Origin of the sequence: Streptomyces sp. NPDC059398, from assembly GCF_042751845.1 — a bacterium.
GTDB lineage: Bacteria > Actinomycetota > Actinomycetes > Streptomycetales > Streptomycetaceae > Streptomyces.
In genome coordinates, this window is sequence record NZ_JBHYWP010000011.1 from 55,517 (window position 1) to 96,325 (window position 40,809).

Annotated in this window: 38 protein-coding genes, 1 pseudogene and 1 riboswitch; of the genes and pseudogenes, 17 read left to right on the forward strand and 22 right to left on the reverse strand. The window is 71.1% G+C overall.

The window, feature by feature from the left end; all coding sequences use genetic code 11:
* Window positions 1-16: 16 nt before the first annotated feature.
* Window positions 17-268 (reverse strand): hypothetical protein, encoded by a 252-nt coding sequence (locus ACFXBC_RS06550; protein ID WP_385019374.1) that lies wholly within the window; start codon window positions 266-268, stop codon window positions 17-19.
* A gap of 310 nt (window positions 269-578) precedes the next feature.
* On the opposite strand from ACFXBC_RS06550, the gene ACFXBC_RS06555 reads away from it, so the two are divergent.
* Window positions 579-1,787, forward strand: coding sequence for a Cmx/CmrA family chloramphenicol efflux MFS transporter (locus ACFXBC_RS06555; RefSeq protein WP_385019461.1), 1,209 nt, complete (start codon window positions 579-581; stop codon window positions 1,785-1,787).
* A 123-nt stretch (window positions 1,788-1,910) separates the two neighbouring features.
* The gene (locus tag ACFXBC_RS06560; RefSeq protein ID WP_385019376.1) at window positions 1,911-2,513 is read left to right on the forward strand and encodes a Uma2 family endonuclease; all 603 of its coding nucleotides are present in this window, start codon (window positions 1,911-1,913) and stop codon (window positions 2,511-2,513) included.
* Between the two features lie 9 nt (window positions 2,514-2,522).
* Here ACFXBC_RS06560 and ACFXBC_RS06565 read toward each other — a convergent pair whose 3' ends face one another.
* On the reverse strand, window positions 2,523-2,789 hold the full coding sequence (locus ACFXBC_RS06565; protein WP_385019378.1) for a DUF4031 domain-containing protein: 267 nt from the start codon (window positions 2,787-2,789) through the stop codon (window positions 2,523-2,525).
* A complete protein-coding gene (locus tag ACFXBC_RS06570; protein WP_385019380.1) occupies window positions 2,786-3,136 on the reverse strand; it encodes a hypothetical protein in 351 nt (116 codons plus the stop codon). The genes ACFXBC_RS06565 and ACFXBC_RS06570 overlap by 4 nt, the downstream gene beginning before the upstream one ends.
* A 91-nt stretch (window positions 3,137-3,227) precedes the next feature.
* On the opposite strand from ACFXBC_RS06570, the gene ACFXBC_RS06575 reads away from it, so the two are divergent.
* The 5 genes from ACFXBC_RS06575 (at window position 3,228) to ACFXBC_RS06595 (ending at window position 7,756) form a co-directional block, all read left to right on the forward strand.
* Window positions 3,228-4,154, forward strand: coding sequence for a MurR/RpiR family transcriptional regulator (locus ACFXBC_RS06575; protein ID WP_385019382.1), 927 nt, complete (start codon window positions 3,228-3,230; stop codon window positions 4,152-4,154).
* 102 nt (window positions 4,155-4,256) lie between these two features.
* The gene (murQ, locus tag ACFXBC_RS06580) at window positions 4,257-5,210 is read left to right on the forward strand and encodes an N-acetylmuramic acid 6-phosphate etherase (protein ID WP_385019384.1); all 954 of its coding nucleotides are present in this window, start codon (window positions 4,257-4,259) and stop codon (window positions 5,208-5,210) included.
* Window positions 5,211-5,216: 6 nt separating this feature from the next.
* On the forward strand, window positions 5,217-6,884 hold the full coding sequence (locus ACFXBC_RS06585; protein WP_385019386.1) for a PTS transporter subunit EIIC: 1,668 nt from the start codon (window positions 5,217-5,219) through the stop codon (window positions 6,882-6,884).
* A gap of 153 nt (window positions 6,885-7,037) precedes the next feature.
* Window positions 7,038-7,424, forward strand: a complete 387-nt coding sequence (locus ACFXBC_RS06590) for a type II toxin-antitoxin system RelE/ParE family toxin (RefSeq protein ID WP_385019388.1) — start codon at window positions 7,038-7,040, stop codon at window positions 7,422-7,424.
* Window positions 7,421-7,756: a helix-turn-helix domain-containing protein gene (locus tag ACFXBC_RS06595; protein WP_385019391.1), complete on the forward strand. Its 336-nt coding sequence runs from the start codon at window positions 7,421-7,423 to the stop codon at window positions 7,754-7,756. Before ACFXBC_RS06590 ends, ACFXBC_RS06595 begins: the two co-directional genes overlap by 4 nt.
* Here ACFXBC_RS06595 and arsB read toward each other — a convergent pair.
* The 3 genes from arsB to ACFXBC_RS06610 form a co-directional block, all read right to left on the reverse strand.
* Window positions 7,741-8,898: an ACR3 family arsenite efflux transporter gene (gene arsB / locus ACFXBC_RS06600; protein WP_385019393.1), complete on the reverse strand. Its 1,158-nt coding sequence runs from the start codon at window positions 8,896-8,898 to the stop codon at window positions 7,741-7,743. The genes ACFXBC_RS06595 and arsB overlap by 16 nt on opposite strands.
* The gene (locus tag ACFXBC_RS06605) at window positions 8,895-9,392 is read right to left on the reverse strand and encodes an ArsR/SmtB family transcription factor (protein WP_385019395.1); all 498 of its coding nucleotides are present in this window, start codon (window positions 9,390-9,392) and stop codon (window positions 8,895-8,897) included. Before ACFXBC_RS06605 ends, arsB begins: the two co-directional genes overlap by 4 nt.
* A 116-nt stretch (window positions 9,393-9,508) precedes the next feature.
* Complete coding sequence (locus ACFXBC_RS06610; RefSeq protein WP_385019397.1) at window positions 9,509-10,942, reverse strand: MFS transporter; 1,434 nt, start codon at window positions 10,940-10,942, stop codon at window positions 9,509-9,511.
* 240 nt (window positions 10,943-11,182) lie between these two features.
* Between ACFXBC_RS06610 and ACFXBC_RS06615 the strand changes: the two genes are divergently transcribed.
* Window positions 11,183-11,743 (forward strand): TetR/AcrR family transcriptional regulator, encoded by a 561-nt coding sequence (locus ACFXBC_RS06615; protein ID WP_385019399.1) that lies wholly within the window; start codon window positions 11,183-11,185, stop codon window positions 11,741-11,743.
* A 199-nt stretch (window positions 11,744-11,942) separates the two neighbouring features.
* Here the strand turns inward: ACFXBC_RS06615 and ACFXBC_RS06620 are convergent, their stop codons facing one another.
* Window positions 11,943-12,287 carry a hypothetical protein gene (locus ACFXBC_RS06620; RefSeq protein ID WP_385019401.1) on the reverse strand — a complete coding sequence of 115 codons (345 nt, stop codon included), beginning with the start codon at window positions 12,285-12,287 and terminating at the stop codon, window positions 11,943-11,945.
* 372 nt (window positions 12,288-12,659) lie between these two features.
* On the opposite strand from ACFXBC_RS06620, the gene ACFXBC_RS06625 reads away from it, so the two are divergent.
* Together ACFXBC_RS06625 and ACFXBC_RS06630 are read left to right on the forward strand one after the other, a co-directional pair.
* Entirely contained in the window at window positions 12,660-13,481 is an 822-nt protein-coding gene (locus ACFXBC_RS06625; RefSeq protein WP_385019403.1) for a hypothetical protein, read from the forward strand.
* 56 nt (window positions 13,482-13,537) lie between these two features.
* The gene (locus ACFXBC_RS06630; protein ID WP_385019405.1) at window positions 13,538-14,128 is read left to right on the forward strand and encodes a Uma2 family endonuclease; all 591 of its coding nucleotides are present in this window, start codon (window positions 13,538-13,540) and stop codon (window positions 14,126-14,128) included.
* Between the two features lie 237 nt (window positions 14,129-14,365).
* Here ACFXBC_RS06630 and ACFXBC_RS06635 read toward each other — a convergent pair whose 3' ends face one another.
* The 6 genes from ACFXBC_RS06635 to ACFXBC_RS06660 all read right to left on the reverse strand — a co-directional run bounded on the left by ACFXBC_RS06635 (window position 14,366) and on the right by ACFXBC_RS06660 (window position 19,817).
* Entirely contained in the window at window positions 14,366-15,580 is a 1,215-nt protein-coding gene (locus tag ACFXBC_RS06635) for a cytochrome P450 (protein WP_385019407.1), read from the reverse strand.
* Window positions 15,577-16,863 carry an NAD(P)-binding domain-containing protein gene (locus ACFXBC_RS06640; RefSeq protein WP_385019409.1) on the reverse strand — a complete coding sequence of 429 codons (1,287 nt, stop codon included), beginning with the start codon at window positions 16,861-16,863 and terminating at the stop codon, window positions 15,577-15,579. The genes ACFXBC_RS06635 and ACFXBC_RS06640 overlap by 4 nt, the downstream gene beginning before the upstream one ends.
* Window positions 16,860-18,065: an NAD(P)/FAD-dependent oxidoreductase gene (locus ACFXBC_RS06645; protein WP_385019411.1), complete on the reverse strand. Its 1,206-nt coding sequence runs from the start codon at window positions 18,063-18,065 to the stop codon at window positions 16,860-16,862. The genes ACFXBC_RS06640 and ACFXBC_RS06645 overlap by 4 nt, the downstream gene beginning before the upstream one ends.
* Window positions 18,062-18,256 carry a ferredoxin gene (locus ACFXBC_RS06650; RefSeq protein WP_385019413.1) on the reverse strand — a complete coding sequence of 65 codons (195 nt, stop codon included), beginning with the start codon at window positions 18,254-18,256 and terminating at the stop codon, window positions 18,062-18,064. Before ACFXBC_RS06650 ends, ACFXBC_RS06645 begins: the two co-directional genes overlap by 4 nt.
* A 205-nt stretch (window positions 18,257-18,461) precedes the next feature.
* Complete coding sequence (locus tag ACFXBC_RS06655) at window positions 18,462-19,196, reverse strand: TetR/AcrR family transcriptional regulator (RefSeq protein WP_385019415.1); 735 nt, start codon at window positions 19,194-19,196, stop codon at window positions 18,462-18,464.
* A 90-nt stretch (window positions 19,197-19,286) separates the two neighbouring features.
* Window positions 19,287-19,817, reverse strand: a complete 531-nt coding sequence (locus tag ACFXBC_RS06660) for a PadR family transcriptional regulator (RefSeq protein WP_385019417.1) — start codon at window positions 19,815-19,817, stop codon at window positions 19,287-19,289.
* A gap of 101 nt (window positions 19,818-19,918) precedes the next feature.
* Between ACFXBC_RS06660 and ACFXBC_RS06665 the strand changes: the two genes are divergently transcribed.
* Entirely contained in the window at window positions 19,919-20,734 is an 816-nt protein-coding gene (locus tag ACFXBC_RS06665; RefSeq protein ID WP_385019419.1) for an alpha/beta fold hydrolase, read from the forward strand.
* A gap of 45 nt (window positions 20,735-20,779) precedes the next feature.
* On the opposite strand, the gene ACFXBC_RS06670 is transcribed toward ACFXBC_RS06665, so the two are convergent.
* From ACFXBC_RS06670 to thrC, 6 genes are all read right to left on the reverse strand, one after another.
* Window positions 20,780-25,612 carry a hypothetical protein gene (locus tag ACFXBC_RS06670; RefSeq protein ID WP_385019421.1) on the reverse strand — a complete coding sequence of 1,611 codons (4,833 nt, stop codon included), beginning with the start codon at window positions 25,610-25,612 and terminating at the stop codon, window positions 20,780-20,782.
* Entirely contained in the window at window positions 25,609-26,013 is a 405-nt protein-coding gene (locus tag ACFXBC_RS06675) for a hypothetical protein (protein WP_385019423.1), read from the reverse strand. Before ACFXBC_RS06675 ends, ACFXBC_RS06670 begins: the two co-directional genes overlap by 4 nt.
* 262 nt (window positions 26,014-26,275) lie before the next feature.
* Window positions 26,276-27,901 (reverse strand): chaperonin GroEL, encoded by a 1,626-nt coding sequence (groL, locus tag ACFXBC_RS06680; RefSeq protein ID WP_385019425.1) that lies wholly within the window; start codon window positions 27,899-27,901, stop codon window positions 26,276-26,278.
* A 343-nt stretch (window positions 27,902-28,244) separates the two neighbouring features.
* Window positions 28,245-28,448: a cold-shock protein gene (locus tag ACFXBC_RS06685; protein WP_005315736.1), complete on the reverse strand. Its 204-nt coding sequence runs from the start codon at window positions 28,446-28,448 to the stop codon at window positions 28,245-28,247.
* 402 nt (window positions 28,449-28,850) lie between these two features.
* Window positions 28,851-29,126 carry a MoaD/ThiS family protein gene (locus ACFXBC_RS06690; protein ID WP_164262622.1) on the reverse strand — a complete coding sequence of 92 codons (276 nt, stop codon included), beginning with the start codon at window positions 29,124-29,126 and terminating at the stop codon, window positions 28,851-28,853.
* 72 nt (window positions 29,127-29,198) lie between these two features.
* Entirely contained in the window at window positions 29,199-30,500 is a 1,302-nt protein-coding gene (gene thrC, locus ACFXBC_RS06695; RefSeq protein WP_385019428.1) for a threonine synthase, read from the reverse strand.
* Between the two features lie 15 nt (window positions 30,501-30,515).
* Window positions 30,516-30,642, reverse strand: a riboswitch (SAM riboswitch).
* 156 nt (window positions 30,643-30,798) lie between these two features.
* On the opposite strand from thrC, the gene ACFXBC_RS06700 reads away from it, so the two are divergent.
* The 3 genes from ACFXBC_RS06700 to ACFXBC_RS06710 all read left to right on the forward strand — a co-directional run bounded on the left by ACFXBC_RS06700 (window position 30,799) and on the right by ACFXBC_RS06710 (window position 35,189).
* Window positions 30,799-31,743, forward strand: a complete 945-nt coding sequence (locus ACFXBC_RS06700; RefSeq protein ID WP_385019430.1) for a glucosyl-3-phosphoglycerate synthase — start codon at window positions 30,799-30,801, stop codon at window positions 31,741-31,743.
* 428 nt (window positions 31,744-32,171) lie between these two features.
* On the forward strand, window positions 32,172-33,629 hold the full coding sequence (locus ACFXBC_RS06705; protein ID WP_385019432.1) for an APC family permease: 1,458 nt from the start codon (window positions 32,172-32,174) through the stop codon (window positions 33,627-33,629).
* 141 nt (window positions 33,630-33,770) lie between these two features.
* Window positions 33,771-35,189 carry a trehalose-6-phosphate synthase gene (locus ACFXBC_RS06710; RefSeq protein WP_385019434.1) on the forward strand — a complete coding sequence of 473 codons (1,419 nt, stop codon included), beginning with the start codon at window positions 33,771-33,773 and terminating at the stop codon, window positions 35,187-35,189.
* Window positions 35,190-35,307: 118 nt separating this feature from the next.
* Here the strand turns inward: ACFXBC_RS06710 and otsB are convergent, their stop codons facing one another.
* From otsB to ACFXBC_RS06725, 3 genes are all read right to left on the reverse strand, one after another.
* Complete coding sequence (gene otsB / locus ACFXBC_RS06715; RefSeq protein ID WP_385019436.1) at window positions 35,308-36,156, reverse strand: trehalose-phosphatase; 849 nt, start codon at window positions 36,154-36,156, stop codon at window positions 35,308-35,310.
* A 127-nt stretch (window positions 36,157-36,283) separates the two neighbouring features.
* Window positions 36,284-36,532, reverse strand: a complete 249-nt coding sequence (locus tag ACFXBC_RS06720; RefSeq protein ID WP_266855597.1) for a DUF3263 domain-containing protein — start codon at window positions 36,530-36,532, stop codon at window positions 36,284-36,286.
* Window positions 36,533-36,635: 103 nt separating this feature from the next.
* Window positions 36,636-37,853, reverse strand: coding sequence for an ABC transporter substrate-binding protein (locus tag ACFXBC_RS06725; protein WP_385019439.1), 1,218 nt, complete (start codon window positions 37,851-37,853; stop codon window positions 36,636-36,638).
* A 441-nt stretch (window positions 37,854-38,294) separates the two neighbouring features.
* On the opposite strand from ACFXBC_RS06725, the gene ACFXBC_RS06730 reads away from it, so the two are divergent.
* The 3 genes and pseudogenes from ACFXBC_RS06730 to ACFXBC_RS06740 form a co-directional block, all read left to right on the forward strand.
* On the forward strand, window positions 38,295-39,203 hold the full coding sequence (locus ACFXBC_RS06730; RefSeq protein WP_385019463.1) for an ROK family protein: 909 nt from the start codon (window positions 38,295-38,297) through the stop codon (window positions 39,201-39,203).
* A complete protein-coding gene (gene nagA / locus ACFXBC_RS06735) occupies window positions 39,203-40,357 on the forward strand; it encodes an N-acetylglucosamine-6-phosphate deacetylase (protein ID WP_385019441.1) in 1,155 nt (384 codons plus the stop codon). Before ACFXBC_RS06730 ends, nagA begins: the two co-directional genes overlap by 1 nt.
* Before the next feature lie 108 nt (window positions 40,358-40,465).
* Window positions 40,466-40,809 (forward strand): annotated as a pseudogene (locus tag ACFXBC_RS06740) (PfkB family carbohydrate kinase); the annotation flags it as partial.

Below are 40,809 nucleotides of genomic sequence, written 5' to 3' on the forward strand. Positions count from 1 at the left end.
ACAACAAGCCACCCGCTCAGCGGCAGACGTCGCCCCGGCTGCGCGCGTTGGCCAGCGCGTTGCGGGCGATCAGCTGCTCACGCGCGGTGACTGCCCGGAACGCGTCATCGGGGCACTGCCACTCGGCGCCACCCGCCGGTGGCCGCAACCGTACGAACCCGTCCTCGCGCCCGATGACCTCACCGACCTGGCCACATCGGGTGTCCATGACGTACGCGCCGTTCACCGGCCCGCCGTCCGCCTCCTGGGCATCTGTGCTCACCGTCATGTCTGTCCTCCTCCCCCAACTCCCCCGTGACATGCACAGCGTGACCATGCACCACCCGCCCGCACCACCGGGACACACCGGACCTGCACCACCTGGCCACATCATCCGGCCACTCCGGAGCCGGCCGGGCGTGTCCCGGAGAGCAGCCGGGCGTCTCCCGGAAAGCGGCCGGGCGTCTCTCGGAGAGCGGCCCCGGGCGGGCTTGCCGTCCGTCCGCTGCCCGCTTCCGCGAAGGGAAGCCCGAGCGGGAATGTCATCTGCCACCCCGTGGTTGGCACCTGGCATGCCCGCTTCCACCGAACGTGCCCGTATGCCGCTCGCCGTCCACATCCTGGGGCTCGCGGTCTTCGCTCTGGGTACCAGTGAGTTCATGCTGTCCGGGCTGCTGCCCGACATAGCCGACGACATGAGTGTGTCCATCCCGCAAGCAGGTCTGCTGATCTCGGCCTTCGCGATCGGCATGGTGGTCGGCGCCCCGCTGCTCGCCGTGGCCACCCTGCGGCTGCCCCGCCGCACCACCCTGATCTCCCTCATCACCGTCTTCGGCCTCGGGCAGGTGGCGGGCGCCCTCGCCCCGAACTACGCGCTGCTCTTCGCCTCGCGTGTCATCAGCGCCTTCGCCTGCGCGGGCTTCTGGGCCGTCGGCGCCGCTGTGGCCATCGCGATGGTCCCGGTGAACGCCCGTGCGCGTGCCATGGCCGTGATGATCGGCGGCCTGTCCATCGCCAACGTCCTCGGGGTCCCCGCGGGCGCGTTCCTGGGCGAGAACCTCGGCTGGCGCTCGGCGTTCTGGGCGGTCGGCGCCGCCTCCGCCGTCGCCCTCGTCGGGGTGGCCACGCTGATCCCCCGGATCCCGCTGCCCGCCGAGCGGCCCCGGCTCCGTACCGAGCTGACCATCTACCGCGACCGCCAGGTCTGGCTGTCCATCGTCATCACAGCGCTCGCCGCGGGCGGGGTCTTCTGCGCGTTCAGCTACCTGGCATCGCTGCTCACGGATGTGGCGGGTCTCGCCGACAGCTGGGTTCCGACGGTGCTCGCGCTCTTCGGCGTGGGCGCGCTGGTCGGTACGACGGTGGGCGGCCGGGTCGCGGACGCGCACCTCTTCGGTGTCCTGCTGACCGGCATCGCGGCCTCGACGGCCTTCCTGGTCGCGCTGGCCCTGCTGGCCCACCACCAGGTCGCGGTGGTGGCCCTCGCGTTCCTGCTGGGGACGTCGGCGTTCTACACGGCCCCGGCGCTGAACGCCCGGATGTTCAACGTGGCGGGCGCGGCCCCCACCCTGGCGGGCGCCACCACCACGGCCTCCTTCAACCTGGGCAACACGGCCGGTCCCTGGCTGGGCGGCCTGGTGATCAGCGGCGGCTTCGGCTTCGCGGCGACGGCGTGGGCGGGGGCGGCCATGACCGTGGTGGCGATCATCGCAGTCACACTCTCCCTGCGGCTCCAGAAGTCGCAGTCACGGGTGGTGGCCCGCTCGTCGGACCTGGTCCCGGAGGCGGTTGCGACGGAGAGTGTCTGACCCGGCCGGGTCAGGGTTGCTGCGTCGTTCACTCGTCCGTGGGACGCTGAGCGAAGCGGTGCGATGCCCTGCCGCTGTCGATCTACGCTCGCCCCCGTCGGGCCACCGAAGAAGGGAGTCGCGATGACCGCCGCGATGGCCGAGAACGACCGGATGCCGCACCGTCGTCCGTGGGACGACCTGCTGCGGGCCTGGCGGGAGCTGGACGTGCCCGAGGGGTGGCGCGCCGAGATCGACGGAGGGCAGATCCTCGTGGTACCGCCGCCACACGCGCATCACAACGGCATCGCGGAATCGGTGCAACGCGTCCTCTACCGGACGCTCGCCGCCGAGCTGGGCATCTATCAGACCCTCGGCATCCACATCGCCCCGCTGGGGAAGCTGTACGTACCCGATCTCGTCGTCATGCCGAGGGTGCTCATCTCCGCAGCCGACCCCGACACCAGCGATCCCGTGGACGCAGCAGAAGCGCTGCTCGTTGTCGAGATCACGTCGAGGGGCAACGCCAAGGACGACCGGACCAAGAAGCTCTGGGCCTACGCCCACGCTCCCGTGCCTGCTTATCTCCTGATCGACCGGTTCGATGAGCACGGCCCGACGAGCACGCTCTTCAGCGCGCCGCTGAACGGTGCGTACAAGCACAGCGAGCGCGTCCCGTTCGGCGAGCAGCTGAAGCTGCCGGACCCCTTCGGCGGCGTCCTGGACACCGGGACCTTCCCGGTCTGACAGACCCTCCTACGCCGGCCGCCCCTTCGGCCGGCGCAGGCCCGCGTCCGTGAGTCTGCGGACCAGTTCCTTCGAGCCGATCTCGACCGCTCCCGCCGCCACCGCGTCCGCGTACCGGTAGGACGGCAGGTCGTAGTGGTCCCGTTCGAAGGCGCGGGCCGGGCAGCCGAGCGCCGCTGCGAACGTGTGCAGTTCCTCGTACGAGACATCGCTGACCAGGTGGGACCACATCCTTCCGTGGCCGGGCCAGGTCGGCGGGTCGATGTACAGGGTCACGAGAGCGAGCCCACCGGGGCGACGATCACGGCCTCCTTGGCGCAGACCCAGTGCGGGTCGGGGCCCAGTTCCGGTTCGACCTCCAGGGCGTGCGGGTCCTGGCAGACCGGGCAGAGCGGCCAGCGGCCGTACCGTTCGAGCAGCGCGTCCTGGACGTCCTGGGCCACCAGACCGGCGACGAACTCGGCACCCTCCGGCCACTGCTCCACCCACCAGCGGCGATGCGTCACCGCGTCCTCCACCAGCGAGACCACATCGGCCTCGGCCACATCGCGGGAGGCGAGATCGGCGAGCACCAGCGCACGCGCCACGTGCAGGGACTGTTCGAGAGGGGTCACGGGGTCCATGCGCCCATTGTCCCCGGTCGCCCGTGAAAGCGGTTGCCGAACGGTACCGGGAGGGGTTGACGCCCCCAGGGTGTGAAAATACCTTTCATCTGTGACCAACAACGTGAAGGAAATTTTCACCGGCACCTCCGCCCCTCCCGCCCCCGCCGCCCTGGCCGCCAAGGTGCGCACCCTGGCCCCCTCCATGACCCGCTCGATGCAGCTCGTCGCCGAGGCAGTCGCGGGCGATCCGGCAGGCTGCGCGGCCCTCACGGTCACCGGTCTCGCCGAACTCACCGGCACCAGTGAGGCCACCGTGGTCCGTACGGCCCGCATACTCGGCTACCCCGGTTACCGGGATCTCCGGCTCGCCCTCGCCGGGCTCGCGGCCCAGCAGCAGTCCGGCCGGGCGCCCGCCGTCACCGCGGACATCGCCGTCGACGACCCGATCGCCGAAGTCGTCGCCAAGCTCGCCTACGACGAGCAGCAGACCCTCGCCGACACGGCCGCCGCCCTGGACACCGTCCAGCTCGGCGCCGCGGTCTCCGCGCTCTCGGCCGCCCGCCGCATCGATATCTACGGCGTCGGCGCCTCCTCGCTGGTCGGCCAGGACCTCGCCCAGAAGCTCCTGCGCATCGGCCTGATAGCGCACGCGCACAGCGATCCGCACCTCGCCGTCACCAACGCCGTGCAGCTCCGCTCCGGTGACGTGGCCATAGCGATCACCCACTCCGGCGCGACGGGTGACGTCATAGAGCCGCTGCACACCGCCTTCGAACACGGGGCGACCACGATCGCGATCACCGGCCGCCCGGACGGCCGGGTCTCGCAGTACGCCGACCACATCCTCACCACGTCCACCGCCCGCGAGAGCGAACTGCGGCCCGCCGCGATGTCCTCCCGTACCAGTCAGCTCCTGGTCGTGGACTGCCTCTTCATCGGGGTCATGCAGCGGACGTACGACCGGGCGGCGCCGGCGCTCTCCGCTTCGTACGAGGCGCTCGCGCACCGCCACACCCCGCGCACCAGCAGCCGCTGAGCCGCCGCCCAGCCCCGCAGCGCCCCTTCACCCGACCGCCCCACCACCTCACCACCGCACCGCGCACAACCGCAGAAGCGCTGAACCGGAAAGAGCCGCACCATGACCTCCACCGCCTCCAACAACTACGGGGCGCTGCGCGCCCAGCTGGCCACCCTCACCACCGAGGCGTTCCGGCCGGAGCTCGCCGAGATCGACCAGCTGCCCACCGAGGAGATCGCCCGGCTGATGAACGGTGAGGACGCCACCGTCCCGGCCGCCGTCGCCGCACAGCTCCCGCAGATCGCCGCCGCCATCGACGCCATCGCCGAGCGGATGGCCCGCGGCGGCCGGCTGGTCTACGCGGGCGCCGGGACCGCGGGCCGGATGGGCGTGCTGGACGCCAGCGAGTGCCCGCCGACCTTCAACACCGACCCCTCCGAGGTGCTGGGCCTGATCGCGGGCGGCCCGTCCGCGATGGTCAAGGCGGTCGAGGGCGCCGAGGACTCCAAGGAACTCGCGGCGGCCGATCTGGACGCGCTGCGCCTCACCGCCGACGACACCGTGGTCGGCATCTCGGCGTCCGGCCGTACCCCGTACGCGATCGGCGCGGTCGAGCACGCGCGGGCACTCGGCGCGCTCACCCTCGGCATCTCCTGCAACGCGCAGAGCGCGCTGGGGGACGCCGCCGAGCACGGCATCGAGGTCGTCGTCGGGCCCGAACTGCTCACCGGGTCGACGCGGCTCAAGGCGGGCACCGCGCAGAAGCTCGTCCTCAACATGGTCTCGACGATCACCATGATCCGGCTCGGCAAGACGTACGGGAACCTCATGGTCGACGTACGGGCGTCGAACGAGAAGCTGCGTGCCCGCTCACGCCGGATCGTCGCGCTGGCCACGGGCGCCGACGACGCCGAGATCGAGGAGGCGCTGACCGCGGCCGGGGGTGAGGTGAAGACCGCGATCCTCATCGTCCTGGGCACGGTGGACGCCCCCACCGCCACGCACCTTCTCGAAGCGGCCGGGGGACATCTGCGTGCCGCGCTCCGGTCGACGGGGCCCGCAGCAGTTGACTGACGCACCATGAGCACTCCCCGTACTCCAGAAGACAAGAACGCCGACGGCAGGAACCGCGCCGTCGCAGCCGCGATCCTGCCGCTCGTGGGCGGCGCGCGGAACGTCACCTCCGTCGTCCACTGCATGACCCGGCTGCGGCTCGGCCTCGCCGACCGGTCGCTCGTACGGGAGGAGGCGCTGAGGGCGCTGCCCGCCGTCATGGGTGTGGTCGACGACGACACGTACCAGATCGTGCTGGGGCCCGGCACGGTCGCCCGGGTCACGCCGGAGTTCGAGGCACTGGTGGCGGAGGGCCGGGCGGCGGGGGCGGAGCCGGACGGCGTGCCCCCGACCGCACCGGGATCGAACGGCGCACCCCCAACCGCACCGGGATCGAACGGCGCACCCCCAACCGGGCACCCCACCGGAGCGCCCACGACGGGAGCCGCCACCCCCGCGAACGCGGCCACGGCCACCGCCGGGGAGCTGGCCGCCCAGGGCGCGGCCATCAGGGAGGCGCGGAAGGCGAAGAACGCGACACCGTTCAAGCTCTTCCTGCGGAAGATCGCGAACATCTTCATTCCGCTGATCCCCGCCCTCATCGGCTGCGGCATCATCGCCGGCATCAACGGCCTGCTGATCAACGCCGGCTGGCTGCCCGGCGTCACCCCGGCGCTCGCCGCCATCGCGTCCGGCTTCATGGCGCTGATCGCGGTCTTCGTCGGCTACAACACGGCGAAGGAGTTCGGCGGGACGCCCATCCTGGGCGGTGCGGTCGCGGCGATCACCGTCTACGCGGGCGTGACCGGCGTGACCGCGTTCGGCGAGAAACTCTCCCCCGGCCAGGGCGGTGTCCTGGGCGCTCTGGGCGCGGCCGTGCTGGCGGTGTACGTCGAGAAGTGGTGCAGACGCTGGATGCCCCAGTCCCTGGACGTCCTCCTCACCCCCACCCTCACGGTGCTGGTCTCCGGCCTGGTCACGCTTTTCGGCCTGATGTACGTGGCAGGGCAGGTGTCATCAGCCATCGGCACCTTCGCCACCTGGCTGCTGGCGCACGGCGGCGCGGGCGCGGGCTTCGTCCTCGGCGGTCTCTTCCTCCCACTGGTGATGCTCGGGCTGCACCAGGCGCTGATCCCGATCCACACCACGCTGATCCAGCAGCAGGGGTACACCGTGCTGCTCCCCATCCTGGCCATGGCGGGCGCGGGCCAGGTCGGTGCGGCCCTCGCGGTCTATCTGCGCCTCCCGAAGAACCCGTCGATCCGCAGAACCATCAAGTCGGCGCTCCCGGCGGGCTTCCTGGGCGTCGGCGAACCGCTGATCTACGGCGTCTCGCTCCCGCTGGGCCGCCCGTTCATCACCGCGTGCGTGGGCGGCGCGTTCGGCGGCGGCTTCGTCGGCCTCTTCAACCAGCTGGGCACCACGGTCGGTTCCACGGCGATCGGCCCCTCGGGCTGGGCCCTGTTCCCCCTGCTCAAGGGCGACCACCCCCTGACCACGTCGATCGCTGTCTACGCGGGCGGACTGCTGGCCGGTTACGTGGTGGGCTTCACGGCGACGTACTTCTTCGGCTTCAGCAGGGCGCTGCTCGCGGAGTTCAACGTCGAGGCGGAAGAGGCGGTGGCGACGGCGGCGGCTCCGGCGGCCCCCGGAACAACAACGGCGGCCCCGGAGGAGGCACCGAGCACGGCCTGAACCGGCGGGGACGGTGATGGATGGCGGGGAGACGGTTCCAAGGTCGCCCCCGCCATCCATGGCCGTCAACGACGGCTATTAATACTCGCTGGAACGAGTCAAGACCACATCACATACGTATTATGTCGTTGGCGACATAATACGGTCGACCGCATGATGGATCTGCATGTGATCGAAATGGAGCCGGAGGTACGCAGATGGCTGGAGCTCGTTCCCATCAAGCACCACCGAAAGGTGGAGGAGTACGCGGAGCTGCTCGCCACCATGGGCGTCCGGACTCCCATGCCCTTCGCCCGACCGCTATGCAACGGCGTTTACGAACTGCGCCCCACGCTCGACGGGCAGGCCACGAGAATCACCTACTGGTTCGCGCCCGGGCGCCGGATCGTGCTCCTCACAGTCTTCCGCAAGACACGGATACACGAAAAGGAACAAGTCCTCCGCGCCGTGGCCGCTCGTAACACCTGCGAGGGTGAACACAGCCCGGCCCACCGGGCGTACACGCGCGGCGAGAAAAATGAGAAGGGAGACACCTCATGAATCACGCTCGATGGAAACTCGCCCAGGAACGGGAACTCACCGAGGGATACGTCGAGTCACCGGAGGCCGCAGCCGACCGGGCCGAGATCCGGCTCGCGATGGCCTTCGCCAAGGCCACGTACGACCGGCGCCGGGAACTCGGCCTGTCCCAGGCGGAAGTCGCCGATCGCTCCGGCCTCACCCAGGCCAAGATCTCCCGCGTCGAAGGCGCCGACGCCGTACCGACACTGCCCCTGCTCCAACGGCTCGCCCGCGCGCTCGACGCCTCGCTGAACATCGCGCTGGACGAGGACCACGAGGAGGTCGTGTTCGTCGCTCACCCGGCGGCGTGAGACTCGCACTCCGCCGGTCCGGGTGCGGAATCCTCCGGTGAGGCGGCCGTCCCGGCCTGCGACAGCGCGGAACCCGGGAAGAAACGCCGGGCGGCCAGGGCGACGTAGACCAGGCCGATCAGGGCCGGTACTTCGATCAGCGGGCCCACGACCCCGGCCAGCGCCTGGCCCGATGTCGCGCCGAATGTCGCGATGGCGACCGCGATGGCCAGTTCGAAGTTGTTGCCCGCCGCGGTGAAGGCCAGGGTCGTGGCCTTCGGGTGGCTCAGGCCGACCGCGCGCCCCAGCAGCATGGATCCGGCCCACATCACGGCGAAGTACACCAGCAGGGGCAGGGCGATCCGTACGACGTCGAGCGGCCGGGAGGTGATGGTGGCGCCCTGGAGCGCGAAAAGTACGACGATCGTGAACAGCAGCCCGTACAGCGCGAAGGGACCGAGGCGCGGGATCAGCCTGGACTCGTACCAGGCCCGCCCCTTGGCCCTCTCGCCGATGCGGCGGGTGAGGAATCCGGCCAGCAGCGGGATACCGAGGAAGATCAGGACCGAGCGGGCGATGTCCCAGACCGAGACGTTCAGCCCGGTCTGTTCCAGACCGAGCCGACCCGGCAGTACGGAGAGATAGAACCAGCCCAGGAGGCTGAAGGCGACCACCTGGAACACCGAGTTCAGCGCGACCAGGACCGCTGCGGCCTCCCGGTCGCCGCAGGCCAGGTCGTTCCAGATGATGACCATGGCGATACAGCGGGCCAGCCCGACGACGATCAGACCGGTCCGGTACTCGGGCAGGTCGGGCAGGAAGATCCAGGCCAGCGCGAACATCAGGGCCGGTCCGACGATCCAGTTCAGGACCAGGGACGGGATCAGCAGCCGGCGGTCGCGGGTGACCGTGTCGAGGCGGTCGTAGCGGACCTTCGCCAGCACCGGGTACATCATCACGAGCAGGCCCAGGGCGATGGGCAGCGAAACGCCGGTGACCGTGATCCCGGCCAGGGCCGAGCCGAGTCCCGGAACCGCGCGGCCGAGACCGAGTCCGGCGGCCATCGCGAGCAGGATCCACACCGCGAGGAAGCGGTCGAGGAACGAGAGCCGCGCGGCCACCGGCCCCGCGGACCCGGCCGTACTGGTCGCCTCCGCGCTCACGAGGCGGCCCCGGTGGATGCGGTGCCGGTGGGTGCGGTCCCGGCGGGCGTGGCCCCGGTGGGAGCGGTCCCGGTGGATGCGGTGCCTGCGGGCACGGTTCCGGCGGGCACGGTCCCGGTGAGCGGCTGTCGCCCGGTGGGGCGGGCAAGGATCGCGGCCAGACGGTCGGTCATGTCCGGCAGCGGCCGGTAGTACACCCACGTCCCCCGGCGCTCGGAGTCGATGAGCCCGGCCTCGCGCAGCAGTTTCAGGTGGTGGGAGATGGTCGGCTGGGACAGCTCGAAGGCCGGGGTGAGATCACAGACGCAGACCTCACCGCCCGCACGCGAGGCGATCATCGACAGCAGCCGCAGCCGTACCGGATCCCCCAGCGCCTTGAACACCTTCGCCAGATCGGCGGCCTGGTGCTCGTCCAGCGAGGCGGTCAGCAGTGTGGGGCAGCATCCGTCGGCAGCGCCGTCCTGCCCGGCGTTCGCGGCCTCTTGTTTCGACATCCTTCTATATTGATGGGCCTCGATACAACTCCGCAACCTTGCAAGACGCGGCCTTGGAGAGTTCAACCTCGGATCACGCCCCGGGCCGCACCCCGGGCCACGCCCCACACCGTGACCTACTCGCCGACCGCCTCCCCGGCAGTCGCGCCCGCCCGCCCGGCCGCGGCCCTCCGGGTGCGCAGGACCGCCCAGCCGACGAGTGCCGCGGCCACAGCGGTGAGCACCAGGCCGGCGGTGGTGACCGCCTCGTGGAATTCGGTGGTCTGTTGTGTGCTCCAGTGCCTCGCGGTGATGTTGCCGCTGAACACCGCGGCGAGCAGGGTGCCGCTGACAGCGATGCCGATACCCGATGTGACCTCGGTCGCGGTGTCGGTGAGGGCCGCGCCGACCGTGGTCCGGTTCTTGGGCAGGCCGCGGAGCACAGTGACCCCCGCGACGACGCCGACCACCCGCAGCCCGGCCGCCACCAGGACGAGGGCGACCGCCACCGCCACGTAACCGAAACTGCCCAGCAGGCTGTAGACGGCGAGCCCGGACACGACCGCCGAAGCGCTGAGCCAGGCGGCCCGGTCGAGGCCGACCCGTTGCACGAACGGGTTGACGAACGCGCCGCCCGCGACCAGGACCACGACCTGCGGCAGCATCCCGACTGCGGCGAGGCCGGGCGACCACCCCCAGTCGAGCTGGAGTTGCAGCGTCACCAGGTAACCGAGCCCGGCGGTCGCGAGACCGGCTGCGGCCTTGTGGGCGAGGCCGCTCGAAACGAGGGGGTGGGCCACGAGCCTCAGGTCGAGGAGCGGATGGCGTGCCGTGCGCTCGCGGAGGAAGAAGAGCACCGCCGCCGCCACGGCCGCGGCGGTGGCCGCCCATGGCTCCCACGAGCCGGCGCCCTCGTTCACGAACAGGGTGGGCGCGAGGAGCGCCGCCACGATCGTGGCCGTGCCCAGCACCGCGCCGGGGATGTCCAGCGGGGCGCGATTGAGGTCAGCGGCTTCGTCCGCTGCGATACCCGCCCGTACGCCGATGAGGGCGAGTACCGCGATCGGTACGTTGACCAGCAGCAGCACCTGCCACGGGGCGATCGTCAGCACGAAGCCGCCGACGGTCGGGCCGATCGCGAGACCGACCAGGCCCACGGTCGAGATCAGGGTCGTCGCCCGGATGCGCAGGCTGTCCTCGTCGAACAGCCGGAAGGCCAGCGCCATCGACCCCGGCGTCGTCATCGCCGCCGCTACGCCCATCCCCGCGCGGACGGCGATCAGTTGCTCAGCGGTGGTGACGAAGGCGGTGGCGAGGCTCGCGACGCCGAGCAGTACCAGGCCGATGAGCATGATCCGGCGCCGGCCGAACCGGTCGGCCATCGCGCCGAAGGCCAGCATCAGCCCGCCGAACACGACCCCGTACGCACCTGTCACCCACTGGAGCCCGACCGTCGACGCGTGCAGCTCGTGGCCGATCGTGGGCAGTGCGACGTTCAGGATCGAGTTGTCCAGCATCTCGAACAGGAACACGGCCGACAGCCCGGCCAGCGCCACCCACGCCTCGCGCAACGAGCCCGGCGACCGGGTCGGACGGGGCGGCCCGGACGACCGGGGCGGGCGCGACGGGCCGGAGGTGCCGTGGGCCGCGGGCGCGGGTCCGGGTCCGGGTCCGGGTCCATGGGAAGTTCTCACGAACAGCCACCTAAGATATAGAGTCGTATCTTACGGCCGTCAGAGTAGGGCGCCAGAATAAGATAGGCAAGTCTATCTAGAAGAGATCCGGGAAGGATCCGTTCAAGGGAGGTGCGGATGCCCGAGCGGCGCCGCGGACCGGCACTGGAGAAGGCACTCCTCGACGCGGCCTGGGAGGAGCTCACCGAGAACGGCTACGCCAGATTCACCATGGACGCCGTCGTCCAGCGCGCGGGCACCAGCCCCCCGGTGCTCTACCGCCGCTGGTCCGACCGCGACGAACTCGTCTCGGCAACCATCGTCCACACCCTCAAGCAGGCCCGCCTCGACATCCCGGACACGGGAAGCCTGCGGGAGGACGTCCTCACCCTCATGCGGAACATCAACGCCACCCGGGTCCAGCTCATCACCGTCATGAGCGTGCATCTGGCCGGCTACTACCAGGGAACCGGCGCCAGCCCCGGCGACCTCATCGCCGCGGGGCGCGAGGGCCGGGGCGACCTGCTCTTCGAACGCGCCGTCGCACGCGGCGAGGTCAGGCCGGAACTCCTCACCGAACGCATCAAGTCACTCCCCTTCGACCTGCTGCGCCACGAAGTCCTCACGACATTCGCCCCGGTGCCCGACCACGTACTGGAGGAGATCGTCGACACGGTCTTCCTGCCCCTGGTGACATGACCGCCCCGGGGGCCCTCTCTTAGGCTGCGGGGCCCCCTTGGCCTCGGCCTCAACCCCCACCCCACAGCCGCGGGGCGATGCGGCAGAAGATCGCTGCGGCATACCGAGCGGCATACGGCGAGGGCGATGACTGAGGCGCTGGGGGCCGGGGCACGTGAACTCGCGGGGACACGCAACTCGGCCTCCCCCGGACAGTCGCTCAGGGACACCGGCGCCCCATCTTCGCCGACTTCCGGTTGTACCCCTTGGTGTCCCACCACTCCTCCAGCAATGTACGCACTATGTGCACGAGTTGCTGAAGCCGTTCGGGGTCCGGGGCGGGCGAGGTAAGCACATCCAGAAATGACTTGTCGTCCCAGGGAAGAGTGAATTCCCAATGCTCGTCCGAGAGCCCTTTCCTTCCGACAGTGAGCCAGTACGTCAACGTCACACTTCTGTCCGGTCGGTGGTCAACCGAAAGACCAGTGACGTTGAACCTGACTTTCCCCTCACCGGTCGTGTAAGAGCGGGCCAGAGCCTGCTCGGCCGGCGTTTGGGCCGTCATGGACACCGCCACCCTTCCACCGCAGCCACGGCACTCGAAGCCGGCACGGCTCACTGATCTCAGCCTGCCCCGGCCCCGCCCCGGGGCTCAAGCCCCGTGCTCCGAGCCCTCTTCACAGTGATGGGGAGGAGGGGTTGATACCCACCCAACCACCCTCCCCGCGCGCCTGGTTGACTTTTCGTGACCGACTTGCGACGGACGGTCGTCAGGCTCTAGCGTGCTGCTCACAGAACGTGAACGGCCCCGGTCGGTGCGCCAACACCGGCTCCGGGGCCTGACCAACCAGATCGAATCGAGCGATCCATGGCTGACAGCCACCTTAATCCTGCCCTCCGCACGCCGCACACCCCGCCGCACACCCCGCCTCACCCGATGGCCAATCCGGGATACGGAAAGCGCTCCGCGCCCGGGCAACGCCCGCACAGTGCAACGGATTTCGCACATCTGCCGCCCCGCGAAGCGTCCATCGCCGCGTATGTCGACCGGCTGCCGGACGGGTCGGACATCTCGGTCAAGACGCTCGCGAAGGTCCTCCCGTACGGTCAGTGCGCCCTGCGCACCGCGCTCAACGCCCTCCAGCGCGCCGGGCATCTGCGCCGGGGCAGCGAGCACCTGATCGGGGCGGACAGTGCCCGGTGGGTGACGCGTACGTGGTTCTCCCGCACCGCCCGCGACGACGCCTGGTGGGCCGCCTTCACCGCGGGTGACGTGCCGGAGGATTCACCGCCACGACAACGGCCCTCCCGGTCAAGGGCGTTCATCCTGCTGGCCGCACTCGGCCGCACCGCGCCCTCGCTGACCCTTTCGGCGGCGGACTGCGCGGCGCTTGAGCCGCTGGCCGCCACGTGGTTCGACCGTGGCGCCACCGAGCCGGAGATGCTGCACGCCCTGACCTCCGGGCTGCCCACCCCCGTACACCGCGCCTCCGCTCTCGTACACAGGCGGCTCACCGACAAGCTGCCGCCCGAGCGCGCCCCGCAGCCCCCGCCCGTCCCGCGCCCGGCTCTGCGCGTCCTGGAGTGCGGAAAGTGCGGGGCGCCGGGGCGGCCGGATGCGCTGCCGGGCGGTGAGTGCGCGGAGTGCCGGGGTGTGGCCGTACGCCGTCCGGCCGCGCTGCCCCCTGATCACGTCCGTTCCCGCGCCGCCGAGGCGCGGGCGGCGCTGACCCGTCCACCCGAGAGGACCCGCAGATGACCATTCAGCTCACTCGGCCCCGGAACAGGGCACGATGGAGGGGAGGAGGCGACGCCATGACCCCCAGCACCGCTGATCACGCCCAGGACCACGCCCAGATGTCCGTCGAGGACTTCGAGGAGCTGGCCCGCCACGCTCCCGAGACCGTGGCACTGGAATTCATCAACGGAAAGCTTGAGGTCAAGCCCGTGCCCGACGGCGACCACGGAGAAATCATCATGTGGCTGCTGCGCCAGTGCATGCAGCAGCGGCCTGAACTGGGCCTGTATCCCGAGCAGGGACTCAAGGTCGAGTCCTACCGGCGGGGGCGGGCGCGGCTGGACGGTGCGCTGGCACCCACCGGACACTTCGCCGGCCAAGGGGAGTGGGCGCTGCCCAACGGCATCCTCATGGCCGTGGAAGTCACCTCGCACGACGCCGACACAGATCTCCGTGACCTCGTGGAGAAGCGCGACGGTTACGCGGCCGCCGGCATTCCCGTCTACCTTCTCGTCGACCGGGACGCGCAGGATCTGGTCGTCTACAGCGAACCGGACCGGGGCGAGTACCGGACCCGTACCTCTCACGCCTACGGCACCACGGTCACGCTGCCCGCCCCCGTCTCGATCACTCTGGAGACCGGGAAACTCAAGGAGTACGTGGCCTGACCGGTCCCGCGGCGGGCACCATCTGACCGGCGACGGCCAGGACCCGCCCCCGGCCGTCGCCGTCACAGGCGGGTGACCGCCCGCCGACCTTCGACCGTGATCTCTGCAAGGCCCGCATCGCAGTCGGACGCTGTTTCGCTGGCTCAAGCAGTTCCGCAGGATCGCGACGCGCTCGACGAGCGGGCGCACGCCTCGTGGCGGAGTACGCCTCCCTCAAGGACTGTCCCGTAGGCTGCTTCAGCGGGTGACCATGAGCCTGCGGACGCCGTAGTTGGTGCCGGTGAAGTCCATGGGGACCTCTGCGATCGGGGCGGCCAGGCGCAGGTTGGGGAAGCGCCGGAAGAGTTTGGGCAGTACCGTCTTGAGTTCGGCGCGGGCGACGTTCTGGCCCAGGCACTGGTGGACGCCGTAGCCGAAGGCGATGTGGCGGGTCATTCTGCGGTCGATGTCGAGGGCATCGGGGTTCTGGAAGGCGCGGGGGTCGCGGTTGGCGGCGTTCATGGCGGCTACGACCAGGTCGCCCTTCTTGATCTTGGCGCCGGCGATTTCCAGGTCTTCCTTGGCGACGCGGCCGAGTCCGAACTGGACGATGGTCAGGTAGCGCATCAGCTCCTCGACCGCGGTACCGATCTTCTCCGGGTGCTGGATGAGGTCGTCGCGCTGCTCGTCGTGGGTGAGGAGGGTGAGGGTGGACAGACCCATCATGGCTGCGGTGGTGTCGTGTCCGGCGAACAGCAGCAGGACACCGATGCCGATGAGCTGCTTCTCGGTCAGGACGGCGTCGTCGCCCTCGGCCTTGCCGATCAGTTCGGCGAGGATGCCGTCGGTGGCGCCGGTGCGGCGCTTCTCGGCGACCAGTTTGGTGATGTAGTCGATCAGCCAGTGACCACCCGCGTCGCGCTCTTCCCGGGTCCTGGCCACGTCCATCATGGCCATGGTGGCGTGGTGGAAGCCGTCGCGGTCCTCGTAGGGGACGCCGAGGAGTTCGCAGATGACCAGGCACGGGACGGGCAGGGCCATGGCCTCGACGAAGTCGAAGGTCTCGGGGCCCGCGGCGATGGCGTCCAGGTGCTCGTCGACCACTCGGTCGATGTAGGGCTGGAGCTTGTTCTGCACGGCCTTGGGGGTGAAGCGGGCGGTGAGCAGTCGCCGGTAGACGCTGTGGTCGGGCTCGTCCATCATCACGAAGACCGGGTCGAAGGGCGCGCTCTCGCCGGCTTCGTCGACCTCGCCCTCGGGGGTGTCGTGGCGCGGTCGGCGGGCGCTGAGTCGGGGGTCGCTGAAGACCTGGCTGGCTTCCTCGAAGCGGGTGGCCAGCCAACCTGTGGTGCCGTTGGGGAAGCGGACGTTGAGGATGGGCTGGTCCTCGCGCAGCTGGGTGTACTCCGCCGGCGGGTCCAGGGGGCGGTGGGGTGCGCGGGTGACGGGCTGGCGGACGAGGTTGTCGGTCACGTGGTCTCCTGCTGGGTGTGGTCGTTGATGGCTGCGGTGATGCCCGCGTGGGCGGCGGTGGCTTTGCACCAGCCGGTGTAGGCGGCCAGGTGGAGCGCCGCTTCCCGCAGCTGCTCGGGGGTCAACTCGTCGTTGATCAGTCCGCCGCGGGCGATGATCTGGATGAGTTCGGGGCGGCCGACCGTGGCGGCGACGCCGAGGGTGAGCAGTCGGCGGTCGCGTACGGACAGCCCGGGGCGGGACCAGACCTGGGCGAAGAGGTAGCTGGTGGTCTGGTCGGTGAACGGGTCTCCGCTGGGCTCGGCCGGGATCCGGGCGCTGAAGCCGGGGCCGTAGACGGCGTCCATCATCTCCAGGCCGGACCGGTGCAGACTCTCCTGGCTGTCCTCGGCTGCTTCCTCGGGGGCTGCCGCCCCCGGCTCGTCCGGTGAGTCGCCGGCACGGGGCTCCTCTTCCAGTTGCAGGGTCTGGCGCATGCCCGCCCGGGTGGCCTCGATGAGGGGAACGTCGAGCCCCAGGGCGGCGGCGAGGTCGCGGGCGGCGGCGAGGTCCTTGGCCATCAGTGGCTCGACCTGCCGGCCGACGGCCTCGGGGAGCAGTCCTTCGGGGTCCTGGAAACGCAGGAGTTGGAGGAGGGTATGGCCTTCGGGGTCGGAGGTGTCGATGACCTCGGCGAGCCGGTCGGGGTTCACGCCGGCGGCTCGGGCCAGGGCGGACGCCTCGTGGACGGTGCGCCAACTGCCGTACGTGACGACGTTGCGGGCGATCTTGGTGGCCATGCCGGCGCCCAGCGGTCCACAGTGCACGACCTTCTTCGCCCAGCCCTCAAGCACCGGCCGCGCCGCGTCCACGGTCGCTTCGTCGCCGCCGACGATGGCGACCATGCCGTTCTCGGCGGCCCTGTCGCCGGGGGTGACTCCGCAGTCCAGGAAGCCCACGTTCCGCTCGTCGCAGAGGGCGGCCAACTCGTGGACGACCGGCAGCGCCACCGTGGCCTGCAGGACGATCACCAATCCCGGACGGGCAGCCGACAGCAGGCCGTCCTTGCCGCCGATGACCTCGCGGGCCTGGTCGGCGTTGACGACGGCGACCATCACCACGTCGCTGCTCCGCGCCACCTCGGCAGGCGAGCCGAGCGGTGCCGGGACGCCCGCCAGGTGCGACGAGGCGTCCGGGCGGATGTCGTGGACCGCTGGGGTGCGTCCTCGCCGGGCCAGGCTGACGGCGACCCCGCCGCCGATCATTCCCAGGCCGACCACACCGGCCCGAAGCTCGTCCGTCATGCCGCGCTCCCCACTTCGAAAACGGCCGCATCGGCGACCTGCGTCCGGTAACCGCGCAGGGCGCGCACCATGTTGACGCCGACCGCCGCGCAGACCCGGCCCCTCTTCGCGTAGAGAGCGATCAGCCTGCGGTCGGTGAGACCGCCTTCGACGATCCGTACCTCGTCGGCCCCTCGGGTGCGGCCGTAGATCTGGATCTTCAGGTCGTACTGGTCGGACCAGACATAGGGCACCGAGTCGAAGGGCCGCGCATGTTCCGGGCCGGCCAGGATGTTGCGGGCGACGGTCAGGCCCTGCTCGGCGGCGTTCGTGCGGTGCTCGATACGAATCGGCTCATGGGTGCGCGGGTGCAGCCAGGAAGCGACGTCGCCCGCGGCCCACACACCGGAACCGGCGTACAGCGTGGCGTCGCACTCCACACCGTTGCCGACAGGGACGCCGCTGCCGGAAAGCCACTCCACATTGGGCTGAGCGCCGATGCCGACCAGGACGGCGTCGGCGGCGATGGTGCGACCGTCGGCCAACCGCACCCCGCCGGCCCGTCCCCCGTCGGTGAGGACCTGACCGACCAGGGCGCCGGTCTCGATGTGTACGCCGTGCTCGGTGTGGACCGCACGGAGCATGGAACCCAGCTCGTCTCCGAGCACGTCGCCCAAGGGCTGTGCGGTGTCGGTGACGAGGGTGACCTCGCAGCCCAGGCCGCGGGCCACGGCCGCGGCCTCGGCTCCGACGAAGCCACCGCCGACCACCACCAGATGCGGCGTGCCCGCCAGGGCCGCGCGCAGGGCGAGAGCGTCCTCCACAGTGCGCAGGGTGTGCACACCGGCCACGCCCTCTGATCCTGGCAGACGCCGGGCCCGCGTGCCGGTGGCCACCACCAGTGCCTCGTAGTCGGCCTGGCCGCCGTCGGCCGTGGCGATCCGGCGTTCCCTGGTGTCCAGCGCGACGGCCGGCGACCCCAGACGCAGGTCCACCCCGAGTGCTTCGACGGCGTCCGGGCCGCGCAGCCGCAGACGGCCGGTCTCCCACCCGCCGGACAGCAACTGCTTGGACAGCGGCGGCCGGTCGTAGGGGAGATGCACCTCCTCACCGATCCACGTGATCGGTCCGGCGTAGCCCTCGCGGCGCAGTCCCTCCACCACGCTCAGGCCGGCCGCCGAGGCGCCGACGACAGCGACCCGGGAGGGGCCCGGGGTGGTCACTGCTCCACCTTGATCACGGCAGCCGGGCAGAGTGCGGCGGCCTGATGGACGTTCTCCTCCTGCCCGGCCGGCGGGTGGGGGTCGAGCAGGACCACGACGCCGTCGTCGTCCCGCTGGTCGAAGACGTCCGGCGCGGCCAGGACGCACTGGCCGGCGCCGCAACACTTGTCGAAGTCGATGGAGATGTTCATGGGAAGCCACCTCGGTCAAGCCCCTCACCAGGGGCGACACGGTCGAGTAGCCAGGACAGGGTTTCGTTGCCCTAGTCACCTAACTTAGTTCAGTGAGCACTGTACTCGCGCCGCCGGGGAACGCAACCCGCCCCAAGTCGTATGGCTGAAAAGGGAAGTCGCGCGCTCGTGACAGGTACGTTCTCGACTCGGCGCGGGCGAGCGACTACGCGTCGCCCCGCTGCACGCCGGACAGGATGGCCTTGATGTGGCGGGACGCGGCCGTCTCCCCGGGGGCGGCAGGAAAGGCGGGTGACGGGCCCGGCGCCGGGGCGACCAGCGAACCCAGCAGACCGTCGGCCAACTGGAGCGTGAGAGCTTCGGTCGAATCGTCATGGAACATGCTGTGGTGCAGCGAAACGATGCCGTGCAGACCCGCCCACAGCGTCTGTGCCGCCTGCTCGCAGGGCAGGGACAGCACATACCCCGCCTCGCGGCACCCCGAGAACCCGGACCTGAGGCCGGCCGAGACACGGCGGGCCGGGTGTCCGCTGACCCTGGAGACCGCGACCGTCGGCTGCCGCACCTCGAACATCAGCCGGTAGTGCCCGGGGTTGTGCAGCGCGAACCGGCAGTACGCGTGCGCCTGAGCCCGCAACGGCTCTCGGGGGTCTGCGCTGTCGCAGTCATCGGCGGCGCCTGCCATCCTGGCCGCGAGGTCGTCGTACTTGTCCGTCAGCGCCGCCCACACCAGCTCCGCCTTGTCGGCGAAGTGCAGATAGATACTCGGCGCCGCGATCCCCACCTCCGTGGCGACCGCCCGCATCGTGAGCTTCTCCGCGCTGCCCCACTCCGCCAGCAGGTGGTTGACCGCGGCCAGAATCTCCCGGCGGAGCTGCTCACCCTGCCCCCGCCGGCTGCGATCCCTGCTGCCGCGCCTGACCGGCTCTGTCCTCGCCATCGGTGACTACCTCCGAGTCCGAGCCTATGCCGTCGGCCGCGGGCACGTGACAGGCACAGAGCAGCCGCGTAACCCTGCGGGTCAATACACCTAGGTGTCGCATGTCAGTTCCGCGACGGTGCGCTCCAGCCAGGCGCGGTCGGCCTTGCTGGTGGCGTGGGCGAGTTGGAGCATGCCGTGGCGGAAGCGGTCGATCATGTCGCGGGCGCGCAGTGGGCGGCCGTCCTCGTAGAAGTAGCTGCCGGGCTTGTCCATGAAGGCGAGGCGGCGGCGCAGTACGTGGGCCTGGTCGGCGGGGCTGGGCAGTTGGCCGAGGAAGGCGAGCAGGACGAAGAAGGAGTCGCGGTCGGTGATCTCGATTTCGGCGGGATCGCGCAGGCGGCGCAGGAGTTCGGTCCGGCCGGACGCGGTGAGGGTGAGGACCTGACGAGGGGTGGCGCGTTCACCGGGCTCGGTGTGGCGGGTGAGCTGCCCGGCGGCTTCGAGACGCTTGATGGCCGGGTAGAGAGCGCCGTCGCTCACGGGGCGCACGTGGCCGCTGAGCCCGGAGATACGGGCGCGCAGGTCGTACGCGTGCAGGGGTTCCTCGTTGAGGAATCCGAGGATGCAGAGGGTGAGCACCGGGCCTCCGAGGTGCGTACTTCGTGGTCGTCGTAGCTGCCCAGGGTAGCCGCACGACATGTTTTACCTCTAATAGAGATACCTCTGTTAGAGTCAAACCCATGACCACGGCAACCACACAGCACTTCCGCACCCCGGACGGCATACGGCTCGCCTACATCGACCTGGGAGGCCCAGGCCGCCCCGTCCTCGCCCTGCACGGCGCCTACGGGCGTGGCCGTTCCCTGCTCGGGCTCGCCGACCACCTCGGGTCCGGATACCGGCTCATCGCACTCGACCAGCGCGGACACGGCCTCTCCGACCACCCGGACGACTACGGGCGCGAGGGCTACGTCGCGGACGCGGCGGCGCTCGTCGAACACCTCGGACTCGGCCCTGTCGCGATCGTCGGGCACTCACTGGGCGGCATCACCGCCTACCAACTGGCCGCCAGACGGCCGGAACTGGTATCGGCCGTGGTCGTGCTGGACTTTCCTGCGGAGTACCGGGCGCCGATGGGCGACGATCAACTGCGAGCGCTGCCGACGCACTTCCCGAGCATGGGCGCGATGCTGGACGCGCTCGCGTGCGTGGACGAGCCCCGGCACTTCACCGAGAGCGCCGTCGAGGAACCGGAGGGCTGGCGGTTCCTCTGGCAGGCGGATGCCGTCCAGGCCGCCAAAGCCGGTGTCCGGGGCGACTGGTGGGACGACTTCACCGCAGCCGAGCAGCCGCTGATGGTCGTACGAGGCGAACGCAGCGCGGTCGTCCCCCGCGCCCACGCGGAGGAGATGGTCCGCCGTCGGCCCGGCACGGAGGTCGTGACGATCGACGGCCACCATGACTTCTACCTCACGCACCAGACGGAACTGGGCGTCACCGTACGGGAGTTCCTGGACCGCGCCGCACCACACCGCGCCGCACCGGGGGCGGTGTGACGCGGTCCCCCGGGTTCCGAGGATCCGGGTGCCCGCGTCACGGCCCTACGAGCACGGCGGATCATACGGCGTGTCCGGCACATAACGGGCCCACTCCTCGCGGGTGATGACGTCCCCGGTGCTGAGGCACATCACCCTGATCAGGTAGTCGGGATCGGTGTTCCAGACGGTCGCCGAGTCGCCCATCGAGCCCAGCAGCGGGGGGCCTTGACCCGCACCGCTGTAAGAGAGCGGCGAGCTTTCCAGATCATCGCCGTACGAGAAGGCGCCCAGGAGATGCACGGAGGACGGGTTCCCGGCGTCCCAGAGTGCGATGTGGCTCTTGGCCGAACCGGTCGGGGTGTCGAGTTGTGCGCCGATCGCCAGGGCGAGCGTGCTGCCGTCCGGGCTGAACGCGATACCGGTTCCGGAGCTGCCGGTCCTGGCCACCGTCGGTGGTCCGGACAGCCGGTCGTGGCCGACCTTCCAGAAGCGGGTGACACCGGCCGAGTCGGCGACGGCGAGTACCCGCCCGTCGGGGCTGAAAGCCGACTGGGAGAGGGCGGCCCCCGAGGTGAGGCGCTGGGTGGGCAGCGCGACGGGATGGCCGCGGTCCGAGACGTCCCACTGGAGCAGGGTGTCGGCCGTGTTGGCGGTCAGCAGCCGGCCGTCCGGCGAGTACCGGACGTAGAACACGTCGCCGGGCAGGCTCACGAGCTTGCGGGGGTGCGCGGGGTCGCTGACGTCGAAGAGCCTGACGGCCGGGCCATGGGACGCGGCCGGGCGGTAGTCGTTGTTGTCGGCGATGGCGAGGGTCTTGCCGTCCGGGCTGAACTGCGCGTCCTCCAGGCCGTTGGTCAGGTCCTCCCTGATCGTGCCGACCGGTTTCGACTTGGGGCGCCGGGTGTCGATGAGCCCGATCACCTGCTCGTCCCCCGACTTCTCACTGAGGGCGAGGATCCGGCCATCGGGGCTGAACGCCGCGCCTTCCGATCCGATGTCGCCGCTGCCGGGCAGGTTGGCCAGCAGACGGTGGTGCGCGACGCCTCCGGTGAGATCCCGGAGGATGCCGTAATTGGCTCCCTGGACGAGGAAGAGACGCCGCTTGCCGCCGCTGAAGAGGGTGCTGTACTGGAAGCCGCTCGGCTTGACGCCGAAGGTGGCCGCGGCCCCGATCCTCGGCGCGTCCTCCACGTACCAGACCTGGATGCCCTGGGTGCCCGCCTGGAACAGCTGGTGGCCACGGGCGCCGAAGAGCGCCGGGCCCTCCGCCCCGTGCACGTCCGCCGTACCCGCCCGCTCACTGCCGAAGGTCAGATGGGACTGGTCCTTGGCCATCACCCACAGCTGCAGACTGCCCTTGCAGGTGAGCGCCAGAGTTCCACCGTCCGGGCTGAACGCCGTGGTCACCTGGGTGTTGCTCTGGCACGCGGCCGAGTGGATCGAGTCGAAGCGGCTGGCCGATGCCAGGGATACGGGGTGCGCCGGATCCGTTACGTTCCACAGCCGCAGGTCGGTCTTCCGCCCGTCGCCGGGGCCCACCAGCCGTCGCCCGTCCGGAGTGAACGCCAGGCGGTGCAGCGGCATCCTGGCGAGATCGGAGTCCGCCTTCGCACCGGTCAGCGTGGCGAGTGCGGACGAGCGTGCCCGGCCGTCCGGGTGCCAGAGCCGTATCTTTCCGTCGGCGCCCGATGTGGCCAGCAGATGTCCCTGCCCGGACGGCGCGAAGACGACGGAGTCGACCGCACCCGTCTGACCGGTCAGGGTCCGGGAGAGGCGGACCGCGCGGGGATCGGAGACGTCCCAGATCCGCACGGCGCCCGAGGACGAACCGACCGCGAGGAGCCTTCCGTCCGGGCTGAACGCCACCGGGTCGACGCTGCCCGCCGGACGCACCCCGGGCAGTTCGACCGGGCGTAGCCGGGAACGGTCCTGGACGGCCCAGAGCCGTACGGCCCCCTTCGACGAAGTCGCCGCCAGCAGACGGGAGTCGGGCGACAGGGCGAGCGCGCCCGCCCCCGGCAGACCGGCGCCGCCCAGCCGGTGGCCCTGCATGTCGGAGAGCACCACGGAGTTGCCGGTCGACCGGGCCAGGGTGCGTCCGTCGTGGCCGACCGCGAGGTCCGTCACCGGCTGATCGGCGCCGAAGGTCCCCTGGGTCTCCAGTCCGGCGAACAGCGTCGCGGTTCCGGCGCCGGGGTCCAAGTGGTAGGCGGTCATGCTGAGTTGCTTGGCGAGCCCCGACTGTGTTCCGCGCAACTCGTCGGCCTCGGCGGCGACCAGCCGGGCCACCGCGTGGTTGCGCTGGGCGACGGCCTGCCGCTGGAACACCCCGGCCGCCACCCCGCCGGTCGCGGCGAGTACGGCCAGGGCGGTGAGGGCACCGACAGCGGTCCGCCGCAGCCGCCTGGCGCGCCGCTCGCGCCGCGCCGATGCGTCGAGGAACACCAGCAGCGCAGAGTCGGCACCGGGAGCGGAGTCCCCGGCCGGACCGGAGCCCCGGGCCGCACCCGTGCCCGCACCCGCAGCGGGCCCCCCGGCCGGACCCGTGCGCGGACCGGAGCCCGCGCCTGAAACGGAGCCCGCATCCGAGCCCGAGCCCGAGCCCACGCCCGAACCGGAGCCCGCATCCGAGCCCGAGCGCACGCCCGAGCCCGAGCCCGAGCCCACGCCCGAACCGGAGCCCGCACCCGGACCGGAGCCCCCGCCCGACCCCGCGCCCGACCCGAAGCTTGCGCCCGGCCCGACACCCCCGCCCGACCCCGCGCCCGCACCCGCGCCGCCGCCCGGCCCCACCCCCATCGCGCGCCCGGCGGCCTCCCGGGCGCTCGCCAGGCGGGCACCGCGGTAGAGGAGCGAGGGGTCGTTTCCCGCCCGGTGCCAGGCGGCCGCGTCGGCCGCAAACTGCTGGCGGACGCGGAGCCACTCGCGGTCCTCCGCGACCCACTGCCGCAGCAGCGGCCAGCCGCGCAGCAGGGCGTCGTGGCTGATCCGTACGGTGTTCTCGTCCAGCACCAGGAGCCGGGCGTCCGCCAGTTCGCCCAGCGCGCGCTCCGCCGCCGCCGGGTCGGCGAGGCCGTCCAGTACGGCGCCGCGGTCGGCCGGACGTACGGTGTCGACGGAGTCGTCGTCGACCCGGACCAGGCGCGGCAGCATCCGGCGCACCGCCTGCTGCCCCGCCTCGTCCAGTCGCCCGTACACCCGGTCGGCGCTGGTCGCGATCGCCTCGGTGACACCGCCGCTGCGCTGGTACCCGGCGAACGTCAGGCGGGCCCCGCGGCGCCGGCGCCAGGTGGCCCACAGCGTGTGGGACAGCAACGGCAGGATGCCCGCCGGCCCTTCGGGCAGATGGGCGCCGCCGAGTTCGTGCAGCAGGAGGTCGACCAGCCCCTCCTCGAAGGAGAGCCCGGCGGCCGCCGCCGGTGCCTCGACCGCGGCCCGCAGTTCGTCGGAGCGCAGGGGACCGGCGAGCACCTGGTGGTGCTGGAGCGTGTCGGCCAGTTCGGGCAGGGTCTGCGCCTGACCGTAGAAGTCCGCGCGCAGCGCCAGCACGACGAGCGCGCCGCCCGCTGCCGCCCCGCCGAGCGCGCTCAGGAACAGCTCACGGTCCCGCTGCGAGCGGCAGAACGTGAACATCTCCTCCAACTGGTCGACCACCAGGGCCGTTCCGCGCCCGGCCGCCCCCTGCCGTACGGCGTCGGCCGCTGCCACCGATGCCGAAGCGGGGTCCGTACGGAGCGACGCGGCCTCCGTGTGCAGGATCCCGGCGAGCGCGCGCACCGGATCGTCGCCGGGTGACATCACCTCGTACCGCCAGCCCTCGGAGCCGGGCAGCTGCGGGCTGCCGCCCTCCCGGGCCCGGGGCAGCAGACCGGCGTGCAGCAGGGAGGTCTTGCCCGCCCCCGACGGGCCCACGAGCACCAGCGGCCTGGCGTCCGCCAGGGCCCGGGCGGCGGCCCGCAGCACCTCGTCGACCAGGCGCTCCCGCCCGTGGAAGTAGGCGGCGTCGGCCTCGGTGAAGGATTCCAGACCGAGGTACGGGCTGCGGCCCGGGGACTGAGGCGGCTCCTGCCGGGCCGGATCCCGGCCATCCGCTGCTCCGTCCGCTGCTCCCTCCGCCGCTCCGTCCGGCGCTCCGTTCTGCGGGCCGGGCTCGTCGGCGGCCGGGGCGGGGGCGGCCCGGTTGGGGGCGATGACCAGGGCGCCTGAGCGGTCCCCCGCCTGCCGCCGGGGGCGCGGGCCGCCACGGGAGTTGAGGGCGCGGAACAGATACTCGTACACCGCGTCGAGCGTCAGCAGCGGCGGGCCGAGCGGGTCGCCCTCGTCGAGCAGCCGGATCAGCTCACCGGTGAACGCCGGGTACTCGGCGTCCTGCGGGGCGAGCGCGAGCTGTTCGGCCGAGCTGAGGACGTACATACCGTGCGCGGGCGGCAGCGCCACGGACGACTGAGTACGGCTGCCGAGGTCGGCCCGGCCGGAGAAGCAGCAGTCGAGCACGACAACGACGGACGAGGCGCGGCACGAGGTGAGCGCCTCGCGGACCGCGGACACCGGGAGGGCCTGGTGGGCGGCGAGCCCCGGGGTGAGGGCGTCGGTGGACCGGGCAGCGAGGTACAGCTCGTCGCCCGGACCGATGAGCCCGTGCCCGACGTAGTGGATGAGCAGGGTCGTCTCGGCCAGTTGGGCCTCGTGGGTGATGGCCTGGGCCATGCTCTGCGCGTCCGGCAGGTCGATGGCCGTACGGAGCCGGTCGGGCGGCACCCCGCAGACGTCGAGCAGCCGGGTACGCAGCGCCTCGACGGCTCTCGGTACGGAGGGGACCGAGGTGAGCGTCGGCCCGTCGTGGGTGCCCGTACCGATGAGCAGCACCCGGACTCCGGCGCCGGACAGCCCGGTCACGGCCGGACACCGGCGCCGTCGGGATCTTCCGGGGTGTCGCCGGGAGGGGCCGGCGGGGCGTCCAGCGCGCGCGCCGCGTCCTGTACGAGGGACCTGAGCTCCTGGTCGCCGAGCAGCCGCACCCGCTGGGCGGACAGCTCGACGGACGCGCCGTCGGGGCGGGTGACCTTGACGGTGACGTCGCTGCGGTGGCCGCGCAGCCATGACACGAGCGCGGTGACCACTCCGGTCGCCGCACCGCCCTGGCCCAGCGCCACCGCGAGCGCGTCGAGAACGGGCCCGAGCGTCCCCGGGACCGGTGGCCGCTCCTGCGGGGTCACCCGCCCGCGCAGCTCGTCGACGCCGAGCAGCCACTCCAGGATCGCCCTCAGGTCGCCGCGCCCTTCCCCGTCAGCCGTCACCCGCAGATCCATGCCAGCCCCCTCGCGATGGTCGACCACGCGTGTCAACCCTAGCGAGGCAACTCACCATGCACACAGCAGTTTTGAGGGGTATTCGAGCCAAGAACGCCCGAGGGCGGTACCCCTCCGGGAAGGGGTACCGCCCTCGGTCCGTACTGCTTGCCGTACGTGCCGTACTACCGGCCGTACTGCTTGCCGTGCCGGCGCCCTGATGGTTGCCGTACGGCGTCTGGAGCAGCCGATCCTCGCTGGAAGCGGAGGATCAGAAGTCCATGTCACCGCCCGGCATGCCGCCCGGGGCGCCCGCGGGGGCGGCCTTCTCCGGCTTGTCGGCGATGACGGCCTCGGTGGTGAGGAACAGCGCGGCGATCGACGCGGCGTTCTGCAGCGCGGAGCGCGTGACCTTCGCCGGGTCGATGATGCCCTCGGCGATCATGTCCACGTACTCGCCGCTCGCGGCGTTCAGGCCGTGGCCGACCGTCAGGTTGCGGACCTTCTCGACGACGACTCCGCCTTCGAGACCACCGTTGACGGCGATCTGCTTCAGCGGGGCCTCCAGGGCGAGCTTCACGGCGTTGGCGCCGGTCGACTCGTCGCCTTCGAGCTCCAGCTTCTCGAACACCGCGGAGGCCTGGAGCAGGGCCACGCCACCACCGGCGACGATGCCCTCCTCGACGGCCGCCTTCGCGTTGCGAACGGCGTCCTCGATGCGGTGCTTGCGCTCCTTGAGCTCGACCTCGGTCGCGGCACCGGCCTTGATGACGGCCACGCCGCCGGCCAGCTTCGCGAGGCGCTCCTGGAGCTTCTCGCGGTCGTAGTCCGAGTCGGAGTTCTCGATCTCGGCGCGGATCTGGTTGACGCGGCCCTGGACCTGGTCGCTGTCACCGGCACCGTCGACGATCGTGGTCTCGTCCTTGGTGATGACGACCTTGCGGGCGCGGCCGAGCAGGTCGAGACCGGCGCTCTCCAGCTTGAGGCCGACCTCCTCGGAGATGACCGTGCCGCCGGTGAGGATGGCGATGTCACCGAGCATGGCCTTGCGGCGGTCGCCGAAGCCCGGGGCCTTGACGGCGACGGACTTGAAGGTGCCGCGGATCTTGTTGACGACCAGGGTCGACAGCGCCTCGCCCTCGACGTCCTCCGCGATGATCAGCAGCGCCTTGCCGGACTGCATGACCTTCTCCAGCAGCGGAAGGAGGTCCTTCACGTTGCCGATCTTGGAGTTGACGATCAGGATGTACGGGTCGTCGAGCGACGCCTCCATACGCTCCATGTCGGTGGCGAAGTACGCCGAGATGTAGCCCTTGTCGAAGCGCATGCCCTCGGTGAGCTCAAGCTCAAGACCGAAGGTCTGCGACTCCTCGACGGTGATGACGCCTTCCTTGCCGACCTTGTCCATCGCCTCGGCGATGAGCTCGCCGATCTGGGTGTCAGCGGCGGAGATGGAGGCCGTCGAAGCGATCTGCTCCTTGGTCTCCACGTCCTTGGCCTGCTCCAGGAGGGCGGCGGAGACGGCCTCGACGGCCTTCTCGATGCCACGCTTCAGCGCCATCGGGTTGGCACCCGCGGCGACGTTGCGGAGGCCCTCGCGGACCAGCGCCTGCGCCAGGACGGTCGCGGTGGTCGTACCGTCACCGGCGACGTCGTCCGTCTTCTTGGCGACCTCCTTGACCAGCTCGGCACCGATCTTCTCGTACGGGTCCTCGAGCTCGATCTCCTTGGCGATGGACACACCATCGTTGGTGATCGTGGGGGCGCCCCACTTCTTCTCAAGGACGACGTTGCGGCCCTTGGGGCCGAGGGTGACCTTGACGGCGTCGGCGAGCTGGTTCATCCCGCGCTCGAGACCGCGCCGTGCCTCCTCGTCGAACGCGATGATCTTGGCCATGTGAAGTGGTCCTCCCGGACAGGGGGTGGAAAGCGTCAGACCTGGCGGTGCCCGCGACGGACGGCCTGCTTGCCCGGTGGTTCCTTGCCCCACCCGGCCCGCGGGCCTCACCAACCCGGTCCTTCTGTCACTCTCACTGGGAGAGTGCTAACGCCAATGATTAGCACTCGACCCCCTTGAGTGCAAGCGCCTTCGGAGAAGGCCCCGGTGGGGGTGGGGGTTGGGTGACGGGAGGGAGCAAGCGCAAGGGAAGGATGCGGTCCGGACGCACGAGAGGCCCGTGCCCCTCTGTGGGGTACGGGCCTCTCATGCGTGAGTGCTTCGGTGGCCGATCGCGCCGAGATCAGACGGCGAGTTTGACCATGTCCGCCTGCGGACCCTTCTGGCCCTGCGAGATCTCGAACTCGACTCGCTGACCTTCTTCAAGGGTGCGGTAGCCGTCCATCTGAATCGCGCTGTAGTGGACGAAAACATCCGCACCACCGTCGACCGCGATGAAGCCGTACCCCTTCTCCGCGTTGAACCACTTGACGGTGCCCTGAGCCATGACTAACTCCCCTATTACTGGCCCTTGCACAGAGCCCGCACTTCGCGGGATCCGGGTCAGACCTTGCGCCGGAACGCGTCGACCGCGGCTGAATGTATCTGCCCAACTGCCCTCTGCAACAGGTCAATCGGACGAGAATTCTGAGCGCGGCCGAGGGCGCCATTCGGCGGATTTCCGGGGATCCCCGGGCAAGTCGGGCCGGGCAAAGGGCACTTACGCCGCAAAGAGAGGGAGCACATTGCCCGCACATTGACGCGTGCTCGGCTGCCCGCGATGCGGGCGATCAAGGGGGCTGCCCCAACTCTACCGTGTTCAATCATGCTGAATTGCCCCCTCCGCTTCGTACGCGGAGAGGGCAACGGGTCCAGCGGAGATGCCGGGCGGGGGCGGCAGCGGGCTCGCTCAGCCGCCGGCGACGGCCGGGATGATGGAGATGCCCGCGCCGTCCGGCGTCGCCGTCTCCAGGCCCTGCTCGAAGCGGACGTCGTCGTCGTTCACGTACACGTTCACGAAGCGGCGCAGCTTGCCCTGGTCGTCCAGGACTCGGGCCGCGATGCCCGTGTGGTTCTTCTCCAGGTCGGCGATGACCTCGGAGAGGGTGCCGCCGTCGGCCGCGACCTCGGCCTGGCCGCCGGTGTAGGTGCGGAGGATGGTGGGGATACGGACCTTGACGCTCATGCGGATTGCCTTCCGGGGATGGGCAGCGGTGTCGGACGGTGGACGGCGGTGTCAGGCGGTCGACAGCGGGTGTCAGGCGCCCGTGGCCAGTCCGGCCTCGCGGAACGCGTCCAGGGTCGGACGGATCGTCGCGGTCGGGCCGGACGTCGGGGCGACCGCGTCCAGGGTCTTCAGGCCGTCACCCGTGTTCAGGACGACGGTGGTGAGGGACGGGTCGAGCAGACCGGCCTCGATGAGCTTCTTCGTCACGCCGACGGTCACCCCGCCCGCGGTCTCCGCGAAGATGCCCTCGGTCCGGGCCAGCAGCTTGATCGCGTCGACGATCTGCTCGTCGTTGACGTCCTCGACCGCGCCACCGGTGCGCCGCGCGATGTCCAGGACGTACGGGCCGTCCGCCGGGTTGCCGATCGCCAGCGACTTGGCGATCGTGTCCGGCTTCTGCGGCCGTACGACGTCGTGCCCGGCCTTGAACGCGGTGGAGACCGGCGAGCAGCCCTCGGCCTGCGCACCGAAGATCTTGTACGGCTTGTCCTCGACCAGGCCGAGCTTGATCAGCTCCTGGAGGCCCTTGTCGATCTTCGTGAGCTGGGAGCCCGAGGCGATCGGGATGACGATCTGGTCGGGCAGCCGCCAGCCGAGCTGCTCGCAGATCTCGTACGCCAGGGTCTTGGAACCCTCGCCGTAGTACGGGCGGAGGTTGACGTTGACGAAGCCCCAGCCCTCCCCGATCGGGTCGCCGATCAGTTCGGAGCAGAAGCGGTTGACGTCGTCGTAGTTGCCTTCGATGCCGACCAGTTCACCGCCGTAGACCGCGGCCATCACGACCTTGCCCTGCTCCAGGTCGTGCGGGATGAAGACACAGGAGCGGAAGCCGGCGCGGGCGGCGGCGGCGCCGACGGCGCCTGCCAGGTTGCCCGTGGACGAGCAGGAGAGCGTGGTGAAGCCGAAGGCGCGGGCGGCCTCGACGGCGATGGCGACGACACGGTCCTTGAAGGAGTGCGTCGGGTTGCCGGAGTCGTCCTTGATGTGCAGACCGCCGGTGACGCCCAGCTCACGGGCGAGGTTGTCGGCCTTGACGAGCTTGGTGAAGCCCGGGTTCAGATTGGGCTGGTCGGCCACGCCCGCGGGGACGGGCAGCAGCGGGGCGTAGCGCCAGATGCTGTTCGGGCCGGCCTCGATGCGCTTCCTCAGCTCGTCGGGGGAGCCGCTCGGCAGGTCGTACGCCACTTCGAGCGGCCCGAAACAGGACGCACAGGCGAAGAGGGGGCCGAGGGGGAAACGCTCACCGCACTCGCGGCACGAGAGCGCCGCGGCGGGGCCGAGATCGACGGTCCCGGTGGAGTCTTCGGTGCTGGTAACGGTCTGCACAGCCATGGTGGCGAGGTCCTCTCCTCATCTTCCTCACGACGTACTTCGCCGCGAGACGGAATTGGCACCTTCCCCACCATGACCTCGCGGTCGGCGGAAGGTTGCCGGGACTTCTACGGGCCGTTCCCTCAGTCCCTCTGGATGAGCGCTTATGACGCGGGCGTCGGGGCCCGGCGTGTTTGTCCGCGGGTGCTGACCCCGGCATGCCGTGGCCATTCGCGTTGTTCAAGACTGTAACCGAAGGCAGGGACGGTTGAGACAGCCGTCCGAACCGCGAGATGGCTCACAGTCAAGGAGACGCGCCGTGCTGGAAGAGGTGGACCGCTGGCTGACCAGGCGTTCCTGGTCGGTGGCCGACCGTCCGCTGGACCGGCTGACCGCCGCGAAGCGCTCCACGAAGGTGAGTGTCGTCCTGCCCGCGCTCAACGAGGAGGCGACGGTCGGGGCGATCGTCGCGACCATCCGCCGGGAGCTGATGGACACCCGGCCGGTGCCGCTCGTGGACGAGCTGGTGGTCATCGACTCCGGCTCCACCGACCGTACGGCCGAGACCGCAGCCGCGGCCGGGGCGCGCGTGGTGCACCGGGACGAGATCCTGCCGCGGCTCCCTGCCGTGCCCGGCAAGGGCGAAGTGCTGTGGCGCTCGCTCCTGGTGACCGGCGGCGACATCGTCTGCTTCGTCGACGCGGATCTGCGGGAGTTCTCCGCGGACTTCGTCTCGGGGATCGTCGGGCCGCTGCTGACCGAACCCGATGTGCAGTTCGTCAAGGCCATGTACGACCGGCCGCTCGGCGAGGCCGCGGGACAGGGCGGCCGGGTGACCGAGCTGGTGGCGCGCCCGCTGCTCAATCTGCACTGGCCGCAGCTGGCCGGTTTCGTCCAGCCGCTGGGCGGCGAGTACGCGGTGCGGCGCTCGCTGCTCGAACAGCTGCCGTTCCCGGTCGGTTACGGGGTGGAGCTGGGCCTCCTGGTCGACGCGCTCCACACGGTGGGGCTCGACGCACTGGCCCAGGTCGACGTGGGCTCGCGCAAACACCGCCACCAGGACGGGCTCGCGCTGGGGCGGATGGCGGCGGCGATCTACCGCACGGCGCAGCTGCGGCTGTCACGGGGCCAGCTGGTGCGTCCGGCGCTGACGCAGTTCGAACGGAGCGCGGAGGGCTTCGTACCGCGGACCTACCCGGTGGACACCGAGGAGCGGCCCCCGATGCGGGACGTCGGGGAGTACGCGGCGCGCCGGGCGGCCTGACCGGGCGATGCGGTCGGGCGGCCCGGACCGGGTGATCCGGTCTGGGCGGCCTGCCCGGATCACCCGCTCCGGGCAGCCCTCTCCTCCTCCGGCAGCTGTCCATGGAAAGGATTTGGCCAAAGCCGGCACGAGAATCCGCACCCCTTTTCAAGCCGCGATATCCGTGCAATCACCGCATTCGAAGCGGTGATGAGCGCCGCGTATCCCTGACCGCACAACGGATTCCGTTGCAATGACGCGTTAACGAACCCTTGACGGGAATCGGCGTCGCGAGTTGTATTTCGGTCACCGGAGCGGCGTGAACGCCCCTCTTGGTCCGCTCATGGTCCGCCGTGCATGTGCGGTACTCATCGGTGGCTCGCGCCGGGGAGTGCCTCCCCCTCATGCCACCGGCCCTCCCCCTGCCGCCAGTACCGATGGGACGACGGATGACCTCTACGCCCGACACGACCGTTGCCGCAGCCCCCGGGAAACCGGCGGCGGACACCCGTGCCGTGACGGCGGGGGAGGCTCCCACGCTCACCCGGTCCATCGGTGTGGTGGGCGGCACGCTGCTGACGCTCTCCTGTCTGACCCCGGCATCGTCGCTCTTCGTGATCGTGCCGGACTCGTTCGCCACCCTGGGCACCGGGACGGCCCTCACCATCGCCATCGCGGGCCTGCTCTGTATCGGGGTCGCGTTCACCTACTCGGAGCTGGGCACGCTCATACCGAGCTCGGGTGGCGAGTACGCCATGGTGGGCACCCTGATGGGCCGCCTCGCCGGCTGGCTGGTCTTCGTGCTCTCACTGATCGTCGTCATGATCGTGCCGCCGATCATCGCGCTGGGCACCGCCGACTATCTGGCGCCGCTCGCGCATCTGGACCCGCAGTACACGGCGGCCGGTGTGATGCTGCTCGCCACCGCGATGGGCCTGCTGGACCTCCGTGCCAACGCCTGGATCACCGGGATCTTCCTGGTACTCGAAGTGGTGGCCTGCGCGGTCGTCGCCTTCCTCGGCTTCAGCCACACCAGCCGCTCCGCATCGGTGCTCGTCCACCCGGTGATGGACGCAGGACACGGCCACAGCTCGCCCGTCACCGCCGGGCTGATCGTCACCGGGCTCGCCACCGCGCTCTTCATCCTCCAGGGCTTCTCGACCGCCGTGTATCTGGCCGAGGAGATGGACAACCCGCGCCGCAACGTCTCCCGCACCGTGCTCTGGACGCTCGCCATCGGCGCCGCCGTCGTACTGATCCCGGTCGTCGCGATCACGCTCGGTGCCCCGGACCTCGGGACCCTCGCCACCGGTGATGTGGCGGGCATGGTGCAGAGGTGGAGCAACTCCGGCGTCGGCACGTTCGTCAGCCTCTGCATCGCCCTGGCGATCATCAACGCGGCGATCGTGATGGTGATCCAGAACTCCCGCGTCGTCTACTCGTCGGCACGCGACGCCGCCTGGCCGGCCGCCGCCAACCGCGTCCTGTCGCACATCGGGAAGCGGTACGGCTCCCCCTGGGCGGCGACGCTGGCCGTGGGCGTGCCGGGGGCGGTGCTGTGCTTCGTCAATCTGGACACGCTGAGCGATGTCACGGGTGTCGCGGTGGCCGCGATGTACGTCTTCGTCGCCCTGGGCGCCCTGGTGTCGCGGCGCGGTGACCACAAGCACCGGCTGGCCTGGCGCATGCCGCTGTGGCCCGCCGTCCCGGCCCTGCTGGTCGTCGTCCTGGCCTGGGTGCTCTGCCAGCAGAGCGCCCAGAGCCTGGTGATCACCGGGGCCGTCGTGGTGGCCGCCGCCGCGTACTGGGCGCTCTACCTCCGGCCCCGGCAGGCCACCCACTGGGTGATCTCCGTCCCGGAGGACGAGCGCGCCCCCGCCGCCGACGGAGCCGCGGCGCCGCACTGACGGACCGCCCCGCGCGGCCGCCCGGCCCGCGCCGCCCCGGGGCCCCCGGGTTCTCACGCCGAGCACGCCGAGCGCCCCACCCCAGCGCCCACGCCGAGCGCCCCACGTTTGAGCGTTCGCGGCACGGGCTAGGTTCGCGTCATGGCCTCTCCCCGCGCCCGCGTCCTCGTCGCCTCCAACCGGGGCCCCGTCTCGTACACCCTCCGCGACGACGGTGAACTCACGTCCAAGCGCGGCGGGGGCGGTCTCGTCTCCGGGCTCTCCGCCGTCGAGGGGGACGCCGACTCGCTCTGGGTCTGCGCGGCCCTCGGCGAGGGCGACCGGGCCGCCGTGCGGCGCGGGATCGCCGAGGACGGGGTGCGGATGCTGGACATCGACCCCGAGGTGCACGCCGACGCGTACAACGGCATCGCCAACTCCGTGCTCTGGTTCGTCCACCACATGCTCTACCAGACCCCGCTGGAGCCGGTCTTCGACGCGGAGTTCCGGCGCCGGTGGGACGCGTTCCGTACGTACAACCGGGCCTTCGCCGACGCGCTGGCCGCCGAGGCCGCCGAAGGCGCCGCCGTGCTGGTGCAGGACTACCACCTCTGCCTGGTGCCGGGGATGCTCCGCGAGCTCCGCCCCGACCTGCGGATCGCGCACTTCTCGCACACCCCGTGGGCGCCCCCCGAGTACTTCCGGCTGCTCCCCGACGACATCGGCGCGGAGGTGCTGCGCGGCATCCTCGGCGCCGACCGGGCCGGATTCCTGACCCGGCGCTGGGCCGACGCCTTCACCGCCTGCTGTACGGAGGTGGTCGGCGGCACCGGGGACTCCACCGTGATCTCGGTGCACGGTCTCGGCGCCGACGCGGACTTCCTGCGGAAGCGGTCGCACCAGCCCGATGTGGACGAGCGGATGGCCGAGCTGCGCGAACGGATCGGCGGCTCCACGGGCGAGGGCCCGGAGACCCGCCGGAAGACGATCGTCCGGGTGGACCGCACCGAGCTGTCCAAGAACATCGTGCGCGGGCTGCTCGCCTACCGGGAGCTGCTCGACACCCGCCCCGAATGGCGCGGCCGGGTGGTGCACATGGCGTTCGCCTACCCCTCACGGCAGGACCTCGCGGTCTACCGCGCCTACATGGACGAGGTACGGCGGGTCGCCGACGAGATCAACTCCCGTTACGGGACGGCGGACTGGACGCCGGTCGCGCTCTACCTCAAGGACGACTTCGCCCGCTCGCTCGGCGCCTACCGGCTCGCGGACGTCGCCCTGGTCAACCCGATCCGCGACGGTATGAACCTGGTCGCCAAGGAGGTCCCGGTGGTCTCCGACCAGGGGTGCGCGCTGGTGCTCTCGCGGGAGGCCGGGGCGTACGAGGAGCTGGGGCGCGACGCGATCACCGTGAACCCGTACGACGTGAGCGCCACCGCGGCCGCCCTGCACGAGGCGCTCACCCTGCCGGACGCCGAGCGCGCCGAGCGCAGCGAGCGGCTGGCCGCCGCGGCGACCGCGCTGCCCCCGCAGCGGTGGTTCCTGGACCAGCTGAACGCACTGGGCCCGGCCGCCGGATAGCACTCACGGCGTGACGGCGCCGGCGAGCGCCGTCACCCGGTGACCGGCTCCGCTCTCGCCGTGACCCCGTGGCGGGTCGGCGAGCGTCGTTACGGCGTGACCGGGTCTGCGAGCGCCGTTACGGCGTGACCGCGTCGGCGAGCGCCGCGAGCAGGGCGACCACCGCGCCCGGCCCCGGCACCACCAGGTCGGCCCGCGCGGCCAGTTCGGGCACCTCGTCGCCGCCGCTGCACACCAGCAGCCCCGGCACACCCTGTCCGCGGAGCACGTCGACGGCGTCGTAGGCGGGCAGGTCCCCGAGGTCGTCCCCGGCGTAGAGGACGGCACCGGCGCCCGACTCCCGTACGTACGCCGTCAGCGCCGCGCCCTTGTCGACGCCGGGCGGGCGCAGCTCCAGGACCATCCGGCCCGGCTCCACGATGAGGCCGTGCCGTGCGGCGAGCGCGGCCAGCGGGGCGCGCAGGGCCTCGAAGGCGGCTTCGGGTTCGGCGGCGCGGCGGGTGTGCACGGCCACCGACCGCCCCTTGTCCTCCACCCAGCTGCCGCGCCCGGCGCTCTCCGCCTCCAGCAGCGCGGGGAGTTCGGCGCGGACGGCGGCGACGCCGGGGTGCGGGGCCGGGGCGTCGACCGTGCCGGTGGCCGCGTCCCAGCGCTCCGCGCCGTAGTGGCCGAGTACGACCAGGTGCTCAAGGCCCGCGACGCCGGCGAGCCCCCCGTACTCCACGGCCACCTCGGCCGGGCGCCCGGTGACGACCGCGACGGACGCGATCCGCGGCGCGAGCGCGACGAGCGCGGGGACGGCGCCCGGGTGGGCGCGGGCCTGCTCCGGGTCGGGGACGATATCGGCGAGCGTGCCGTCGAAGTCGAGTGCCACCACGGCTTTCCGGGGCACGGCCAGGAAGGCGGCGAGGCCGTCACGGCCTGCGGCGGTGGCGGGGGTCGGCAGGGTGTTCGGTGAGCTGCCCATGGGGCGACCCTAGCGGGGTGACGGGCCGGGGGCTTCGTACGGGCCGGGCCGACCGGGACAACACAGGCCGGGCGGGTCAGACCGGGTGGCACAGACCGGGGCGGGTCAGGCCCGGGCGCCCCAGGGCTCAGCGCCGCTCGCGGCGGGCCGCCCGGACCCGCCGCAGCCGGTTGACCGTCACCGGGTCGTGGGCCAGGGCCGCCTGGTCGTCCAGCAGGGCGTTGAGGAGCTGGTAGTAGCGGACCGGTGAGATGCCGAGCTGCTCCCTGATGGCCCGCTCCTTGGCGCCGGCGCCCGGCCAGGAGCGGCGCTCCAGCGCGAGTACGGCGCGGTCGCGCTCGGGGAGCGCGGGGCCGTGCGCGTCGTCGCCAGTCATACGAACCAACGTACTGGGGAGCCCGGCGGCCGGGCCACCCGTACCCGGCGGCACCGCGACCGGACCGCGCTCCCGGGCCGCCGCCGCTGCTCCGCCCCGGCTGCTACTCCGCGTTCTGCGCTGCCGCCGCCTCGCTCTGGATCTGGTTGAGGACACTCGCCGGGTTGCCGCCCGGCTGGAGGGCCTTGCCGATCTCCTTCTTCATGTCGTCACTCACCACCGACCAGGACGTCTTGCCGACCGGCGGCAGCTGCGAGTTGGGCAGCTCGTCCAGGAAGGTCTTGAGGGACTTGTGGCGCGGGTCCTCCGCCAGCGTGCCGGAGGCCGATGTGGTGGTGGGCAGCAGGTTGTACTGGCGGGTGAGGTCGAGGACGTTCTTGTCGCTGAAGACGTCGTCCAGGAAAGCACCGATCTGGGTGCGGTGGCCGTTCTGCTTGAAGCCCATGATCCAGTCGGCCACGCCCATGGTCGCCTTGGTGGGTCCGCTGACCCCCGGCATCGGGACCATACCGACCTTGATGCCCTTCTTGACGGCCTGCTGCACCAGCTGCGGATGGCCGTTGAGCATGCCCACCTGGCCCTTGGTGAAGGCCGCGTACGCCTGCCTGCGGTCGAAGTCGGCGGGCGGTACGGGCCCGGTGAGGCCGGCGCCGACCAGCTCGTTCTTCAGCCAGTTGAAGGTCTTGACGTTCTGCACCGAGTCGATCGTGTACGTACCGACGCCGTCGGTGAGCCCGCCGTCGCCGCTCAACAGCCACTGGGTGGCCTCGACCTGCGCCTCCTCGGTGCCCAGCGGAAGGGCGTACGGGTACTTCACGCCCCGCGCCTTGAGCGCCTGCGCGTCGGACTTGAGGTCGTCCCAGGTCTTCGGCGCCTTGAGGCCCGCGTCCGAGAACATCTTCTCGTTGTAGAAGAGCAGCCGGGTGGAGGCGACGAACGGCATCCCGTACTGCACCCGGTCCTGCTCGCCCGCGTCCGAGAGCGAGGTCAGGAAGTTGGACTGGACGCCTATGGAGAGCAGGTCGTCCGCGCTGTACAGCTTTCCCTGGTCCGCGTAGTCGGCGTACGAGCCCATCTGCGCGATGTCGGGCGCGTGGCCCGACTTGACCATCGCGGCGACCTTCGCGTCGATGACCTTCCAAGAGTAGACGGAGACGTCGACCTTGATGTGCGGGTTCTTCGCCTCGAAGGCGGCGGCGAGTCTGTCCCAGTACTGCTGGTTGCTGGGGCCGTCGTCCGGGTCGTAGTTGGCGGCGACGACCTTCAGGGTGACGTCACCCGATCCGCCGTCCGATCCGCAGCCGGAGAGCACCGCTGTCATTCCGAGCGCGGCAACCGCCGCTGTAAGCCCCAAGAAGCGCCGCTGCACGACCCTTTTCCCACCCTCTGTCTGGTCAGGCTCCAGCCGGTCCCCCGTGCCGTACCGCCGCACGTGGCTGTGATTTTCCCCGAGGGCCATGTGCGGGTCCACAGCCCTCCGGTCTCGCTTCGGCAACACGGATCACAGGGGCATCACGTGTATGGGACGGTGGCCCGCCCGTTCCACAGGGGTGCCGCACCCCGTTCTCCGCCCGGGTCTCCGTCCGGGTGTCCGTCCCGATCTCCGCCCGGATCTTTGCCCGGACTTTGTATGGATGCGCAACAATCCCAGAGAGTGGACTAGACCTTTTTCGGTTATCCGAGCCACACTGTCCGGGTGACTGCATTCTCCCGGGGAACCACCCCCGGTCTCCCGGCCGAAGACCATGTCATCGCCCTCGACGTGGGCGGCACCGGTATGAAGGCCGCCCTGGTCGGGGCGGACGGCACCCTGCTCCACGAGGCGCGCCGCGCCACCGGCCGGGAGCGCGGCCCCGAGGCCGTCGTCGAGACGATCCTCGACTTCGCCGCCGAGCTGCGCGCGTACGGCGAGGAGCACTTCGGCCGGACCGCGTCGGCCGCCGGTGTGGCGGTCCCCGGCATCATCGACGCGGAGAACGGCGTCGCCGTCTACGCCTCCAACCTCGGCTGGCGCGACGTCCCGATGCGGAAGCTGCTCAGCGCCCGGCTGCACGGCATCCCGGTGGCGCTCGGCCACGACGTCCGCACCGGCGGGCTCGCCGAGGGCCGGATCGGGGCGGGCAAGGGCGCCGACCGCTTCCTCTTCATGCCGCTCGGCACCGGCATCGCGGGCGCCATCGGCATCGCGGGCTCCATCGAGGCGGGCGCCCACGGGTACGCGGGGGAGATCGGCCACATCGTCGTACGGCCCGGCGGCGTCGACTGCGGCTGCGGGCAGCGCGGCTGCCTGGAGCGGTACGCCTCCGCCTCTGCGGTGTCGCTGGCCTGGGCCGAGGCGTCCGGCGATCCGGAGGCCGACGCGGCCGACTGTGCCAAGGCCGTCGAGTCGGGCGACCCGAGAGCCGTCGCCGTCTGGCGGACCGCGGTGGACGCGCTCGCGGACGGCCTGGTCACCGCGCTCACCCTGCTCGACCCCCGCACGCTGATCATCGGTGGCGGGCTCGCCGAGGCCGGGGAAACCTTGTTCGTACCACTCAGGGCGGCGGTGGAGGAACGCGTGACGTTCCAGAAGCTGCCCCACATCGTCCCGGCGGCCCTCGGGGACACCGCTGGATGCCTGGGCGCAGGGCTGCTCGCCTGGGATCTTCTCTCCACGGAGGTATCCGCCTGATGGCCGGAAGCGAAGCAAGCACAGTCCTCTCCGGAGCCCGGGTGGTGCTGCCGACCGGGACCGTCGATGGCGGCCGGGTCATCGTGGAGGGCTCGCGCATCGCCGGGAGCGCTCCCGAGGACGCGGCGGTCGTCGATCTTGCCGGGCACTGGGTGGTCCCCGGCTTCGTCGACATGCACGTACACGGCGGCGGCGGGGCCTCCTTCACCTCCGGCACCCCCGAGGAGGTGCTCAAGGGCATCGACACCCACCGGCTCCACGGCACGACGACGATGGTCGCCTCGACCGTCACCGGCGAGATGGACTTCCTCGCCGAGCGGGCCGCGGTCCTCTCCGAACTGGTCGAGCAGGGCGATCTGGCCGGAATCCACTTCGAGGGCCCGTTCATCTCCCCCTGCCGCAAGGGTGCGCACAGCCCCTCGCTGCTGCGCGACCCCGACCCGGCCGACGTCCGCAAGCTGATGGACGCGGCGCGCGGCACGGCCAAGATGTTCACGCTGGCCACCGAGATGAAGGGCGGCATCGACTCCGTACGCCTCCTCGTGGAGAACGGCGTCATCGCGGCCGTCGGCCACACCGATGCCACGTACGAGCAGACCGTCGAGGCCATCGAGGCGGGTGCGAGCGTCGCCACCCACCTCTTCAACGCGATGCCGCCGTTCGGCCACCGCGACCCCGGACCCATCGCCGCTCTCCTGGAGGACGAGCGGGTCACCGTCGAGCTGATCAACGACGGTACGCATCTGCACCCGGCCGCCCTGGAGCTGGCGTACCGCTCGGCGGGCCCCGGGCGGGTCGCCTTCATCACGGACGCGATGGACGCCGCCGGTTTCGGCGACGGCGTCTATCTGCTCGGCCCGCTGGAGGTCGAGGTCAGGGACGGCGTCGCCCGGCTGGCCGAAGGCGGCTCGATCGCGGGCTCCACGCTCACCCTGGACACGGCCTTCCGGCGCGCGGTGACCATCGACAAGCTGCCGGTCGACGACGTCGTACGGTCCCTGTCGGCCAACCCGGCGCGGCTGCTCGGCCTGTACGACAGGATCGGCTCGCTGGAGCCCGGCAAGGACGCGGACCTGGTCGTCCTGGACGCGGACTTCGCCCTGGCCGGCGTGATGCGCAAGGGCGCCTGGGTGATCGAACCGAAGCAGCCATGATCGGAATTGATTAAAACCTACTGTGATTGATCACAATCAAGCAGAAATGACAGAAAGTGGCAGGCTCAGGGCTGGGCCTGCCGCTCTCTGTTTGGCATGATCAATCAAGTGCTGCTGACCGTCACCCTGAACACCGCCCTGGACATCACCTACCACGTCCCTGCGCTGATCCCGCACGCCAGTCACCGAGTCGAATCGGTCACCGAGCGCGCGGGCGGCAAGGGGCTCAACGTGGCCCGGGTGCTCGCGGCACTCGGCCATGAGACCGTCGTCACCGGCTTCGCCGGCGGGACGACCGGCGGGGTGCTCCGCGAACTGCTCGCCGGGCTGCCGCCCACCGACGCGCTCGTCCCGTGCGCCGGGACCACCCGGCGCCCCCACGCCCGGGTAGACACGGAGTCGGGCGACACCCCCCCCCGGAAAGAGCCCGGGCCCGCCAGATAGGCCGACCA

Bases quoted from the DNA above. Each gene is read 5' to 3' on its own strand.
- ACFXBC_RS06665 (WP_385019419.1), top strand. From the start codon at position 19,919: ATGACCACGGCAACCACACAGCACTTCCGCACCCCGGACGGCATACGG.
- ACFXBC_RS06720 (WP_266855597.1), bottom strand. From the start codon at position 36,532: ATGACTGGCGACGACGCGCACGGCCCCGCGCTCCCCGAGCGCGACCGC.
- ACFXBC_RS06620 (WP_385019401.1), bottom strand. From the start codon at position 12,287: ATGACGGCCCAAACGCCGGCCGAGCAGGCTCTGGCCCGCTCTTACACG.
- ACFXBC_RS06725 (WP_385019439.1), bottom strand. From the start codon at position 37,853: ATGACAGCGGTGCTCTCCGGCTGCGGATCGGACGGCGGATCGGGTGAC.
- ACFXBC_RS06625 (WP_385019403.1), top strand. From the start codon at position 12,660: ATGGCCAATCCGGGATACGGAAAGCGCTCCGCGCCCGGGCAACGCCCG.
- ACFXBC_RS06560 (WP_385019376.1), top strand. From the start codon at position 1,911: ATGACCGCCGCGATGGCCGAGAACGACCGGATGCCGCACCGTCGTCCG.
- ACFXBC_RS06595 (WP_385019391.1), top strand. From the start codon at position 7,421: ATGAATCACGCTCGATGGAAACTCGCCCAGGAACGGGAACTCACCGAG.
- nagA (WP_385019441.1), top strand. From the start codon at position 39,203: ATGGCCGGAAGCGAAGCAAGCACAGTCCTCTCCGGAGCCCGGGTGGTG.
- ACFXBC_RS06685 (WP_005315736.1), bottom strand. From the start codon at position 28,448: ATGGCTCAGGGCACCGTCAAGTGGTTCAACGCGGAGAAGGGGTACGGC.
- ACFXBC_RS06615 (WP_385019399.1), top strand. From the start codon at position 11,183: ATGCCCGAGCGGCGCCGCGGACCGGCACTGGAGAAGGCACTCCTCGAC.
- ACFXBC_RS06630 (WP_385019405.1), top strand. From the start codon at position 13,538: ATGACCCCCAGCACCGCTGATCACGCCCAGGACCACGCCCAGATGTCC.
- otsB (WP_385019436.1), bottom strand. From the start codon at position 36,156: ATGGGCAGCTCACCGAACACCCTGCCGACCCCCGCCACCGCCGCAGGC.
- ACFXBC_RS06655 (WP_385019415.1), bottom strand. From the start codon at position 19,196: ATGGCGAGGACAGAGCCGGTCAGGCGCGGCAGCAGGGATCGCAGCCGG.
- ACFXBC_RS06650 (WP_385019413.1), bottom strand. From the start codon at position 18,256: ATGAACATCTCCATCGACTTCGACAAGTGTTGCGGCGCCGGCCAGTGC.
- groL (WP_385019425.1), bottom strand. From the start codon at position 27,901: ATGGCCAAGATCATCGCGTTCGACGAGGAGGCACGGCGCGGTCTCGAG.
- ACFXBC_RS06710 (WP_385019434.1), top strand. From the start codon at position 33,771: ATGGCCTCTCCCCGCGCCCGCGTCCTCGTCGCCTCCAACCGGGGCCCC.
- ACFXBC_RS06570 (WP_385019380.1), bottom strand. From the start codon at position 3,136: ATGGACCCCGTGACCCCTCTCGAACAGTCCCTGCACGTGGCGCGTGCG.
- ACFXBC_RS06605 (WP_385019395.1), bottom strand. From the start codon at position 9,392: ATGTCGAAACAAGAGGCCGCGAACGCCGGGCAGGACGGCGCTGCCGAC.
- ACFXBC_RS06690 (WP_164262622.1), bottom strand. From the start codon at position 29,126: ATGAGCGTCAAGGTCCGTATCCCCACCATCCTCCGCACCTACACCGGC.
- murQ (WP_385019384.1), top strand. From the start codon at position 4,257: ATGACCTCCACCGCCTCCAACAACTACGGGGCGCTGCGCGCCCAGCTG.
- ACFXBC_RS06585 (WP_385019386.1), top strand. From the start codon at position 5,217: ATGAGCACTCCCCGTACTCCAGAAGACAAGAACGCCGACGGCAGGAAC.
- ACFXBC_RS06550 (WP_385019374.1), bottom strand. From the start codon at position 268: ATGACGGTGAGCACAGATGCCCAGGAGGCGGACGGCGGGCCGGTGAAC.
- ACFXBC_RS06640 (WP_385019409.1), bottom strand. From the start codon at position 16,863: ATGACGGACGAGCTTCGGGCCGGTGTGGTCGGCCTGGGAATGATCGGC.
- ACFXBC_RS06705 (WP_385019432.1), top strand. From the start codon at position 32,172: ATGACCTCTACGCCCGACACGACCGTTGCCGCAGCCCCCGGGAAACCG.
- ACFXBC_RS06555 (WP_385019461.1), top strand. From the start codon at position 579: ATGCCGCTCGCCGTCCACATCCTGGGGCTCGCGGTCTTCGCTCTGGGT.
- ACFXBC_RS06590 (WP_385019388.1), top strand. From the start codon at position 7,038: ATGATGGATCTGCATGTGATCGAAATGGAGCCGGAGGTACGCAGATGG.
- thrC (WP_385019428.1), bottom strand. From the start codon at position 30,500: ATGGCTGTGCAGACCGTTACCAGCACCGAAGACTCCACCGGGACCGTC.